Origin of the sequence: Streptomyces parvulus (assembly GCF_014648855.1) — a bacterium.
GTDB classification, from domain to species: Bacteria; Actinomycetota; Actinomycetes; order Streptomycetales; family Streptomycetaceae; genus Streptomyces; species Streptomyces parvulus.
Genome location: NZ_BMRX01000026.1, coordinates 1 through 43,205, shown reverse-complemented (window position 1 = coordinate 43,205; position 43,205 = coordinate 1). Strand labels below are relative to the sequence as shown.

Annotated in this window: 40 protein-coding genes and 2 pseudogenes; 19 read left to right on the top strand and 23 right to left on the bottom strand. The window is 70.5% G+C overall.

Annotated features, from left to right (window positions below; all coding sequences use genetic code 11):
- Positions 1-303 (top strand): TetR-like C-terminal domain-containing protein (locus IE108_RS33555; protein WP_189397829.1); only part of this gene is annotated, 303 nt, incomplete at its 5' end.
- A gap of 62 nt (positions 304-365) precedes the next feature.
- Here the strand turns inward: IE108_RS33555 and IE108_RS33550 are convergent.
- The 3 genes from IE108_RS33550 to IE108_RS33540 form a co-directional block, all read right to left on the bottom strand.
- The gene (locus IE108_RS33550) at positions 366-1,061 is read right to left on the bottom strand and encodes a hypothetical protein (protein ID WP_064732413.1); all 696 of its coding nucleotides are present in this window, start codon (positions 1,059-1,061) and stop codon (positions 366-368) included.
- Positions 1,061-1,585 (bottom strand): SigE family RNA polymerase sigma factor, encoded by a 525-nt coding sequence (locus IE108_RS33545; protein WP_064732412.1) that lies wholly within the window; start codon positions 1,583-1,585, stop codon positions 1,061-1,063. Before IE108_RS33545 ends, IE108_RS33550 begins: the two co-directional genes overlap by 1 nt.
- 130 nt (positions 1,586-1,715) lie before the next feature.
- Entirely contained in the window at positions 1,716-2,285 is a 570-nt protein-coding gene (locus tag IE108_RS33540) for a hypothetical protein (protein WP_159394667.1), read from the bottom strand.
- Between the two features lie 322 nt (positions 2,286-2,607).
- Here IE108_RS33540 and IE108_RS33535 point away from each other — a divergent pair, with 322 nt between their 5' ends.
- Both IE108_RS33535 and IE108_RS33530 read left to right on the top strand, forming a co-directional pair.
- Positions 2,608-3,999: a chitinase gene (locus IE108_RS33535; RefSeq protein ID WP_064732410.1), complete on the top strand. Its 1,392-nt coding sequence runs from the start codon at positions 2,608-2,610 to the stop codon at positions 3,997-3,999.
- A gap of 55 nt (positions 4,000-4,054) precedes the next feature.
- Positions 4,055-6,304, top strand: a complete 2,250-nt coding sequence (locus tag IE108_RS33530; RefSeq protein WP_064732409.1) for an RICIN domain-containing protein — start codon at positions 4,055-4,057, stop codon at positions 6,302-6,304.
- A gap of 81 nt (positions 6,305-6,385) precedes the next feature.
- Here IE108_RS33530 and IE108_RS33525 read toward each other — a convergent pair whose 3' ends face one another.
- Positions 6,386-7,459, bottom strand: coding sequence for a CU044_5270 family protein (locus tag IE108_RS33525; protein WP_064732408.1), 1,074 nt, complete (start codon positions 7,457-7,459; stop codon positions 6,386-6,388).
- Entirely contained in the window at positions 7,456-8,070 is a 615-nt protein-coding gene (locus IE108_RS33520) for an RNA polymerase sigma factor (RefSeq protein ID WP_064732534.1), read from the bottom strand. The genes IE108_RS33525 and IE108_RS33520 overlap by 4 nt, the downstream gene beginning before the upstream one ends.
- A gap of 170 nt (positions 8,071-8,240) precedes the next feature.
- Here IE108_RS33520 and IE108_RS33515 point away from each other — a divergent pair, with 170 nt between their 5' ends.
- Positions 8,241-9,686, top strand: a complete 1,446-nt coding sequence (locus tag IE108_RS33515; RefSeq protein WP_064732407.1) for an MFS transporter — start codon at positions 8,241-8,243, stop codon at positions 9,684-9,686.
- Positions 9,687-9,708: 22 nt separating this feature from the next.
- On the opposite strand, the gene IE108_RS33510 is transcribed toward IE108_RS33515, so the two are convergent.
- The gene (locus tag IE108_RS33510; RefSeq protein ID WP_064732406.1) at positions 9,709-10,149 is read right to left on the bottom strand and encodes an OsmC family protein; all 441 of its coding nucleotides are present in this window, start codon (positions 10,147-10,149) and stop codon (positions 9,709-9,711) included.
- 321 nt (positions 10,150-10,470) lie between these two features.
- Between IE108_RS33510 and IE108_RS33505 the strand changes: the two are divergent.
- Positions 10,471-10,565 (top strand): annotated as a pseudogene (locus tag IE108_RS33505) (dihydrofolate reductase family protein); the annotation flags it as partial.
- 5 nt (positions 10,566-10,570) lie between these two features.
- Here the strand turns inward: IE108_RS33505 and IE108_RS33500 are convergent.
- Positions 10,571-11,119, bottom strand: a complete 549-nt coding sequence (locus IE108_RS33500) for a CGNR zinc finger domain-containing protein (RefSeq protein ID WP_064732405.1) — start codon at positions 11,117-11,119, stop codon at positions 10,571-10,573.
- Between the two features lie 194 nt (positions 11,120-11,313).
- On the opposite strand from IE108_RS33500, the gene IE108_RS33495 reads away from it, so the two are divergent.
- The 3 genes from IE108_RS33495 to IE108_RS33485 all read left to right on the top strand — a co-directional run bounded on the left by IE108_RS33495 (position 11,314) and on the right by IE108_RS33485 (position 13,555).
- Entirely contained in the window at positions 11,314-12,141 is an 828-nt protein-coding gene (locus IE108_RS33495) for an alpha/beta fold hydrolase (protein ID WP_079163938.1), read from the top strand.
- A 174-nt stretch (positions 12,142-12,315) separates the two neighbouring features.
- Positions 12,316-13,068, top strand: coding sequence for an SDR family NAD(P)-dependent oxidoreductase (locus IE108_RS33490; protein WP_064732403.1), 753 nt, complete (start codon positions 12,316-12,318; stop codon positions 13,066-13,068).
- 154 nt (positions 13,069-13,222) lie between these two features.
- Entirely contained in the window at positions 13,223-13,555 is a 333-nt protein-coding gene (locus tag IE108_RS33485) for a hypothetical protein (protein ID WP_373297091.1), read from the top strand.
- A 292-nt stretch (positions 13,556-13,847) separates the two neighbouring features.
- On the opposite strand, the gene IE108_RS33480 is transcribed toward IE108_RS33485, so the two are convergent.
- Positions 13,848-14,738, bottom strand: coding sequence for a helix-turn-helix transcriptional regulator (locus IE108_RS33480; RefSeq protein ID WP_229852671.1), 891 nt, complete (start codon positions 14,736-14,738; stop codon positions 13,848-13,850).
- Positions 14,739-15,168: 430 nt separating this feature from the next.
- On the opposite strand from IE108_RS33480, the gene IE108_RS33475 reads away from it, so the two are divergent.
- Positions 15,169-18,111, top strand: coding sequence for a S8 family serine peptidase (locus tag IE108_RS33475; protein ID WP_229852668.1), 2,943 nt, complete (start codon positions 15,169-15,171; stop codon positions 18,109-18,111).
- Between the two features lie 104 nt (positions 18,112-18,215).
- Here IE108_RS33475 and IE108_RS35280 read toward each other — a convergent pair whose 3' ends face one another.
- Positions 18,216-18,683, bottom strand: a complete 468-nt coding sequence (locus IE108_RS35280; protein ID WP_064732400.1) for a cytidine/deoxycytidylate deaminase family protein — start codon at positions 18,681-18,683, stop codon at positions 18,216-18,218.
- Positions 18,683-19,363 (bottom strand): RibD family protein, encoded by a 681-nt coding sequence (locus IE108_RS35275; RefSeq protein ID WP_064732399.1) that lies wholly within the window; start codon positions 19,361-19,363, stop codon positions 18,683-18,685. The genes IE108_RS35280 and IE108_RS35275 overlap by 1 nt, the downstream gene beginning before the upstream one ends.
- A gap of 158 nt (positions 19,364-19,521) precedes the next feature.
- On the opposite strand from IE108_RS35275, the gene IE108_RS33460 reads away from it, so the two are divergent.
- Positions 19,522-20,373: a methyltransferase domain-containing protein gene (locus IE108_RS33460; RefSeq protein WP_079163936.1), complete on the top strand. Its 852-nt coding sequence runs from the start codon at positions 19,522-19,524 to the stop codon at positions 20,371-20,373.
- A 105-nt stretch (positions 20,374-20,478) separates the two neighbouring features.
- Here the strand turns inward: IE108_RS33460 and IE108_RS33455 are convergent, their stop codons facing one another.
- The 3 genes from IE108_RS33455 to IE108_RS33445 form a co-directional block, all read right to left on the bottom strand.
- Positions 20,479-21,414, bottom strand: coding sequence for an ABC-2 membrane transporter-related protein (locus IE108_RS33455; RefSeq protein ID WP_229852666.1), 936 nt, complete (start codon positions 21,412-21,414; stop codon positions 20,479-20,481).
- 68 nt (positions 21,415-21,482) lie between these two features.
- Entirely contained in the window at positions 21,483-22,433 is a 951-nt protein-coding gene (locus IE108_RS33450; protein WP_064732397.1) for an ABC transporter ATP-binding protein, read from the bottom strand.
- A 98-nt stretch (positions 22,434-22,531) separates the two neighbouring features.
- The gene (locus IE108_RS33445; protein ID WP_064732396.1) at positions 22,532-22,798 is read right to left on the bottom strand and encodes a hypothetical protein; all 267 of its coding nucleotides are present in this window, start codon (positions 22,796-22,798) and stop codon (positions 22,532-22,534) included.
- Positions 22,799-23,424: 626 nt separating this feature from the next.
- Here IE108_RS33445 and IE108_RS33440 point away from each other — a divergent pair.
- Complete coding sequence (locus IE108_RS33440; protein WP_064732395.1) at positions 23,425-24,135, top strand: DUF3152 domain-containing protein; 711 nt, start codon at positions 23,425-23,427, stop codon at positions 24,133-24,135.
- A gap of 20 nt (positions 24,136-24,155) precedes the next feature.
- Here IE108_RS33440 and IE108_RS33435 read toward each other — a convergent pair whose 3' ends face one another.
- Positions 24,156-24,770: a TetR/AcrR family transcriptional regulator gene (locus tag IE108_RS33435; RefSeq protein ID WP_064732394.1), complete on the bottom strand. Its 615-nt coding sequence runs from the start codon at positions 24,768-24,770 to the stop codon at positions 24,156-24,158.
- Positions 24,771-24,865: 95 nt separating this feature from the next.
- Here IE108_RS33435 and IE108_RS33430 point away from each other — a divergent pair, with 95 nt between their 5' ends.
- From IE108_RS33430 to IE108_RS33395, 8 genes and pseudogenes are all read left to right on the top strand, one after another.
- Positions 24,866-25,414 carry an ester cyclase gene (locus IE108_RS33430; protein ID WP_229852664.1) on the top strand — a complete coding sequence of 183 codons (549 nt, stop codon included), beginning with the start codon at positions 24,866-24,868 and terminating at the stop codon, positions 25,412-25,414.
- Between the two features lie 477 nt (positions 25,415-25,891).
- Positions 25,892-26,500: pseudogene (wrbA, locus tag IE108_RS33425) on the top strand (NAD(P)H:quinone oxidoreductase); the annotation flags it as partial.
- A 670-nt stretch (positions 26,501-27,170) separates the two neighbouring features.
- Positions 27,171-28,271: a CE1758 family FMN-dependent luciferase-like monooxygenase gene (locus tag IE108_RS33420; protein ID WP_064732391.1), complete on the top strand. Its 1,101-nt coding sequence runs from the start codon at positions 27,171-27,173 to the stop codon at positions 28,269-28,271.
- Complete coding sequence (locus tag IE108_RS33415) at positions 28,268-28,879, top strand: FMN reductase (protein ID WP_079163934.1); 612 nt, start codon at positions 28,268-28,270, stop codon at positions 28,877-28,879. The genes IE108_RS33420 and IE108_RS33415 overlap by 4 nt, the downstream gene beginning before the upstream one ends.
- A 138-nt stretch (positions 28,880-29,017) precedes the next feature.
- Positions 29,018-30,361 (top strand): MFS transporter, encoded by a 1,344-nt coding sequence (locus IE108_RS33410; RefSeq protein ID WP_079163933.1) that lies wholly within the window; start codon positions 29,018-29,020, stop codon positions 30,359-30,361.
- A gap of 52 nt (positions 30,362-30,413) precedes the next feature.
- Positions 30,414-31,010: a TetR/AcrR family transcriptional regulator gene (locus IE108_RS33405; RefSeq protein ID WP_064732390.1), complete on the top strand. Its 597-nt coding sequence runs from the start codon at positions 30,414-30,416 to the stop codon at positions 31,008-31,010.
- 18 nt (positions 31,011-31,028) lie between these two features.
- Positions 31,029-31,829: an enoyl-CoA hydratase/isomerase family protein gene (locus IE108_RS33400; protein WP_064732389.1), complete on the top strand. Its 801-nt coding sequence runs from the start codon at positions 31,029-31,031 to the stop codon at positions 31,827-31,829.
- A 144-nt stretch (positions 31,830-31,973) separates the two neighbouring features.
- A complete protein-coding gene (locus IE108_RS33395) occupies positions 31,974-32,486 on the top strand; it encodes a cupin domain-containing protein (protein WP_064732388.1) in 513 nt (170 codons plus the stop codon).
- Positions 32,487-32,547: 61 nt separating this feature from the next.
- On the opposite strand, the gene IE108_RS33390 is transcribed toward IE108_RS33395, so the two are convergent.
- From IE108_RS33390 to IE108_RS33350, 9 genes are all read right to left on the bottom strand, one after another.
- The gene (locus IE108_RS33390; protein ID WP_064732387.1) at positions 32,548-33,900 is read right to left on the bottom strand and encodes a dihydrolipoyl dehydrogenase family protein; all 1,353 of its coding nucleotides are present in this window, start codon (positions 33,898-33,900) and stop codon (positions 32,548-32,550) included.
- Between the two features lie 126 nt (positions 33,901-34,026).
- On the bottom strand, positions 34,027-36,276 hold the full coding sequence (locus IE108_RS33385) for a SpoIIE family protein phosphatase (RefSeq protein ID WP_064732386.1): 2,250 nt from the start codon (positions 36,274-36,276) through the stop codon (positions 34,027-34,029).
- Positions 36,277-36,637: 361 nt separating this feature from the next.
- Positions 36,638-37,531, bottom strand: a complete 894-nt coding sequence (locus IE108_RS33380; RefSeq protein WP_229852662.1) for a hypothetical protein — start codon at positions 37,529-37,531, stop codon at positions 36,638-36,640.
- On the bottom strand, positions 37,528-39,624 hold the full coding sequence (locus IE108_RS33375; protein WP_064732385.1) for a PEP/pyruvate-binding domain-containing protein: 2,097 nt from the start codon (positions 39,622-39,624) through the stop codon (positions 37,528-37,530). The genes IE108_RS33380 and IE108_RS33375 overlap by 4 nt, the downstream gene beginning before the upstream one ends.
- Before the next feature lie 2 nt (positions 39,625-39,626).
- Positions 39,627-40,319 (bottom strand): DedA family protein, encoded by a 693-nt coding sequence (locus IE108_RS33370; RefSeq protein ID WP_064732384.1) that lies wholly within the window; start codon positions 40,317-40,319, stop codon positions 39,627-39,629.
- A gap of 5 nt (positions 40,320-40,324) precedes the next feature.
- Positions 40,325-41,074 carry a hypothetical protein gene (locus tag IE108_RS33365; protein ID WP_064732383.1) on the bottom strand — a complete coding sequence of 250 codons (750 nt, stop codon included), beginning with the start codon at positions 41,072-41,074 and terminating at the stop codon, positions 40,325-40,327.
- 155 nt (positions 41,075-41,229) lie between these two features.
- Positions 41,230-41,406, bottom strand: a complete 177-nt coding sequence (locus IE108_RS33360; protein WP_159394666.1) for a hypothetical protein — start codon at positions 41,404-41,406, stop codon at positions 41,230-41,232.
- Positions 41,407-41,546: 140 nt separating this feature from the next.
- On the bottom strand, positions 41,547-42,092 hold the full coding sequence (locus IE108_RS33355; RefSeq protein ID WP_064732382.1) for a YbhB/YbcL family Raf kinase inhibitor-like protein: 546 nt from the start codon (positions 42,090-42,092) through the stop codon (positions 41,547-41,549).
- Between the two features lie 56 nt (positions 42,093-42,148).
- Positions 42,149-42,844 (bottom strand): type 1 glutamine amidotransferase domain-containing protein, encoded by a 696-nt coding sequence (locus IE108_RS33350; protein ID WP_064732381.1) that lies wholly within the window; start codon positions 42,842-42,844, stop codon positions 42,149-42,151.
- Between the last annotated feature and the right edge of the window lie 361 nt (positions 42,845-43,205).

Here is a 43,205-nt window from a genome sequence, read left to right as displayed (position 1 = left end):
GCCTTCCGCGGCCTGGTGATCGCGCACCCGGGCCGCTACGCCGCGACGACCGGTGTGGAGCCCACCGGCCCGGAGGATCCGATGACGCTCGCCACCACACGGCTTTTCGACGCTCTCCGGGCCGTTCTGCGCGGCTACGAGATCGACGAAGCGGGCATGGACCACGCCTTGCGGATGGTCCGGAGCACCTGCCACGGTTTCGCCACCCTGGAGGCCGCGGGCGGCTTCAACTGGAACACCGACGTCGACACGAGCTTCGAATGGCTCATCGACTTCACCGACCGCGGCCTGCGCGCCATGTAGGAGCCGTCATCGGCCGCGGCCCGCCCCCTTGGGCAAGGACGGGAAGCCCGAGGAGCGCCGGATCACGGCGAGGCCGGCCGCAAGGAGGTGACCTCCCTCCCGCGTTCGTCGTAGAGGGTGACGCGGTGGACGGCCAGGCTGCCGCGCAGGGGGAGTTCGGCGTACCAGGCACCCCAGCCGGGCGTGCCGGGCAGCCGCACCACTGTGGCGGTGAGGGGACCACCGGCACTCTCGACGATGACGCGGCCGGCTCGGAGATCGCCGGTGTAGAGCCCCGAGAGGAAGTAGCGGTCGCCCACGGTGTCCGCGGTCATCCCCACGGTGGGCCGCGGGTGTTCGCGGGCACGGTCGCCCACTGCCTGGTACTGGTCCGGCGTCCCGGGCGTGGACCGGTGCAGGCCTTTCTCGGTCAGCCACAACTCGGGGCCCGTGCCGGTCCGTACACGTTCACCCGGCGCCACCACTCGGAACACGACCGGGTCGAACGTGTCGGGTGGAGTGGGCCGCGTCGCCGCTTGGCCCGGCGCAGGAGGAGCGTGGTCCGGGAGGGCGACGCCGAATCCGGCGACGGCCGGTGGTGCCAGCAGCAGGCCGCAGCCGATGACCAGCCCAACCGTACGGCGACGCCGCCGGGCACGGCCCACCCGCACGATCGCGGCCAGCGGTACCGGTGAGGGCTTGAGGGTGTCGGCCGCCACGGCCAGGACGTCGTGCAGCCGCTCGGCCTCGCGCCGGTGCTGCGGGGAGGTCCGGGACATCAGCGCCTCGCTTCCTGTTCGGATGGGTGGAGGGTGAGCAGGGGGTGGGCGCGCAGGACCGTCAGTCCGCGGCGGGCGTGCGTCTTCACCGTGCCCACGGAGCAGTTCAGGACCTCGGCGATCTCTTGCTCGGTCAGGTCCTCCCAATAGCGCAGCACCATGACGGCCCGCTGGCGGGCGGACAGGACCGACAAGGCCTGGACGACGACGGCACTGCGTTCGACGGCCTCGGCGTCGCCGGTGTGCGACCGGTGCACCGACTCGGGGAGGAAGGGCATCAGGAGGTGGGCTATGCGCTTCTTGCGTACCCGGCTGATGTTGTTGTTGATCAGGGCCCGCCGTATGTACACGTCGACCTCGTCGCGTGGGATCTTCCCCCACCGCGCGTACATCTTGGCCAACGTGGTCTGGACGGGGTCCTCGGCCTCGTGGAAGTCACCGGTGAGCAGGTGAGCCGTGCGCACCAGGCGGGGCCAGGCCACGGCGGCGAAATCGGCGAAGTCGGCGTGGCTCTCGTGCGTCACGACGCGGTTCCTCGGAAGTCGGGGGCGTGGGAGATGACGGGGAGACGCACCGGCGGGGCGGCTTCGGGGCGAGAAACGGAACAGAGCCGCTCCTCGCCCCTACGGCCGTCCCCTGCGGTCGCCTGTGCGGCTACGGACGGGAGGGGGTCAGGGAGGCGATCTCCCTCCCGCTCTCGTGCTGAAGGGTGACGCGGTCGATGGTGAGGTTCTCGTGGAGCGCGACGTCGGTGTACCAGACACCCCAACCGGGTCTGCCGGGCAACCGCACGACGGAGGCTGTGACCTCGCCGTCACTGGTGCGGACGACGACTCGGACCGAGGGGTGCCCGGTCACATGGATGCCGGAGAGGAAGTAGCGGTCGCCCACCGTCTCCGCCGTCATTCCGATGCTGGGAGTGTGCAGATCGATGTTGCCGTCGACCACGCTGCGGAACTGGTGCTCCACCTCCGGTGTCGACCAGTGCTTGCCCTCCTCGGTGAGCCACAGCTCGACGCCCGCTCCGGCCCGAACCCGCTCACCGGGGGTCACTACCCGCTCCGACGCTGCCGCGGCCCGGCTCTTCTCCACGGACCGGTCCTGCAATCGTGCCGTCGTGGACGGCCGCTCCGGTTCGGCGGCCTGAGCCGCCGCGGGAGCTCCGGCCAGGGTGATGGCGCAGACGAGAGCGCCAACGTACCTTCTGCTTCTGCTGCGTGTCATGGTGCGGGACTCCTTGGGAATCGTTCAAACGGGGTGGGGTGGAGGGCGCCTCTCCACCCCTGACAACGCCGTCAGGTGCGGCGGCGGATGACACGTTCCGGAATCCGGGCTCAACGACTCAGCCGTGTCAGGTACTTGACAGGCCACTAGTCTCACTTCTTAAATCATGCATTGAAGTTAGTAAGGTTTACTGTCTGTCTCCCCCACCAGCATTGCGCGCCACCCTCACGGCTTCATGAATGTCATGGACTCGCCATAGCTCGGCGCCCACGTCCCAAGCCGGAGCCTGGTCGGATGCGCGCAGCAGAACAGGACAGCACTCATGGGCATACCTTCTCTTCGCCGACCGGCCTCTCATGGCACGGCCTGTGCCGTAGCGGCCGCCGCCCTGCTCGCGGGACTGAGCGCCGCCCCCGCGAGCGCCGCCGCCCAGGCCACTGGCCGGATCACCGGCATCGGCGGCACCTGCGTCGACGTGGCCGGCGCCGAAACGGCCAACGGCACGGCCGTACAGCTCTACACCTGCAACGACAGCGCCGCTCAGCAGTGGAGCGTAGGCTCCGACGGCACCATCCGTGCGCTGGGCAAATGTCTGGATGTCGCGTCGGGCGGCGTCGCCAACGGCACCCGCACCCAACTGTGGGACTGCAACGGCACCGCCGCGCAGCGGTGGACCGTCACCGCGGCCCGGGACATCGTCAATCCCCAGGCGGACAAGTGCCTCGACGCGACCGGAAACAGCTCCGCCAACGGCACCCCTCTGCAGATCTGGACGTGCACCGGGTCCGCCAACCAGAAGTGGACGGCCCCGGCCGCGGACGGTGAGCCGCCGACACCCGGACCGGGAGCGATGGCGGTCGCCCCCTACCTCTACAACGGCTGGGGCAGCCCGCCGAACCCCACCACCGTGATGAACGCGACCGGGGTCAAGTGGTTCACGCTCGCGTTCGTCCTCAGCAACGGCTACTGCAATCCCCAGTGGGACGGCGGCCGCCCGCTGACCGGAGGCGTCGACCAGCAGACCGTCAACACCGTCCGCGCAGCCGGAGGCGACGTCATCCCGTCCTTCGGCGGCTGGAGCGGCAACAAACTGGAAAGCTCCTGCGGCAGCGCGGGTGAACTGGCCGCCGCCTACCAGAAGGTGATCAACGCCTACGGGCTCAAGGCGATCGACATCGACATCGAGGCCGCGGCCTACGACAGCCCCACCGTGCAGCAGCGCACGGTCGACGCGCTCAAGACCGTCAAGGCCAACAACCCCGGCATCAAGGTGTACGTCACCTTCGGCACCGGTCAGAACGGCCCCGACAGCAGCCTCATCGGCAGGGCAGCGGCGTCGGGCCTGACCGTCGACAGCTGGACGATCATGCCGTTCAACTTCGGCGCGGCGGGCCAGAACATGGGCCAGCTCACCGTCCGCGCCGCCGAAGGCCTCAAGACCGCGGTGAAGAACGCCTACGGCTACACGGACGACCAGGCCTACCGGCACACCGGTATCTCCTCGATGAACGGCATCACCGACAACGACGAGACCGTGACCGTCGCCGACTTCCGCACCATCCTCGCCTACGCGCAGCAGCGGCACCTGGCGCGCCTGACCTTCTGGTCGGTCAACCGCGACCGGCCCTGCACCGGCGGCGGAGCCGACACCTGCTCGGGCGTCTCCCAGCAGCCCTGGGACTTCACGCGCGTCTTCGCGCAGTACAACGGCTGACCGCAGCGCTTCCTCACTTTCCACTCTGGCCGCTTCGGCGGCAGGAGGAGCAGACATGCCCCCATACGCCCGACCTGCCCGGGGCGGCGGTCTCGGCGCCGCCCCGGGCCGTCCCCGCCCTGCGTGGACCGCCGCCCTGGCCGCCGTCGCGACCCTGGTCTCGGTCCTCACCGCCCTCCAGCCGGCCCAGGCGGCCACCGACGGCCACCCGGCCGCGGCCGCCCTGCCACCTGGCTGGTCGACGGTGGTGAACGACGGCAGCAGCAAGTGCCTCGACGCCCGCGCGGCCGGCACGGCCAACGGCACCGCCGTGCAGCAGTACTCCTGCAACGGATCCACCGCCCAGCAGTGGCGCTTCACCCCTACCGGCGACGGCTACGTGCGCATCGACAACCGCAACGACGCGGAGCAGGTCGTCGATGTCAGCGATGTGTCCGTCGCCGACAACGCGCCGGTGCACCTGTGGGCCTACGGCGGCGGCGCCAACCAGCAGTGGCAGGCTGTCGAGGAAGACGGAGGCGCCTACCACCTGGTCAACCGCAACAGCGGCAAGTGCCTTGACGTGCCGGCCGCGTCGACGGCCGACAGCGTGCAACTGGTGCAGTACACCTGCAACGGGACCGATGCCCAGCGCTTCCGGGTGGCGCCCGTGGGCACCGCGCCGGGCGACGTCGACCTCGGCCCCAACGTACTCGTCTTCGACCCGTCCATGTCGTCCGACACGATCCAGAGCCGTCTCGATTCCGTTTTCCGGCAACAGGAGACGAACCAGTTCGGCTCCCAGCGCTACGCCGTCCTGTTCAAGCCCGGCACCTACAACGCCGACGTCAACGTCGGCTTCTACACCCAGGTCCTGGGCCTCGGGCAGTCGCCGGACTCGGTGACGATCAACGGCGCCGTGCACGTGGAAGCCGACTGGTTCCCGCCCCAGAACGCCACCCACAACTTCTGGCGGGGCGCCGAGAACCTGTCGGTGAACCCGAGCGGCGGTACCGACCGATGGGCGGTCTCGCAAGCCTCCGCCTACCGCCGCATGCACGTCCGCGGCAACCTGGAGCTCAGCGACGGCGGCTGGTCCAGCGGCGGCTTCATGGCCGACAGCAGGATCGACGGCCAGGTCCGCTCCGGCACCCAGCAGCAGTGGCTCACCCGCAACTCACAGCTGGGCAGCTGGACCGGCTCCAACTGGAACATGGTCTTCGTCGGCAGCCAGGGCGTGCCCGGCAACACCTTCCCCAACCCTCCCCACACCACGATCGGCCAGACACCCACCGTGCGAGAGAAGCCCTTCCTCTACGTGGACGCCGCGGGCGCCTACCGGGTATTCGTACCCGCCGTGCGCGCCAACTCCACGGCCACGACCTGGGCCGGCGGCATCGCGACGGGCACCTCACTCGGCATCGACCGGTTCCACGTCGTCAAGCCCGGCGCCACCGCTGCCCAGATCAACGCGGCCCTGGCCGAGGGGAAGGACCTGCTGGTCACACCCGGCGTCTACCACCTCGACCAGACGCTGCGCGTGACCCGGCCCGACACGGTGGTCCTCGGCCTCGGACTCGCCACGTTCGTCCCGGACAACGGCGTCACCGCCATGACCGTCGCCGACGTCGACGGTGTGAAGATCGCCGGTGTCCTCTTCGACGCCGGGACCACTAACTCGCGCACCCTGGTGGAGATCGGCCCGAGCGGGGCCTCCACCGACCACGCGGCCAACCCCACCTCACTGCACGACGTGTACTTCCGCGTCGGCGGAGCCGCCGTGGGCAAGGCGACCACCAGCCTCGTCGTCAACAGCGACGACGTGATCGGCGACCACATGTGGATCTGGCGCGGCGACCACGGCAGCGGCATCGGCTGGAACACGAACACCGCGGACACCGGACTCGTCGTCAACGGCGACGATGTCACCATGTACGGCCTCTTCGTCGAGCACTACCAGAAGCACCAGACCATCTGGAACGGCAACGGCGGGCGGACGTACTTCTACCAGAACGAGATGCCGTACGACCCGCCCAGCCAGGCCTCCTGGATGAACGGCACCACCCAGGGCTACGCCGCCTACAAGGTCGCCGACTCCGTCACCACCCATCAGGCCTACGGCCTGGGCAGCTACTGCTTCTTCAACGTCAACCCGGGCGTCGCCGCCGAGCACGCCTTCGAGGTCCCGACCAAGCCGGAGGTGCGTTTCCGGAACATGGTGACGGTCTCCCTGGGTGGCACCGGCACCATCCGCCACATCATCAACGACCGTGGCGGCCCCTCCAACTCCTCGACGAACGTGGCCAACCTCGTCGGCTACCCATAAGGAGGACCTCCCGCGCCACGGCCGGCCAGACCGGCCCAGAAGGGCGTGCCGCCGTGGCGTCGACGCGACCGGGCTCCGGGTTCAGCTGTCCCGGCGGCTGACGGGCGCTTGGCCCGGCGTGTCGACCACGGCGTGCTGCAGCTCCGCGGTGCTGGAGAGCAGGGTGCCCTTCTTCCCGTAGGCAGTGTTCTTGACCAGGTAGCTGCGGGTGCCGAGGAGGGTCAGGCCGTCCTTGTCGAAAACCCACTCCGTTCGGGTGCCGGAAGCGGCGTCCTCGCGGGCGATGCCGACTCCCCTGCGGCCGATGGCATCGTGGGCCCGGGGTGCCTCTTCGACTCCCGGGATGCGGGCGGCAGCCTGGTAGAGGGCGGCAGCCGTGCGCGGCGGCACCACCTGGTTGATGATGCTGCCGATCTGCTCGAACGCCGCCTGGTCGTGGCCTTGGCCCTTCACCTCGGCCGTCTTCGGTGTCTTCGCCTCCAAGTACGCCAGCAGCTCGTCCGGATCGGCCGGAAGGGTGGCGAGCCACCGGTAGGTGGGTCTGCCGAGCCCTGGCGGCGTGCCGTCGTCCCCCAGCTCGGCGTTGACCGGGAGGGTCTCGCCGTCGGTCCGCACCACGCCGAGCCTGCGCTGTGGCCCCTGCTTCTGCGAGGCCCAGCTCTCCACGGTCCTCAACGGGCCTACTACGGCCTTGCCGCTGGTCAGGTCCGCCTCACGGACCGTGGCCCGCCGATAGGTGAACTGGTCGTCGCGGACCGCCACCTCGTCGTTTTCGAGCGCGGCCCGGGAAACCTGGACGAGGAGCGCGGAGCCGGTCCCCGCGGACTCCCCCGCGGCGGGGTGCCGAGAGGGGCCGGCGGTGGAGGGCCCCCCGCCGGTGATGGTGACACTTGTGAGTATTGCGGCGCCCACCGCAAGCGCCGCCACCGGCGCCATGACTGCGGGCCGCAGGAGCCGCCGGGAGGCACGCCCCCCGGAGTCCGTTCGGGCGCTTGTGCGGGAGTGGTCGCGGTCGATCTGACGCATCAGCCGTTCCTTGTGATGGAGATGTCGCTCGCCCGGTACGTCCCATTCGGCCGGCGCCGGGAGCAGCGTGGCGATCTCGGCGGCGCCGGTGCGCCGGGCCTGGGGGCGGCGGGCGTGATGGTTGGTCATACGGTGTCCTCCCGCACGGGCAGGGCCGCGAGTGCGGCCTCACCGACTACCTCTCCGCGACGGAGAAGCGGTTCCGTGTTTGCTTGCTCTTCATCGGTGAGCCGAGCCAGCTTGGTCCGGGCCCGCGACAGGCGGGAGCGCACGGTGCCGACCGCGACTCCGAGAGCCTCGGCGGTCTGCCCGTAGTCGAGGCCCGACCACACGCACAGGGCGAGCACCTCTCGTTCCTGGCGACGCAGACGGCTCAACGCAGCGTGCACGGCGCGCAGGCGGCGCGCATCGTCGATGCGGCCGGCCACCTCGGGTGCGAAGTCGGTGACATCGGGAGGCGGTGGCTGCCTGGCCAGGAAGGCCAGGCGCCGACGTGCTCCACGCCGGGCGTTGCCCGCTTTGTGCGTGGCGATGCCGAGGAGCCACGGGACGAGTGAGTCTCCCTCGGGTTCGAGCCGCTCTCTCGCCTGCCATGCGGCCAGGAACGTGTCCGACATGACCTCTTCCGCAGTCGACCAGTCCGACGTCAGCCGCAGCCCGTGGTTGTAGACGGTACGGGCGTGCCGCTCGTACAGCTCGGCGAAGGCGTCCCGTTCACCGGCGCGCACCCGGCGGCGCAGATTGTTTTCCGAGTCACTCACACAGATACCTCTCCGCCGGCCGGGAGGAGTTCCCGTGACGCGTGTCACGGCCCCGCGCGCCTGGTGGCGTGTGTCCGCCCGTGGAGCGTTGCCATGGACTGAAACCATTTACTTGACCAGGCAAGTATATCGACTTAGCGTGACTCCGCATGAGAATGACCCGCTCCGACTCGGCGGCAGTAAGCGCGCTCGCGACCGCGAGCCTGCTGGCCACGTTGCTGCAGACCCTGACCGTTCCCATCCTCCCCGAACTCCCGTCCCTGCTGGACGCCTCACCCACGGATGTGTCGTGGGTGGTCACCAGCACGCTCCTGACCGGAGCCGTCACCACCCCGGTGAGCGGTCGCCTCGGCGACCTGTACGGGAAGCGACGCGTGCTGCTGCTGACGATGACCGCGGTCCTGGTCGGCACGGTCGTCTCCGCCTGCACCAGCTCGCTGTGGCCCATGGTGGTCGGCCGTGCCCTGCAGGGTGCGGCCGTCGGGGTGATCCCCCTCGCCTACGGGCTCGCGCGCGACCAGCTGCCGCCCGAACGAATCGGAGGGTCCATCACGTTGATGAGCGCCACGCTGGGCGTGGGCGGCGCGGCGGGCATCCCGCTCGTCGGCGTGGTCGCGGAGAACTTCGACTGGCACCTCCTCTTCTGGGGCTCAGCGGTTCTGACTCTGCTCTGCACGATCTTGCTGGCCGTCACCGTGCCGGAGTCGCCCGGCCGGGCCCCGGGGAGATTCGACGTCGCGGGCACCGGCGGACTGATCGTGGGCCTCACACTTCTGCTGCTGCCCATCGTCAACGGGGCGCGGTGGGGCTGGGGGGACGCCCGGACGGTGGGCTGCGGCGCCACGGCGGTGGTCGTCCTCCTCGTCTGGGGATGGCACCAGATGCGCACGCAGGCTCCCGTCGTAGACCTCCGGGTCGCCGCACGCCGTCCGGTCCTGATGGCCAACCTGGCCACCCTCTCGACGGGATTCGCCGTCTTCGCGATGTTCTTCGTCTTCCCCCAGATCCTGCAGGCCCCGCGTTCAACGGGCTACGGATTCGGGCAGAGCCTGGTGGCGTCCGGACTGGCCCTGCTCCCCAACGGCTTGGTGGCGCTCCTCCTCACCCCCCTCGCTGCCCGCACCATCACCCGCCACGGCCCCCGGACCGCCTTGATCCTCTCCGCGATGCTGATCGTGGCGGGTTACGGGTACGTGCTGCTGCGCCGGGACGGTGTCGCGGACATCATCGGCGCTTCGATCGCCGTAGGAGCAGGTGCCGGAATCTCGGGGGCGGCCGCGGCGAAACTGATCACTGACGCGGTCCCGGTGACCGAGACGGCGTCCGCCAACGGCGTGAACGCCCTGATGCGCTTGATGGGGAGTGCCACGGGCGCGGCGCTGCTGGCGGTGATCCTCGCCCATGCGGCTCTCCACGCGGGTCCGGCACCGCTGCCCTCGGAGTCCGGGTTGCGCACCGCGTTCCTCGTCGCAACCGGGGCGGCGGTCGTCGGCATGGTGTGCGCGGCACTCGTGCCACGTTCCCGCTCGGACTCCGTGGTGGCGAGAGGGCACCGCGCACCCGGGAAGTTCGGCCGGGCGGGGGCCCGGCCGTGAGGGGAGCGCCGGGTCGGCGGCGTCAGGCACTCGCGACGGTCGTGGTCACGGGCGTGCCGATCTCCACCGTTCTGCTCACGGCACACAGACGGTCGTGGGACGCCTTGACCGCGCGGGGCAGGATCGCGCGAGCGCGCTCCGCACCCTCGATGTCGGGGAAGGCGACGCTGAACGTGACCTGGAGGTTGGTCATGCGATTGCCCTGCTCGTCGCTGATCTTGTCGCCGGTGACCACCACGGAGAACTCGGTGGGCTCGGCGTGACGGCCGGTGGCGGCTTCGACGTCGACGGCCGTACACCCGCCGATCGCGGCCAGGAACAGCTCCACAGGGGTGAAGCCGGTGGGCCCGATGCCGTCGGGAGACGTGCCGAAGCCGATCGACTCGCCGCCGGAGTTGGTCGCGACGAACCGGCCACCGCTGGTGCGCTCGACGACCACGGAACGCTTCGAGGTTTCACTCATGCACGGACACTAGTGATCCGGGGTATGGCGCAGCACGAGGCCCGGCCGGCGGACCGTGGTCGGGGCCGCACCACTACCCCGTCGCCCACCGGTTCCCGCTCGGTGGACCTACCCGCCCGCTCCCGGTGGAGACCGGGACGCGGGGGTGGCGCAGCGACTCAAGCGCCCGACTCCCCGCCCTTCTCGCCGCTCGTGGCTGCGGGTCAAGCGTCACCGGCGCCGCCCTCCGACTTACCGCAGTGCTTCCGCGCGGGCGACCGGCGAGCCCTCCCAACAGGTCCGGACCTCAGCGGGGGCCTGGCAGGACCACGAATGGCGTGGCTGCGCCTTTGGGACTTGCCCGACGAGCTGCTCGAACGGTTTCACCTGGAAGTGGTGCCCAGCCCGAGCGGCGTGAGCACCACCTGTTCCGGCGTCCCGGTCAGTTCGTCGCGCCGCGCCGGCGGGCCCGGTATGCCGCCGCCTTGACGCGGTTGCCGCAGGTCTCCATGGCACACCACTCCCGCCGGTGTCCGCGCGAGCGGTCCAGGTAGGTCTGGGTGCACTCGGGGCGGGCGCACTCGCGGAGCAGAGCGCCCTCCGGTCCGCCGAGGGTCTCTACCGTCTCGCGGGCCAGGAGCGTAAGCGCCTGGGAGACGGTGCCCACCCGGTGGCGCGAGCCGCCGCGGTCCAGTCGAACGCCCACGGGCAGTCCCGCCGCCTGCCTGTTGACCTCCGTGAGCGCCTCGTCCTCCAGGCGCTCCCCCGCAAGTACGGCCGCCGTCAGCGAGTAGATGGCCTCGCGCACCCTCCGGGCGGCCATGAGGTCGGCCACGTCGGCGCCGGGCGAAGCGTCCACCATGCCGGACTCGACGAACCACATGTCGAGCGCTTCCGGAGACGCGAGCATCTCCGTCGGCTCCGCACCACGGCGGGCGCGCAGGGTGCCGACGAAGTCGAGGAACAGGGTTCCGCAAGGAAAGGCATGCACGTCACTACTCTAAGCGGTGACCTGCCAGGGCGCAAAGCCCCAGGTCGCCCGCCGCCCCCTCTCAACCAAATGCCTAGTGCACAAGATAGTTGCGAGCTATTAAATCGTGTACTAGCTTAATGCTTGTCGTCGGCGCCTCGGAGCACCTGCCCCGAACGACGACCCCGGTCCATCCCCGCCGAAGGAGCTGTGCCATGAATGCCTCCCCCGCCTCGCACCCCGCCCACGAGTCCACCGCGACCGGATCCCCGGACCGCGCGGCAGCGCTTCCCCTCTCCGCCGCCACGGAGACCGGGGCGCACCCCGAAGGCGGCAGGCCCACGGTCGTGCTGGTGCACGGCGCCTTCGCCGACTCGTCCAGCTGGAACGAGGTCGTGTCGCTCCTGCAGCGCGACGGCTACCGCGTGATCGCCCCCGCCAACCCGCTGCGCGGGCTGACCAGTGACGCCCGATACCTGAGCAGCTTCCTGGAGACCGTCGAGGGGCCGATCGTTCTGGCCGGCCACTCCTATGGCGGCGCGGTGATCAGCGAAGCCGCCGCGGGCCACCCCAACGTGACGGCCCTGGTCTACATCGCCGCCTTCACCCCCGAGGCGGGCGAGAGTGCGCTGGAACTGTCCAACAGGTTCCCGGGCAGCACCCTCGGCCCGACCCTCAGGCCCGTCACCTTCCCCCTCGCCGACGGCGGGACGGGGACCGACCTTTACATCGACGCCGGCGAGTTCCACCAGCAATTCGCCGCGGACGTCCCCGCGCGGGTCGGCGACCTCATGGCGGCCACCCAGCGCCCCGTGGCCGCGGCCGCCCTGGAGGAAGAGGCCACCCGGGCCGCCTGGAAGACCATCCCCTCCTGGAGCCTCGTCACCACCCAGGATCTGAACATCCCCGTCGCCGCGCAGCGGTTCATGGCCAGGCGGGCCCAGTCCCGTATCAGGGAGGTCGACGCCTCCCACGCCGTGTCCGTGTCGCAGCCGGGTGAGGTCGCCGGCCTCATCGAGCAGGCCGCACGCTCGACGAACTGACTCCGGGACGGTCTCTCACCGGCGGACATAGAGAAATTTCCTTGCTTGCTCAAGCAACTTACGGGTACACTTGTCGCGTCAAGCAGCCTTTGAGCGATTCACCGCACCGTGCCGGCCGACGCGGTGCGACACCCGGTCGCGGGGCTCCCTCACACATGACACGAAGGATGCGCAATGAACCGTCTAGAAGGCCGCGCGGCACTCGTTACCGGATCGACCAGCGGAATCGGTCACGCCGTCGCCCAGGCACTGGCCCGCGAGGGCGCCATCACCATCGTGACGGGCCGGAACGCGGAGCGCGGCACCCGGGTCGTCGACGGCATAGTCGCGACGGGTGGCCGGGCTCACTTCGTCCAAGCCGACCTGACTCTCGGCGGTGCGGAGGTGCGTCGGCTCGCACAGGAGGCGGCGGAGCAGGCGGGCCAGTCGATCGACATCCTGGTCAACAACGCCGCCTACCTCATGGCGCCGCATCCCATGACGGAGACGACCGAGGAACAGATCGACCAGGCACTGTCCGTCAACGTCAAGGTGCCGTACATGCTGACAGCCGCCCTGGTGCCCGGCATGACGGAACGCGGCTCGGGTTCTGTGATCAACATGGGCTCCATCGGCGGCACCGCGGGCATCAAGTTCATCGCGCTCTACGGTGCCACCAAGGCGGGACTGCATGCGTTGACCAAGTCCTGGACCGCGGAGCTGGCGAGCAAGGGCATACGGGTGAACACCGTCGCCCCCGGCCCGACCCTCACCGACGACAACGACGACTTCCGTCCGATGCTGGAGAAGCTCGCCGAGACCCACCCGGCCGGGCGTCCGGCCACGGCCGAAGAAGTAGCCGCCGCCGTGCTCTTCCTCGCCGGCGACGACGCGTCGGACATTCACGGTGTACTGCTCCCCGTGGACGGCGGCGCCCTCGCCCTGTGAACCTCGGCCGACACGGTAGTTATAATTGTCTAGACAAGTATGTGCATGATCGGAGATTGATGTGAACGGCGATGCGCCGACTGCCGTGGTCCGCGAGTTCTGGGAGAGCTTCGGACCCACGTGCGACGATGCGATAGGCGCCTGCAGGAGGACCGTGCACGAACAGGTGGCGTGGGAGTCCGTCCTCGCAGAGGCGAGGCCCATCGGCAGTCGTGATCAGCTGATCGAGGATCTCGAACGGGCACGCCGGGATCTCGGCGCGGAAGGCTACCGCTTCGACGTGAAGTACGTCGCCCAGCAGGGCGACGTCGTCCTGAGCCATCGGATCGAGGAGATCCTGGACAAGGACGGGAAGATTCTTCACGTCTTCGACGTAATGGCCCTCACCCGGGTGCGCGACGGCAGGATCACGTGGAATCGCGACTACTTCTACAACACCCGGAGCGAGGCGTGGGGCCGCGACGACGCGCGTCGAGACCGCCTCTGACACCGGCCGGTCACCATCGTCCGGGCCATGTCGTGAAACGTCGGATCGTCCAGGCACGGCTCGAACTCCTCGTCCGTCATGGGGCCGTGAGCCACCAGAGCGTGGCGGGCCTGCGCGAAGCGGGCACGCCACCCTCTACTTCGACCAGCACGGGCTCCCGCGCAGGCACGACTACACCGCCGACGTGGATGGAACGGTGAACCCGGAGCTGGAGCTGGTCACCATCGACGTCGAGAGCGCTCTGTTCGTCTGAGCGTCCGGGAGGGCCGCCACCCGGCGAGCGGCCCGGCGGTCAGAGCTCGAGCCAGCCCAGCTCACGCGCGTTGGCACCGGCCTGGAAACGGGTCCGGGCGCCGAGCCGCTCCATGAGAGCGGCCACCCGCCGCGTGGCGGTGCGCTGGCTGACGCCCAGTTGCCGGGCGATAGCCTGGTCCTTGAGGCCGTGGTGCAGCATGCGCAGCAGTACGACGTCGGCCTCGCTCGGCACTCCCTCCACCGCGCGGCCGCCGCCGGCCGGGGTGCCGTCGCCGAGAAGGGGTTCGGCCCTGCTCCAGTAGGCCTCGAACAGTTCGAGGAGGGCGTCGAGCAGTCCTGACGCGTGCACCACCACGATGCTGTCGTAGACGCTTCCGGTGAGAGGCATGACGGCGGTCCGCCGGTCGAATATGTGCAGTTTAAAGGGGAGTTCGGGAAGCATCCTCGACCGCTCGCCCAGTGCCGAGAGTGTGAGCACCGTCTCGAAACGGCCGGGGTAGGCCATGGAGTCGGGACAGTAGATGGACCGGATGTCGACACCCCGGTCGAGCCAGGCCCGGGTGACCGCCGTCTCGGTCGAGCCGTCGTACGGCTGTCCATTCAGCCGGTCGAGGTAGGGAGGGCGGTCCAGTATCCAGAAATGGGTACTGAGCGAGGCGCTCAGTTCCGCCACCCGCCGCGCCACGCTTTCCTTACCGGTGAGCACCTCGACCAGGTCACCGGGGTTGTCGCGGAATCGCCCCGCCCGGTACATGCCGTGCAGGGCGTCCACAACGGCCTCGATCTCGGAGAACGCCGACACCGCTTCGGCCCGACGCCTGTTGAGGAGGGCGGTCAGTGTGGAGCGCGGGCCGGTCGCCTCCCAGTGGCCCGGTACCTCGCGGTGTGCCAGACCGAGTGCCGCCAGCCGCCGCAGTGCCTGTGTCACACGTGTGGGCGTGGATTCGACGACATGTGAGAGTGCGGCCGCGTCACTGCCCGCACGGGTCAGCAAGGCGCGGTAGACACCCTCGTCGAAGGCACTGATACCCAGTACGTCGAGCAAGACCCACCTCTCTCGCGGACCGGGTGGTACCCGGGACCGAGCCACGTCGGGCCGTACAACCACGGTGGCGTGTACGGCCATCGAGACCGAAGACGCCACGAGAGTATCTGGACGGGGCACGTACAGACGACGTTCACTTCTGGCGGACCCGTGCCCAACCGCTCGCGGCTGCCCTGGCGCACCGGGTTCCCGCACGGGCGAGTGGACGCTCGCTCCCGACTGCACGCTCACACCCGGGGAGGACTCTGTGGCGATCACGTCACGAAGAACGAGACTGCGGCTCCGCGGCGGCTCCGCCCAAGCCGTCGTCGCCGTGGGATCACTGGTCGCAGCGCTCCTGCCGTTCGCCACCCATACAGCCCTGGCCGCACCGGCCGGCGGCCACTCCGCGGCGACCGGACGCTACGTCGTCACGATGGCCGACCAGCCCCTCGCCACCTACGGCGGAGGCGTGGACGGGATTTCGGCCACCAGGCCCACTCCGCACGCGAAGCTCGACGTGACCAGCGAAGCCGCCCGCCAGTACCGCACTCATCTGGAGGAGCGGCAGAACCGCGTCGCCCGGAGCGCGGGAGTCACGGCGCGGCGGCACTACGCGGTAGCCACCAGCGCGTTCAGCGCGGAGCTGTCCGCGACTCAGGTGGTGCGCCTGAAGGCGACGGCAGGAGTGACGTCCGTCGTACCGGACACCCTGCACCACACCACCGACGACCGGATCTCCACGGACTTCCTCGGCCTGTCGGGCCGCAAGGGCGTGTGGTCCTCGCTCGGCGGTGCCGACAAGGCCGGCCGGGGCGTCGTCGTCGGTGACATCGACACGGGCATCTGGCCCGAGAGCCGCTCGCTCGACGCTCCTGCCCTGGGCACGAAGCGCCCCCCGGCCGCGGACCCGTACCGGCCCTACCGCAGCGGCACGGCCACCGTGATGCACAAGGCGGACGGCACCACCTTCACCGGGACCTGCCAGACCGGGGAGCGTTTCACAGCGGATGCCTGCAATCAGAAGGTGATAAGCGCCCGCTACTTCGGTGAGGCATGGCTGAGGGCGGTTCCGGAGGCCAACCGCGCCGACTACGTCTCGCCGCGGGACGGTCAGGGTCACGGCACCCACACCGCCACCACGGCGGCGGGCAACTCCGGGGTCCGTGCCACCGCCGACGGACGGGACCTGGGGACCGTCTCGGGCGTCGCCCCGGGCGCGAGGATAGCCGTCTACAAAGCGCTGTGGGAGAGCAAGGACGGACTTCAGAGCGGCGGCATGACCAGCGACATCATCGCCGCGATCGACCAGGCCGTCGCCGATGGTGTCGACGTGATCAACTACTCGGTCGGTGCGCTGCTGGAGCCGTCGCTCACCGACCCGGTGCAGGCCGCCTTCCGCAACGCCTCGGCGGCCGGCATCTTCGTATCCGCCGCAGCGGGCAACAACGGCCCCCTCGAGGGGTCGGTGGACAACACCCCGCCATGGGTGACGACCGTGGCGGCGGGCACGATTGCTCCTCACAAGGGCACCGTCGTCCTCGGTGACGGCACGCGGCACACCGGTGTGAGCACGACGGTCACCCGGGCGGTGGGGCCCAAGCCCCTCGTGCGGGCCGAACAGGTCAGGACGGCCGGGGCGGCCGCCTACGACGCCTCCCTGTGCGCGGAGAACACGCTGGACGCCGCGAAGACGGCGGGCAAGATCGTCGTCTGTGACCGCGGGGTGAACGCCCGCACCGCCAAGTCGGCCGAGGTCGCACGCGCCGGCGGTGTCGGCATGGTCCTCGTGAACCTGAGTGCGTCCAGCATGGACGCCGACCTCCACACCCTTCCGACCGTCCACCTCGACGACGCCGAGGCTTCGGCCGTCCGTGCGTACGCGGCCACCACCGGCGCCAGCGCGACCCTGACAGCCGGCGGCAGCGACAGCCCCTACCCCCAGGTGGCCGGCTTCTCCTCGCGCGGCCCCTCCCGGGCCAACGACGGCAACCTCCTGAAGCCGGACATCACCGCGCCGGGCGTGTCGATCCTCGCGGCGGTCGCGCCGCCCACGAATGACGGCCACGCCTTCGCGTACGAGTCCGGTACGTCCATGGCGACGCCCCACGTGTCCGGGCTGGCCGCCCTCTACCTGGGCGAGCACCCCACCTGGTCGCCGATGAGCGTGAAATCCGCCATGATGACCAGCACGACCCCCACCAGGACGACCGCCGGTGAGGCCAGTTCCGACCTCTTCGCGCAGGGAGCGGGCGAGGTGCAACCGTCGGCCATGCTCCAGCCGGGCCTGGTCTACGACTCCTCCGAACAGGACTGGCTCGCCTATCTCGAAGGGCTCGGCATCGACACCGGCACCGGCGCCCGGGCGGTGGACCCCGCGGACCTCAACTACCCGTCCATGACGGTCAAGGAGGTCTTCGGCCGACGGACGGTGACCCGCACGGTCATGGCCGTCACGCCGGGCACCTACACGGCGCACGTCTCGTCGCTGGGCGGGATCGAGGCGAGGGTCAGTCCGTCGAAGCTGCGTTTCACCGAGCCAGGACAGAAGCGCACCTTCACGGTCACCTTCGACGTCGCCGACGCGACCGTCGGCTCGCTCGTCACCGGTTCCCTCACCTGGAGGGGGGCGCACCACAGTGTGCGCAGCCCGATCCTCGTGACTCCCCAGAGCGTCCGGGCGCCCGAGCGGGTCACGGCCACCGGTTCCTCCGGAAAGGTCTCGTTCATGGCGACGTCCGCCGTACGTCCCTTCACGGCCACCGCGTACGGACCGGTACGGGGCGAGGGGGTGCACGGCTCGGTCACCAGTCACGGCGGCCCCACCGACAGCGAGCAGACCTTCACGGTCCCGGTCGCAGCGGGCACGAAGGCCGTCGAATTCACCGCGCGGTCCGGCTCGGCGGGTGCCCAGCTCGCCATGGTGGTGTGGCCCCTGGTGAACGGCCTGCCCGCTTCGGAGGGTCACGTGGTCCTGCCGGGAGACGACACCTCGGTGGCCTTCCCCCGGCCGCGGGCCGGTGATTACCGCGTGGTGGTGGTGACGTTGGGTGACGCGGAGGGAACCACCTCCACCCCCTTCACGCTGCAGACGAACAGCATCGGGCCGCGGTCGGGTCCGGCCGGGAAGGTCTCGGTCACGCCGGCGGCGTACGACGGTCCGGCGGGTGTCACGCTGGATGTGTCGGCCGCGTGGTCAGGGGTCGCCGCTGACGACCGGTCCAGTGCGTGGATCGAGTATCCGAACGCCGCGGGCACGCTGCTGAGCCTGAACTGAGGCCCTGGGCCCGGACGGTGTTCGGTCGCCGAGTCGTGTGAAGGCGGGCAGCCCGCATTCACACGACTCGGCGGCTCCGCCGCCCGGGCACCGGGTTCCGGACCTCAGTCGAGCCGCCACAGGTGCGCGTTGACCGCCCTGGCGGCCTCCGCCAGCTCCGGCACCTCCACCACGACGACCCCCGCTTCGACGAGCAGTTCGTGACCGACGCAGTCCTCGACGAACAGGCTGGGCTCCCGCCACGCCGTGACGACGCGCGGGACACCGGCGGCGATGATCCTTCGCGCGCACGGGACCCTGGCCGCACTGCGCTGCGAGCAGGGCTCCAGGGTGCTGTAGAGCGTGGCGGCCGCCAGACGCGGGTCGTGGGGGTCGAGCTGATCGAGGGCGGCCTCCTCGGCGTGCTCCCGGGGGCCGGTCGCCCGTGAGAAGCCGGACGCGAGTTCCTTCCCGTCCCCGCCGACGAGAACCGCGCCCACCGAGTACGCTCCGGCGGCCGGAGGGCAGAGCGCGGCGAGATCGATCGCGCGTCGCATCCAGCGCAGATCCCGCCCTCGGGGCTGTGAGTACATCAGCCACGCTCCTTGGGGGCGTACCGGACGAGTACGACGTCGCCGAGGGCTCGGACCTCCAGCACCCTCATCCGGGCGGACGGCCCACCCGGGTATCCGGCGTCCCCCAGGAAACGGGGCGCCCCCGGCTGGCCGACCAGGAGCGGCGCCAGGGCGAGGTGGACCTCGTCGGCGAGGTTCGCGGCCAACAGCTGGGTGTGGATCGAACCGCCTCCTTCCACCATCAACCGCCAGATCCCCCGGTGGCCCAGCTCGTCGAGGACCCGGCCCCAGTCGAGATCCGGTCCGATGCCGACGACGTCGGCCAGGTCCCCGAGTCCGGCACGCGCCTTTTCGACGGCGCGGTCGGCGGTGATCACCAGCTTCTCGCCCCCTACGTGCCAGAACCGCAGGTCGGGGTCCAGGTCACCCGTCCGGGTCACGGTGACCTTCAGCGGGTGTTCCGGCTTGCCGTCGGCAACGCGCCGCGCGCGGCGCACGTCGCTGTTGACCAGAAGACGGGGGTTGTCCCGGCGCACGGTGTTCGCACCGATCAGGATGGCGTCGGAGGACGCGCGCTCCTGGTCGACCCGGTCGAAGTCGAGGGCGTTGGACAGCAGCAGGCGTTCAGGGCCGGCGTCGTCCAGGCAGCCGTCGACCGACACGGCGGCGGACAACACGACGTACGGACGGTCGGTCATCGGATCAGGCGTCCCATCTGGTCTCGGGGTGTGTACCGGGGAGGGCCCCGGAGACGACGTACGGCTGAGGAGGTCCTCGGACTACCCGACCGCCGGCACACATCTGATTTACTCGACAAGTATTGTATTCAGAGAGCAAAGGAAGGGCGGGAGTACACATGGACGCGACCAGTGCGCACCCCCGGTCCGGACGGCCACACCACGGTGAGGCACCGCAACCTCCCGGCAACCCGTTCGCGCACCTGGACGCCGCCGCGGACGAGGCGCAGTCCCACGTGATCCGTTATCTCGACGCGGCAGCGGCCCATCACGAGATGCAGCGCATGCGGTCCGCCGCCTTCGACGTGTTCGCCCCGACTCCGGGTGAACGTCTCCTCGACGTCGGATGCGGCGCGGGCGAGGTGGCCCGCCAACTCGGTGCCCGCGTGGGGAAGGAGGGCCACGTGAGCGCCGTCGACCGGTCCGCCCTGGCCGTCTCCGTCGCCTCGTCCAGGCACGACGGGACACCGGTCGACTACGCCGTCGGGGACGTCATGGCACTCGACGCTCCCGACGGGCACTTCGACGGAGTACGGTGCGAGCGTGTGCTGCAACACCTCGGCGATCCCGACGGGGCGATCAGGGAGCTGATCCGGGTGACCCGGCCCGGCGGCCGCGTGTGCGTCATCGACACCGACTGGTCGTCCTGCGTGTGGGACGGCTTCGAGCACATGGCCGAAGTGATCCGGTGCTTCCCCTTTCCCGACCAGGATGCCGGCCGCGTCGTTCGCGCTCGCATGGTTCGGGCGGGTCTGCGGGCGACCGCACCGCTCCCGGTGACGCTCCGGTTCACGACACCCGAGGACGCGGCCGCCGTGGTCCCCTTCTTCGACCTCCACGCACTGGGAATGTGCGTCGAGCCCGAACTGCAGAAGCGATTCCTCGATTCCGTCCACGAGTCGTCCGGGCGCGGAAACTTTCTGTTCGCCTTCACCATGTGGATCACCGTGGGACGCGTCGCGGGCTCCTGACGGCGGGCCCGGCGCCGGAACACCGTCCCGGCTGCGGCTCGGCCGCAGCCCGCGAGTTCCGGCGCCGCAGTCCGGACAACGCCCTCGCGGGTCCGGGCCGGGCGATCAGGTGGCGTGTCGTCGCATCCTCCACACCGAGAGCGCCACGAGCGCCAGACCGAATGCCAGGCACACGGCCGTCGCCGCCCACTGGAGGCTCCAGAAGTGGGTGACGGGGTGGTACTCGGCCCAGCGGCCGGTGAGCCCGTGCGACCTCAGGCACCGCGCGTAGCTGTCCTGGGGCAGGCAGTCGACGGCCTCGGACGCACGTCGTCCGTCGATGGTCAACGGACCATCTCCCAGCAGCCAGGCGTTGTCCGGCACCCGCGGCTCCGCGGTGTTCTGCGCGACGGAGGTATTGACCGGCCACAGGTGGGGACGGACCCGCTCGAGCAGGGCGAAGAGTCCGGCTCCCGCCACGAGAGCGGCGCCCATGGCCGCCACCGTACGGCGAAGGAGCAGGCCGAGCGTGGCGCCCGTGAGGAAGAACAGCACGCTGAGCCCGACCACGACCGGCCCGACCCCGTAGAAGGGGTACCAGTCGTACCGGGGGAACAGCGGCCCCATGACCTCGGCGATCGGGTGCCACCACCAGGTCATGGCCGTGGCGACGACGCCACTGACGATCACGGTCACGGCGAGCGGCACGCCAAGTTTCGCCGCGAACCAGCGCAGGCGGGTCACCGACTGGGTCGCCACGGTGCGGTAGGTACCGGATTCCAGTTCCTGGGCGAGCTGGGGAGCGCCGAGGAACACCCCGAACAGGAACGGCAGCACCGGCATGAGCTGAAGGGGACGCCGCAGCGGATACTGGTACTCCCTGCCGAAGGCGAGCAGGTCGCGCGTGCACTGCGTGGTACGCGCGGTGCCGCCACGGCATGCCTCGAGGTGCTGAGCGGCGATGGCCTCGGTCACGTGCTGGTGCTGCACGGCGGCGTATACGGCCACGGCCGCGGCGGCCACCAGCCCGATGAGAAACACCGCGCGGTTCTGTCGCCACATGAGCCACGTCAGTCCGCGTAGACACGGACCGTACCGGGCTGCCGCACGAGATCGCGGGATGGTGGCGCTCATGCGGACACCTCCTGGCTTCCGTGGACCCGGGCTCCAGCGGTGAGCACCGGGGAGGCCTCCGGCGCGTCGAGATAGCCGAGTACCAGCTCTTCCAGCGTGGGTGCGCGGTGGCCGTCGCCGGGGGACGGGGGTGAGGTGTCGTCGGTGCGTACCAGGGAGGTGGTCTCCCGGCCGTGGTCGGTGCTCGCGATGACGTCGTAGGGAACCGCCTCCGGTGAGGGCGGGCGGTCTCCCGCCCCGGAGGTGACGTGCCGGTGCTGGTCCAGGAGGAGGTCCACCTCACCAGCCAGTCGGACCCGGCCGTTGTTGATGAGTACGAGGTGGTCGCACGAGTCCGCCAACTCGGAGACCAAGTGGGAGGACATGATGACGGTCGCCCCGTGGGTCCGCGCCTCGGCACGCAGCAGGTCGGTCATCTGCCGGCGTACCAGCGGGTCGAGGTCGGCCATGGGTTCGTCCAGGAGCATCAGCCGGGGCCGCTTGCCGAGGGCCAGCGCGAACGCAACGCGGGTGGCCTGGCCTCCGGAGAGGGTGCCGACGCGGACTCCCATCGGAATGCCGCCGGCTTCCACGACGGACTCGGCGGTCTCCTGGTGCCAGGTGGGGTTCAACTCCTTTCCCATGCGCAGGATGTCGCGCACGCGAAAGCGCGGGTAGAGCGCCTTGCGCTGGCTCAGGAAGGCCGTGCCCCGGCGGGCTTCGGGGCTGCCGGGACGGTGGCCGGACAGGGTGATCGTGCCGGTCGTCGGCTCGAGAAGGTCGGCTGCCAGGGAGAGCAGGGTCGTCTTCCCGGCTCCGTTGGGCCCGACGAGAGCGCAGACGCTGCCTGCCGGCAGCCGGAAGGAACTGTCGCGCAGGGCCCAGCCGCGGCGGTAGCGCTTGCCCAGCCCGTGAGTTTCCAGGGCCGGGGCGGGAGGGATCCGGGGGTCCGTGACTCGGTCTGTCATGAGGTGCTGAAACCTGTGTGTTCTCTCGGGGTTGTCGGTGCACGGAAGCTTCGGCCGTGCGAGGGTGAGGGTGTCGCACGGCTCGCTCAAGCTCTCCGTCATCCCTCTTGCGGCTGGGCCTCGTCGGCGGTGCCGCGGCGGCGGCCCGGCGTCCGGAGCAGAGCCAGGACGCCGACGGCGAAGGGCAGCAGCCAGGCCAGTCCGGGAACGGGTGCGCCGGCCGTCCACACCGCCAGGTGGGCCACGGTGCGCTCGGCCACGGGCACGCCGCCCACCAGGACGAGCAGTACACCGAGCACGACCACGGTGAGGCGTGTGGGCTGCGGGATGGGGAGGGGCGTGGTCTTGCGCGGGGATCGGTTCATGACGCCGACGCTAGGGCCGGGCGGTGTGAGCGGGCATCGGCCAAAAGTCGGCGGTCGGGAGGTGACCAAAGTAGCGGTGACGGAAAAAGGAGACCTGCCCGGAGTCACGTATAACATGTACCTGTCAATTTTATGATCGGCGGGCCACCCGCTCCGGCCGACGCGGCTCGGGGTGGCCATGCCTCCCGCTCGGGACAGCAGGAGACATGACCACCGAGGCCCTGTCGGCAGCCGCACTCCCCGGGGGAAGGGCGCGTACTGCGAAAGGGGCCCTGGCGACACACCCGACGGGAAACCCCTCGCCGCCGGGCGTCCGCCTGGACAGACCGCCAGGGCTGAGCCAAGCGGACGGTGCACGGTCACACATCGCTTGACTTAGCAATCATTGCCGTGCGCGGGAGCCCTGTCAACATGGGGGGGCATCGCGGCGCTTTCCGGCCAGGATGAACCTTTTCGGTCGCCGGACCCGTTCTCTTCACAAGGGTATTTTCCCGAGTCACCCAGAATGTGGGCCATCAGAAGCCATGTCACGTCACCCGGCCCCGGCATCAGGGCCTCCCCGTCACCGACCCGCCGGGCTCCGACGCCGGAGCGGACGAACTCGCCGCCGACGCGTCGCCCGCATCATGCTGCTTCCGTTCCTCGCCGCAGTGGTCCTGAGCAGCCTCTTCCTGTCGCGGCACGTGGACGGCGACCCCGGCATCGCCGGTGCGGTGGCCCAAGGACGAAGCCACCAGGCCGCAACACCCGCCTTCACCAGATCCACTGCCGCGGCACGGGAGGACACCGACGGTTTCGTCACGGCGAGGATCTCCGCCGAGCCGATCGGCACCGGAACGGTCCGGCGCTTCAAGGTCCGCGTAGAGGAGGGAATCGGCCTGTCGGCCGACGGTGTGGCCCGCGAGATCCACGGAGTACTAGCGGATCCCAGATCCTGGACGGCTGACGGCCACGACGGCTTCCAGCTCGTGTCCGACGGGAGCCGGGACTTCGTGGTGGTCGTGGCTTCCCCCGCGACGGTCGACAGGATCTGCGGAGCGGCCGGACTCAGGACGCGGGGCGAGGTGAACTGCGACGTCGGCTCTCGCGTTTTCGTCAACTTGAAGCGCTGGCAGACCGGTTCGCCCAATTTCCATGGGTCTCTGGCCGACTATCGGGCGTTGATCATCAATCACGAGGTCGGACACCGCATCGGACACGGCCACGAGACGTGTCCCGGGCCCGGCAGGCCGGCGCCCGCCATGATGCAGCAGATCAACGGGTTGGACGGATGCGAGCAGAACGCCTGGCCCTACGACGCGGACGGAACGTATCTCGGCGGGCCGAAGGTCCCGTGACACCGGCGGGCAGCAGTGGCTCAGCCGACCAGGGCGAGCAGGGCGGTCCGCCTCAGGACCTGCTCGGCGCGCTCCCACGTCCAGCCGCTCTCCACCACCAGCGTGTGCCAACTCGGGGGCCCGAACCAGTACCAGAGGAGGTCGGCCGTCTCCTCAACCGGACAAGAGGGCGATGGGTCGAGGGCGTGCAGATGAGTGGCGACGGCCCGCAGCGCGTCGCGGTACGCCGCCATGGCGCGGTCCCAGAGCGCCTCCCCGTCCTCGTGGACCGGAAGTGCCTTGCGGATCGCCTCGTGCACGGCGTGCTGACTCTCGTTGCCGGCTCGCGTTCCCCGGGCCAACGCCGACAGGACCGCCTCCGGCGTGTGCATGCCGAGCATCTCCTCGGTGGCCTGCCGGTACCCTGACGCGGCCACGCCCTGGTCGACGATCCGGTTCAGGATGTCGCCCTTGCTGCCGACACTGGCGAAGACCGTCTTCGGCGCCACGCCGGCGGCGGCCGCGATGTCGGCGACGGCCACCCGCCCGTAGCCACGTTCGGCGAACAGCGCCGTCGCCCGGCCGAGGATCAGTTCACGCGTGCGGGCAGCACTGCTTTCACGCAGCGGAGACACGTACGGACGCTTGGACGACATGTTTGGATGCTAACATCACCGATTCATTAGGTATGGTATTACCTCAATTTCCGCCGCGCGCAGCGCGTTGCCGACGAAGGGCATGACTCATGGGAATGGACGCACTGGAGCTGGGGCGCGGCCTCTTCCGCATCCTCGAAACGGGCGATCGAGCGCTGGCGGCGGAGGTCGTACACCCTGACTTCCGCAACCGCGAGTCTTCCGTCTCACCACAGGCATGCTCCCTCGAGGGTCCCGCCGGGGTGCTGGCGTCGGGCGCATGGATGCGCTTCGCCTTCAGCGACCTGCACTTCGCCGTCACCGGGATCGTTCACGAGGAGGACCAGATCTGGGTGCGTCTGCGTATGCAGGGCCGCCAGACGGGAGCCTTCGTCCGCTTCCGCGACGGTGCACTCGACCAGGCCGTTCCGCCCACCGGGCGGGAGATCGACTTCGAGCAGATCCACGTGCTCCGCCTCCGCGACGGCAAGGTGGTCTCGCACGAAGCGGTCCGGGACGACGTCACGATGCTCGGACAGCTGGGTGTGTTCCCGCCGGAGCCGGCCGGCATGCTGCGCATGGTCACGTGGCGGCTGACCGGTCGAGCCAAGCGCGCCGCACAGCAGGTGACGGCGCTGGCAGCGGAAGCGGCGGCCGGGTCGTAGCGGGTGGACACCCATGTCCGGGGTGCGGCGTCGGGGGTGCGACGAGGCAGTGTCTCCGCTCCTGCTGGGCGCTTCTGCGGCGGGTCGGCAGGCTCGCCGAACCGCTCGTCGTCTCCTGGGCCTGACCCCGAAGGGCGTGCACTGTTCGCAGAGCTGAGCGACAGCACGGCCCAGTCCCTCGCACGGCGGCTCAACGGGTGGAGCGTCGAGGACGTCGGACACCTGATCTGGCTAAGGGCGCGGCTTCGGGCCAGTTTCGACGGCTCGGGGACCGAACGGGGACCGCATGGGTGGGCCGCCTTCGTGAGCTCAGCCGCCGGAGCCCCCACACCAGTGATCCTTGCCGGCCATACCTCCCTTTTGACTTTTCTAGACCGGTCGTCTACTTTCCAATAGGCGACCGGTCGTCTTATTCGCGGATCATCCCGAGCACCCCGATCGCCTCCCCCCGAACACAGCGAACGGAGACCGCCGCTCATGACCACCCCCGTGAAGCTCGCCATCGTCTACTACTCCTCCACTGGAACCATCGCGACGATCGCCAGGGAGCTGCATGACGCCGGCCTCAAGGCGGGTGCCGAGGTCCGTATGGTCAGGGCGGGCGAGCTGGCCCCTCAGTCCGCCATCGACTCCAACCCCGCGTGGGTCGCCAACCAGACCGCCACAGCGGACGTGCCCGAAGCGACCCCTGAGGACATCGACTGGGCGGACGCCGTCATCTTCGGCACCCCCACCCGCTTCGGCAACGTCTCCTCGCAGCTCAAGCAGTTCATCGACACCCTCGGCGGCCTCTGGGCCGAGGGCAGGCTCGCCGACAAGGTCTACAGCGGTTTCGTCTCCACCGCCACGGCTCACGCCGGGCACGAGTCGACCCTGCTCGCCCTCTACAACTCGGTCCACCACTTCGGCGGCATCGTCGTCAGCCCCGGCTTCACGGACCCGGCGAAGTTCGCCGACGGCAACCCCTACGGCACCTCCCACACGGACGGCCAGGGCACCAACCCGGTCGGCGACACCACGCGCACGGCCGCCCGTATCCAGGCAGAGCGCGTCGTCGCGATGGCCGCCAGGCTGAAAGCGGCCGCCGACGCTGAGCCGCCCGCCGAGGCCGAGTCGCACCCCATGGCCGCGCCCGACCCCGAGGCCCAGCCGCGCACCGCCGGGGAGCGCCCGCGGCGCTGGTGGCAGCGCCGCCGCAGGTGACGGTGCACCGTGGGGAAACGGCCTGCCGGTGGATCGGCAGGCCGTTTCGCATGTCCGCAGGACCGATGCCCCCACGCGCACATGTGGCGCGCGGCACCTTGCCTGTACGCACACCAGTCCCGGCGCTTGGTATATTTGCTTCGCACAGCAATTAATGTGTGTTCACCGCCGGTGCTCCGTGCCGCGATCCAGCCCCCGTCCGAAGGAAAATCACGTGCCCACCACGCTCACCGAAGCCCAGCCCCACTTCCGCCGGACCGACGGGTCCACGAGTGTTCCCGAAACCGCGGGCACCGGACGGCACCGCGGCCGTTGTGCCGAGGGGGATCTGTGGGCCGCCGGAGGCGAGTCCGTCGGTCACGGTCGGCACCGCAGGACCGCGGGGCTCATGGCGCCGCGACCGGTCATCGTCTCCGACGCCCCTGGCACCGGCGGGCGGTTGAACGAGTAAGGCGCAACGGGTGCTCCGGGTCCGCGTGGCGAACAGCTCCCCTCCTCGGCGCCGGGAAGGCGGGCGGACCGAGACGACAGAATCGACTGACAGGAATCGACGATGCAGATAGGTATCTTCGGCGTGGGAGATCTGGCCCGCGACCCCGTCTCGGGACGGACCCCCACGGAACACGATCGCATCAAGGCCGTCGTGGAGTACGCGAAACTGGCCGAGGACGTCGGCCTGGACGTCTTCGCCATGGGCGAGCACCACAACCCGCCCTTCGTGCCGTCCTCGCCCACCACAATCCTCGGTCACATTGCAGCCCGCACGGAGCGGATCCTGCTGTCCACCTCGACGACGCTGATCACCACCAACGACCCGGTGAAGATCGCCGAGGATTACGCGACGCTCCAGCATCTCGCCGACGGCCGGGCGGACCTGATGATGGGCCGCGGCAACACCGGACCGGTCTACCCCTGGTTCGGCAAGGACATCCGCGACGGCATCGCACTGGCCGTGGAGAACTATGCCCTGCTGCACCGGCTGTGGCGTGAGGACGTCGTCGACTGGGAGGGCAGGTTCCGGACACCGCTCCAGGGCTTCACGTCCACGCCCCGCCCGCTGGACGGGGTTCCGCCGTTCGTCTGGCACGCCTCCATCCGCAGCCCGGAGATCGCCGAACAGGCCGCCTACTACGGCGACGGCTTCTTCCACAACAACCTCTTCTGGCCCAAGGAACACGTCCGCCGCCTGGTCGAGCTCTACCGCAGCCGCTTCGAGCACTACGGACACGGCAGCGCCGACCAGGGCATCGTCGGCCTGGCGGCGCACCTCTTCGTCCGGCCGAAGTCCCAGGACGCCGTGCGCGAGTTCCGCCCCTACTTCGACCATTCCCTGTACGGCGGCGGCCCGTCCCTGGAGGAGACCATGGAGCAGACCGCGGTGATCGCGGGCAGCCCCCAGGAAGTGATCGAGCGTGTGCTGAGGTACCGGGAGCACGCGGCCGGCGACTACCAGCGTCAGCTGTTCGTCGTGGACGGGGTCGGCGTCCCGCACAAGACCGTGCTCGAACAGATCGAGATGCTGGGCGAGGTGGTACCCGTGCTCCGCAGGGAATTCGCACAGGGCCGGCCCGCACACGTTCCCGACGCCCCCACACACGCGTCACTCACTGCCGCGGCCAGGGCAGCGACGCTTTCCGGGGAGGGCCGGCGGTGAAGCGCACCCTCGTCGTCGTCTCCGCGGGCCTGCGGCTGCCCTCCTCCACACGGATGCTGGCCGACCGGCTCGCCGACTCCACGCGACGCCTCCTCGATGAGCGCGGAGAGCAGGTCGAGGTGGTGACTGTGGAGGTCCGCGACCTCGCACGCGATCTGGTGAGCCACCTGACCACCGGCTACCCGTCGGAGCAACTCCGGCGCACCTTCGGGGCGATCGCGAAGGCGGACGGGCTGATCGCCGTCACACCGACCTTCACCGCGTCGTACAGCGGCCTGTTCAAGATGTTCTTCGACTGCCTCGACGACACCGCCCTGGTGGGCAAGCCGGTACTCCTCGCGGCCACGGGCGGCACGGCACGGCACTCCCTCGTCCTGGAACACGCCCTGCGGCCGATGTTCGCCTACCTGCGCGCCGCGACACTGCCCACCGCGGTGTTCGCCGCCACGGAGGAGTGGGGCGGCGGTGACGCCGGCGAGCCGCTCGTACGGCGCGTCGAGCGGGCCGCGGAGGAACTGGCCGGAGAGGTGGCACGCCGTGACCCACCTACGGCCCCGGACCCCTACCGGGCTCCGCTGCCGTTCGAGCGGCTGCTGGAGGGCGGATGAGGAAGGCGCACGGCTGAGCCGCCATATTCCCGAGGAACGGGAGTCCGGCTGCGACATCTCTCACGGTCTGGCACGACCCCTTACTAGACAGACCTGTCTAACATGAGTGGTCCATCCGTGCCGACTGGAAGTGACCGCATGAGTTCCGCACTCCCCACACCTCAGGCCGTCCCGCCGCGCACGTCCCGGAAGCGACTCGCCGCGCACGCGGCACCGCACCGCGGGCGGCTCGGCGCCACCGCCTCCCTCGGCGTACTGGCCTCGATACTCGTCTCGCTGCTGGCCGCGTCGAGCGCGCCGACACCGCTCTATGCGATCTACCAGCAGCACTGGGGCTTCTCCCCCATTACCGTCACCGTCGTATTCGGCGTGTACGCGGTCGCCGTGCTCCTCTCGCTGCTGGTGTTCGGAAAGATCTCGGACCATGTGGGACGACGGCCGGTCCTGCTCGTCGCCCTCCTGGGCCAAGCCCTGGCGATGGTGGTGTTCGTCGAGGCGGGCGGGGTCGACGCCCTGCTCGCCGCCCGCGTCCTCCAGGGCATCAGCACCGGCGCCGCGGTCGGTGCGATCGGCGCGGGCATGCTCGACGTCGACGCCCGCAGGGGCGGGTTCCTGAACTCCCTGGCGCCGACGCTGGGCACCGCGGGCGGTGCGATGGTCTCCGGCATCCTCGTCCAGTACCTGCCGGCCCCGACCCGACTGGTCTACCTGGTACTGCTGGGCGTGTTCGTACTGCAGGCACTCGCGGTGCTCGCCATGCGCGAGACCGTCTCCCGTGAGCGGGGGGCCCTGGCCAGCATGGCCCCCGAGTTCAAGCTGCCGAAGCCGGCCCGGGCGGCGGTAGCGATCGCCGCACCGGTGATGTTCGCGGTGTGGGCGCTGACCGGACTGTACGCGGCGCTGGGGCCGGCCGTCATCCGGACCCTGGTGCACTCCTCGTCCGTGGTCTGGGGCGGGCTGCCGCTCTCCGTGCTCGCCTCCGCCGCCGGGCTGGCCGTGGTGCTGCTGCGCGGGACGGCAACGCGCAAGGTCATGTTCATCGGCATCGGCTCGCTGGTGGCAGGCGTGCTGATCACCCTCACCTCAGTCGCCCCGGGCGGCGGAGGAGCTCTCGCAGTGACGATGTTCTTCGTGGGCGCGGCGATCTCGGGCTTCGGCTTCGGCGGTGGCTTCCAGGGCGGCATCAGGATGGTCGTCCCACTGGTCGAGCCGCACGAGCGCGCGGGAGTACTGTCCCTGCTCTACGTCATCTGCTATGTGGGCCTGGGGGTCCCCGCCGTGATCGGCGGGTTCCTCGTGGTGCACGGTGGAGGCCTGGTGCCGACCGCCCGCGAGTACGGCGCGGTCGTCGTACTGCTGGCCCTCGCCGCGCTGGCCGGGCTCCTGCGCAGCGGCCGCCGCGTGGAGCACGTGGCGGCGGCCCGGCCCGTCGCCGCGCCCGCCATGACGGCGCCCGCGGCGGCGGAGCCGGCGCGGCGCTGATTCCCATGGGAAGCCCTAGACTGAACAGACCTGTCTGATCTGAGGTGGCGAAATGGCGAACGGCGGCAGCCGGACCAGGACACCGGCGCGGGAGCGGCTGCTCCAGGCGGCCAACGAGCTCTTCTACGGTGAGGGTGTGCAGACCGTCGGTATCGACCGGGTGATCGAGCACGCCGGGGTGGCCAAGGCGTCCTTGTACAACACCTTCGGAAGCAAGGAAGGCCTCGTCTGCGCCTACCTGGAGTCCCGGCACGAGCGAAGCCGCGACCGGATCACCCGGACCCTGACCCGCTTCCGCTCCCCGCGTGAACAGCTTCTCGGCGTCTTCGACGCACAGGGCGAGGCCTTCACCGATCCCTCGTACAACGGCTGCGCCTTCGTGCGGGCCACCGCCGAGGCACCCGAGGACAGCTCGGTACGGCACGCCGCCGAGAAGTACCGCGCCTGGATCCTAGGGCTGTTCACCGAGCTGGCCGACGCGGCGGGTTACGCGGGACCGGAGGAACTGGCCCGTCGGCTGCGCCTGCTCTACGACGGCGCGGAGCAGGCCGCGCGCATGGATCACGACCCGTCCGCCGCCACGACCGCCCGGGAAGCGGCAGCCGCCCTCCTCGGTGCGGCACCCCTGAGGGAGACCCGGACACCTTGACCCTCGTAAGGTAGGAATATGACCGATATATCCCCCTTCAGAGTGGTGCAGCGGTCTGCGTCGTACTGGCGCGTGACCTTCGATTCCCCTCCCATCAACCTGGTGACCTTCGAGACCTTCGCCGCCCTCGGCGACCTCCTGGACCGGATGGATGCCGACGACGACCTGAAGGTCGTGGTCTTCGACAGCGCCGACCCGGACTTCTTCCTCGCGCACTTCGACCTGGTGCCCCCGGAGCAGCCCTACACGGGACCCACCTGGCTGGACGTCGCCGCCCGCATGGCCAGGTCCCGGGTGATCACGATCGCTTCCGTCCGCGGCCGGGCGCGCGGGGTGGGCAACGAGTTCCTCCTGGCCTGTGACATGCGCTTCGCCAGCAGAGAGAGGGCCGTCCTGGGCCAGCCCGAGGTCGGCGCCGGGATCACTCCGGGGGGCGGGGCGCCGGAACGCCTGCCGCTGCTGGTGGGACGCGGGCGCGCCCTGGAGATCATCGCGGGCGCCGACGACTTCGACGCCGAGACGGCCGAACGGTACGGCTGGATCAACCGGGCGCTGCCCGACGCGGAGCTCGACGCCCACGTGGACCGCATCGCCACGCGGATCGCCTCCTTCGACCGCCGGCCGCTGGCCGAGGTGAAGGCTCTGGTCAACCGTTCCACCCTGCCGTCCGAATCCGACCTGAAGGCGGGTCAGGACACCTTCCGTGCCTCTCTGGCCTGGCCGGAAGCGCACGCACGGATCAGCCAGTTGCTCCAGCGGGGCATGCAGCAGCGGAACGACGTCGAGTACCGGCTGGGAGACCACATCGCCGAACGGTGACCTGCGCCGCAGGGCACGGTCGGACGGAGCCCGTAAGACATGTGCTTGCCATAGCAAGTAATGTAGGCAGGGTCAGCTGTCCATCGACTCGCTTCCGCGGTCCCTCCCGGGACGCGTGGCGGTGTCGCACGCATCGGAGACGTGATGAGCTTTCTGCTGGGCGAAGTGACGCCCGACGACCCGCAGTGGAACAGGCGCGGCGCGCTCTACGTGCCGTCCGGGCAGGGCCCTACCGTCTGGGCCGCGGACGACGTCTACACGGTCAAGGCCACGGGTGCGCAGACCAACGGGAACATCGGCTTCATCGAGGCCACCGTCCCGGCCGGCGGCGGTCCCGTCCCGCACGCGCACACCCGGGAGGACGAGACCTTCTACGTGCTCGACGGTGAGCTGGAGTTCACCGACGGCGACCACGAGTTCACCGCCGTCGCCGGTGACTTCATCCACGTGCCCAAGGGCATCCGCCACGGGTTCAGGAACAAGCGCATCCACGCCGCCCGGCTGCTGTTCATCTATACGCCGCCCGGCCTGGAACAGCTCATGCTGGACCACAGCACCGCCGCCCGCGACGGCGAGACCCCGCCGCCCATCGACGACGAGATGACCGTCCGTGCCGAGCAGGTGATCCGGAAGTCCAGGACCATCATGCTCCCCTGACCCACCCGGCAGGAGCGGCGGGGCGAGGACCGGGGCCGGGCGCCCGCCACCTGCGAGCGCCTCACTGCGTCCCGGCCGCTCCGCTCCGTGTGATCCGCAGATCCAGTTCCTTGAGCGCGGCCACGTAGATCTCCGAGAACGTGGGGAACGGCTGAATGGTGTCGCTCAGCAGGCCCAGAGGGACGCGCGCACGGATGGCGAGCGTCGCCTGCTGCAGCCACTCCCCCGCCTCGGGGCCGAGCGAGTAGGCCCCAGTGACGACCCGGCCGTCGCTGAGCAGGGTCAGAAAGCCGTTGGCCTCGGCGTAGGCACGGGTGTAGGTCGCGGTCCGAGCGACCTCGGCGATGGGTACGGTGGCCGTGAAGGGCGCCTCGGTCGCGCCCACGGAGGCCGCCTGCGGATCCGTGAAGACCACCCGCGGCACCGCCGTGTAGTCGGCCGTGCGGATTTCACCGAGGATGTTCGCCGCGACGACGTCCCCCTGGTACTTGCCGACATGGGTCAGCATCCACAGGCCGGTCGCGTCGCCGACCACCCAGAGCCCCTCGGCCGCGCGCAGCCGCTCGTCGACCGGGATGCCGCGGTCGTCCGCGCTGATCCCCACCGTCTCCAGACCGATGTCGTCCACGCGAGGACGGCGTCCGGTGGCGACGAGCAACCTGTCCCCGCGCAGTTCCCGCCCGTCGTCGAGCACCAGAACGTAGTCGTCACCCTCGAGGCGGGCGGCCATGGCCCGCCGGCCGAGCACCAGCTCGATGCCGTCGCGCCGCAGGACCTCGCCGAGTGCTTCGCCCAGTGGTACGGGCTCCCTCGGGAGTACGCGCGGACCGGGTGCCGTGATCACCGCCTCTCCGCCCAGCCGACGGACGGCCTGCGCCATCTCCACGCCCACGGGCCCGGCGCCGAGCACAAGCAGCCGCCGCGGAACAGTCTTCATGCCGGTCGCCTCGCGGTTGGTCCAGATACCTTCCAGCTCGCGCAGCCCCTCGACCGGCGGCACGAACGGGGAGGCTCCGGTCGCCACCACCACGTGATCGGCGGTGTAGCGGGCACCGCCCACCTCTACCGCGCCCGGCCCGGCCAGGCGTCCGCTTCCGCGCAGCAGGTCGATGCCGTTGCCGGCCAGCCAGCGCTCCTGTCCGGAGTCGGAGTAGTCGGAGACCATGAAGTCCCGCCACGCGAGGACCCGTTCCGGGTCGATCTCGGCCGTCGCCTCCGCCTCCCGGGCCCCGTTGACGGCTTCCCCCGGACGCAGCAGCGTCTTGGAGGGGATGCACGCCCAGTACGAGCATTCCCCACCGACCAGTTCGCGTTCCACCAGCGCCACCCTCAGGCCGCCCTCGGCCAGAGCGCCCGCGCAGTGCTCGCCGGGTGACCCTCCCCCGATCACGATGACGTCGTAGTCACGGCTCATACTTCCGCCTCCGGTCCCGGTCGTCGGGTCAGAACACTGGCGCCTCCCAGCATCTCGCGGACCCTCACTCGCCGCTCCCCGGCCGGACGGGACCGGCCGCGGCCGCACGCCCCGGCCCCTCTTCCCTCAGCCCTGGGGGATAACCAGATCCACCGACACCGTCTTTCCCTGACCGTTGGGATGGCTCGCCCACTCGTCGGCGAGGGCCTCCACGATCAGCATTCCGCGCCCGTGTTCCGCCTCGGGAGGCTCTTCGTCACGCGACAGCGAGGAGGGGATCGGCGGGTTCGAGTCGGAGTCCCGGACTTCCAGTCGCAGATGGTCCCCGAAGACACGCAACCGGAGGTCCACATCGCTTCCCGCGTGCACGAGGGCATTAGTGACGATCTCGGAAGCGGCCAGTTCCACAACGTCGGCCATGTCCGCGAGGCCCCACGACCCGAGCTGATGGTGCACGAACGTGCGGGCCGCCTTGACCCCGCGCAGGTCCCGGCGCTGGATGTGCAGTCCGGCCGCCCGCGGTTCCTCCAGGCCCCCGGCCCCCTCGTACCGGGCCAGCAGCAGTGCGGCGTCGTCACGGCGCTGCTGCGGCGTACTGACCTCCGCGACGATTCTGTCCGCCCAGTCCTCCAGGTGGGACGCGGCGGTGTCTCCGCCGGGTTCGAGCATGCCCCGCGCGCAGGCCTCCGGGCTCGCCGACCCGGAGGCGACGAGTCCGTTGGTGTACATCATCAGGACCGAGCCGGGTGCGAGGGTGTGCTCCCGTCCCTCATAGGGATGGATCCGGGGCACTCCCAGGGGCACGTTGGCGGGTGCGTCGAGGGCTTCGACGGTCCCGTCGGGCCGCCGTACCAGGGGAGCGGGATGTCCGGCCAGGGCCACCTGTGCGAGGCCGTCCACCGTGTCCAGTGCCACGACGCAGCAGGTCACCGTCAGGGTGGTGCCCAGCTCGGCCAGCACCCTTCCGGTGCGGTCGATCATCGTCGCGGGGGTATGGCCCTCGATCGCGTAGGACGCCATCGCCGTGCGCACCTGCCCCATGACGGCGGCACTCTCCATCGCGTGACCCTCGACGTCACCGATGACGAGCACCGCGCGGTCGTCGGTGGCCTTGAACACGTCGAACCAGTCACCCCCCACCTTCGAAGCCACCCCGGCGGGCCGGTAGCGCACCGCGGTGGTCAGGCGCGGCAGGTCCGGCAGCCGGGACGGCAACAGGAAACGTTGCAGGAGACGAGCCGCCTCGCGCTGTTCCGCGCTCAGCTCGACACGGTCCACCGCCGCCCCCAGCAGCCCTGCCATCATGCCCAGCAGTGCGCGCTCCTCGGGCGGGAAGCGCCGGACTCCGGGGAACGCCAAACCGCACACGGCCACGACCCGGCTTCGGTCCGCGAAGGGCAGATCGACGAACTGCCCGTCGCCGGTGAGCGGCAGATAGGCCTCGCTCCGGCGCTCACCGTCGACGTCCTCGCCGTGCCCCGACGCCGGCTCCCGAGTGACGTACAGGGGCCGGCCGCGGAACGCCGCGGCCGCCGGTGTCCGGGAGTCCGCTCCGGTGCCGTGGAGTCTGCGAGCCATGTTCACGGAGTCGCCGCCGCGCCCCAGCACCCACAAGCGGCCCTGGCGCTCCGAGATCAACACCATCGCTTCGGCGCGCAGCGCCGACATGAGGCAGTACTGAGCCGCCGCCACGACGTCGTCCATCGTCGTTGCCCGGTTGAGCAGTTCCGCCAGGCGCCGCAGCGGAAACATCATGCTCGTTCCGGGGGAGCCCGGCACACCATGCACTCCCCAGCCGGGGGTACGCACACTCGTGTCGACCACCCTCTCCGCGGGGACGAGCGTCGGCATGGGGCCCGCGGCCACCGTGACGTCCTTCTCCTCCAGGCCCGTCAGGGTTTCCGCCAGCCGACGCCCGACTCCCTCGAGCGTGCGTTCCTCAGTGGGACGGAAGGGGCCGCCGGTCTCCACGCGCAGCACGGTGAGGGCGCCGAACCGCCGGCCGCCGGCGACGACGGGCGCGGACAGGGCGGCGTACGGGTAGGGGAGTACGTGTTCCTGGTCGGGCCCCGGAGGGTCCGGGTCGATCAGAGCGGCCACCCTGCCCGAGGTCCATGCCCGCACCGTGGCCGAGGGCGTGGCGGCCGCCATCCTCCCGGGGAACGTGAAGAACGAGGGGGCGCTGCCGTCGGCCAGCGCCAGTCGAAGTTCGCCGCGCTCCTCGTCAACCAGATAGACGGCCGCCGCCACGGCGTCCAGCGCGCGTCTCGCCTCACGCGCGCTGGAGTGAAGCGTGTCCGCGAGGGCCGAGCCGTGGACCGTGTGCCGGTCGCCGGCGCGGTACGGCTCCCGTCCTGGTGTACTGCTGCTCCCCACGAGAGGGCTCCCTCCAGCGCAGCGTGGTGCCGGCGTCGGCGATGGGCCTGCCGCCTTCACGTTGATGCCCATTCTTCGGTGAGCGGGGGCACCGGCGCGAGCCCGGCTCGTCGCCCGCCGTTCGTCCCCGGCGCGGGGACGCGGCCGCCGGCCGTGCCATGCGGCTCGGGTTCCGCCGGAAGGGCATCACCGGTCGCGGCGGGCCTCTCCCGAAACTTGCGGAACCGATTGCGCCGACGGGGTGACATCGGCGGTACGGCCGGACATGTCCAGTAAACACCCGGTGACCCGGTCCGAGAGGTGGTCCGGCTCCCGCCGGGGAGGATCCTCCCGGAGGCGGTCGGCGGCCCGCGCGTCCGGCTCAGCGCAGCACGACAGCGCTCGTCCGGTTGGTGTTGGCGTCCTGGAGACAGCCGTGCAGGCGCATCAGGTCGTGCGGAGGCAGCGCGGGACGGATGACGGCGACGTACACCCCGTCACGCACCCTGGTCAGGCGGGCGTCCTGGTTGGACGACGCCGTCGAACGGCGACAGGTCTGCCAGAGGTCGTCCGCGGCGAGCCGCGCCCCTCCGGTGTCCTGGATTCCACGGGTCTGCACCTGGAAGGTCACGGTGCTGCGTGCCGCGTGGGAGGGTGGTTCGGGCCGGGTCTGGGTGGCGTCCGCGAGGGCGGACCACAGGAGCGGGACGAGCAGCAGACACCCCACGACCCCCGCTACGGACAGCGTCCGGCGCACGGGACGGACTCGCGGTACCGCGGGATGGTCCTCCAGGGATTCCTTCGCACCGGCGGGAGGGGCGGTCAACGCCGTAAGACGCCCGGCCAGCCGCCGCTCGGCGCCCCGTCCCACAGTGGCCGCGGCGATCCTCTGGAGGATCGCCGCGAGCCCGGACAGGGCCGCGCCCGCCACCATCAGCACCGGCACGAAGACGAAGGTGCGCTGAGGGCCGCCCACCTCGTCCAGGGCCGTCGGCGCCAGCCAGGTGAAACGGCCCCGGGCCGGTGCTCTGGTCCGCTCCAGACGGTCACGGACGTCCTCCATGCGGGCGACGGACTCGTCCAGCCGGTTCTCCAGCCGGGCGAACCGGGTGAGGAGGACCACGGCGGCGAGGAGCACCTCGATGATCAGGAACAGCACCGCCGAGATCAGCGCCCGCTGCCACTCCCATCGGGTCAGGTACAGAACCGTGTAATAGGCGGCGTAGAGGCCGGACAGTCCGCCGAAGGCGTACCCGGCCAGTTTCAGAGCCTTCACGCGGCCGGCTCCTGTCGCGCGGAGGTCGATGCGGCGGGGGGCAGTTCGCCGACTTCCACGGCTCCCGTGACTCCGTCGACGGTCAGGGGGGTGCCCTCCGGAAAGCGCTCGGTCGCGTCGGTGACGCCCACCGCGGTGGGCACCTGGTGTTCGCGCGCGAGAACGGCGAGGTGCGAGAGTGGGCTGCCCGTCTGCGCCACGAGTCCGGCCAGGCCCGGCAACAAAGTGGCCAAGGCCGGGTCCAGGAACCTGACGACCAGCACCGGACGCTCCGGGCGCTCGCCCTGCCCGTACCAGGCCGTCCCAGCGCCGAAGCCGCCACCCGCGCCCTCTCCCTGGCCGGGCGCGTCCGGCCGGGGCTGATTCTCGGCGACCGGAACGTCCTCGGCGAGCCGGAACGCCGCTGGCAGGGGACCGCTCCGCGGCCGTGGGACTCTCTCGGCGAGGTCGGCCGGGAGCCCTTCGCCGCGGGCGGCGCGCACCAGTTCGTGCCAGCGCAGCAGGGCCAGGCGGGACGGAGGGATAGCCGCGTGCCCGGCCCCCAGCCGGCGGGCCAGCACCGAGAGCATCCGGATCTGCATCTCCTGCACCCAGCGGATGCGCAGCCGCAGGCCCTCCCGTACCGGCAGGGAGTCGACGCCCCGGGGCAGGAGGGTGACGTTGTCGACCTCCGGGAGCGGCGCACGACCGGCGAGTGCGGGAGGAAGCAGGGACAGGAGGACCGGGTGCCGCGCGACCAGCTCGTCGTGACTGAGCCCCTGTCCGCGGCTCTCGGCCAGTTCCGCCAGTCCTTCGCCCGCGGCCGTCGCACCGCTTCCTCCTCCGAGCAGCGCGCCTGCCAATGACTCCTGGGCGTGCAGGGCGGACAGGGCCTGCCGCCCCCAGGCGACCGCGTCGAGGAGGTGGCCGCTGAGCATGTCAGCGGTCGGCGGGAAGCCGGCCAGGGCGCGGTCGACGTCCGCCATGAGATCGACCGCCAGGAGCGGCAGGGCGGAGCGCAGCCGTCCCACCCGCCAGGCCGCCGCCGCCCGCCTTGCCCCGTTCGCGGTGTTGATCCGGTCGAGGAAGGGATGGGCGGGAGGCACCGCGCCCAGCAGGCGCAGATCGGCCACGGCCCTGCCGTGCACGGTGGTCACCACCGGCAGGCGCCGCAGCCGGCGGCGCGGCGCGGCGCCGGCGATGTCGAGCGCCACGGTCAGACCATGCGACATGGGCGTCACCCACAGGTCCTCCTCGAGCGGCTGGAGCACCCCGGGAAGGGTCTCGGCGACCGGACCGGGGCCGAGCAGCCGGGCACCGCGCGAGGGACGCGGGGGCATGGCGGTGATGGGACGGGACTGGAACAGCCACAGCCGCCCGTCGCCGTCGAACCCGAACTCCATGTCCTGCGGACCGCCGAAGACGCGCTCGGCCGACTTGGCCAGGCCGACCAGCTGGTGTCGCTTGCGCCGCGTGAGCAGACGCCCGCCGCCTCGCGGGACGGTGCCGTCGCCCACCGGCCGGGCGCGTCGAGTGAGCTGCTGGCGCACCCCCTGGGTGCTGCCGTCCACGAGTTGGTCGGGGCCGCCCCGGACCGCGCTCACCAGGATGCGGTCGGTGCGGCCCTCGACGGGGTCGGCGCCGAACATCACACCGCCGACGGCCGACCTCAGCATCGGTTGCACCAGGACCGCCATGCCGTCGGCGGGCAGGTCCCCGGCGACCGGACGCAGCGGCCTAACCCGCCGGGCGGAGGCCAGCACCGTCCGGACGGCTGAGACGAAGGAGTCCCAGCCCCGTACGTCCAGCACGGAGTCGAAACGGCCCGCCATGGAGGAGTGCCCGGTGTCCTCGTAGAGGGAGGAGGACCGGACGACGAGAGGTTCCCGGCCCTTTTCGCCGGCCAGCGTCCGCCAGGCGAGGCGCAGTACCTCGTCCCCGGTGAGGGCGGCGGGAACGCGGGCGGCTGGTACGAGTACGAAACCCGGCAGGACGGGCAGCCCCGCCACGGCGGCCCGGGCCAGGTGGGCGGCCTTGGCGCCGGTGACGGCGGCGTCCCTCGCCCAAGGGTTGTTCAGGGGCACCACGGCCCATTCCGCAGCCTCGAATCGCATGGCTATCTCTCCTGTGCGTACGTGTAGTTGACCGCGTCCTTCCGCGGTGCCCGATTCCGCGGCCCGCCGGAGGCCACCACCGTGGATCCAGGACGCCGCTGTCGGCGGCGGGCCCGGATCCGTGCGACGCCGAGGATCGCGGCGGCCGCGGTGGAGAGGACGAGGAGACCGATCAGTCCGGCCCTGTGCAGCAGCTCGACGGCGGCCGGGCCGGTGAAGTAGCCGACCAGCACGGTGCCGGTGCCCCACACCAGCGACGCGGTGGTGCTGTAGAGGAAGAAGCGCCGGTAAGGCATACCGGACGAACCGGCTGCGTAAGGCAGGAAGGTCCGGGCGAAGCCGATGAACTTGCCGGTGAAGAGCGCCGCACCGCCGTGGTGCGCCAGGAAGGCCCTCGCCCGTCCGTCACGGTGACTCCCCGCGATCCCGGGGGCCCCTCTCCTCCCCAGTCGTCGCCGGCATCGACGGCCCAGGGCGAAGCCGAGGTTGTCACCGGTAACGGCACCAGTGACCACGGCGGCGGCGAGCAAGGGGGCGTTCAGTTCGCCGTGGCCCGCGACGGCGGCCGCCGCCAGCACGGCACTCTCCCCCGGAACCAGCAGGCCGACGAAGGCACTGGTCTCGGCGGCCGTCAGAAGGAAGACGACGGCGTACGTCCACCAACCGGCCGCCTGGAGCATGGCATCGAGGTGCATGACGCTCAGCCGGCCCGACGCGTCGGGGCGCAGGCGCCAGCCTTGGCACGATCGCGCGGGGGCATCGCCTCCCCACCGGGGTACCAGGCGTCGGCGCGACGGCGGCGCCGCGCTCGCCGCCCGGGGAGCCGGCCCGTGAGGAACCAGGCCAGCAGGGGTACGGCTGCGGCGAAAATGGCGGCCGTCACGGGGTCCGCGGAGGGCAGGACGGAAATGACCACGGCACCCGAGCCTGCCGTCGCGACGAGGATGCGCACCCGGATCGAGGGGGCCGCGGCCGCCATGGCGAGTGCCGTCAGCAGATACCAGCCAGTGAGAGCGCCGGGCAGCGCCGCGTAGTCGCGGAAAAGACTTCCCTCGCGCGCCGGGAGGCCACCGGGATCCGTCCAGCAGGAGTAGGCGAGCCCTGCCGCCGCGGTCAGCAGCAGCGCGAGCGCCCCCCGGGCGTAGAGCGCCGGCTGCCGGCCGGCCAGCCAGAGCAGGACCAGCGCGGTGAGGGTCCAGGGGACGAGCGCGTCCAGGGAGGACAGCATCTGCGTCGTGCCGCTCCGGGCGAGTGCGGGGTAGGGCTCGCCCCGGGGGAAGACACCGAGGAGGGCGCCGTGGAGCATCGCGGTCGCGGCCACCCCCGTGCTCAGCCGGCGCAGCCACCCGGGGACACGCCCCTCCCGGACGGTCCCGCCCGGGTGACTGCCGATCGGACGAACGGACGCCCGGACTTCGATGCCCGGGGTCTTGGCGGCATGGGTGTGCACGGCATCCCCCTCACTTGGTTGACGAAGCAAATATATATTTACTTGATGCGTCAAGCAAGATATGTGATGCCGATCTCTCTCACGGAGGCGTCCGGAGCATCTCCCCCGCCGTCAAAGCGCCCGCCGCCTCGCTCATCTGACGCCGCGTCCACCACTCACAGCGCTGCGGCGAGGTATGTAGCGGCAGCAAGCCTGTGCGCCGCCAATGCGGCTCGTTCGACCTCGCACCCGTGCCTCTCGCGCCTGTCGTTGCAGTTCACCCGGCGCAGCAACGCCTCGATCGGATCCTCGCCGCGACGCGTACCGCCGCGATCGCGCTCATGGCTGCTCATGCCATCGCCTTCCTGTGTCGGCTACTCCGGCTGGCCATGATGCCCGACCGAAGGCAGAATCACCACTTTGACAGGTGACGAACGATCGGAATGCGAGCGCTAGCCGCCCCTCCGGCCGCGGCCACCCGCCGCCCCCGGCTTCAGGAAGTGGCCGGGAGGCCGAAGACCGGCGACAGTCTGGCCCGTCCCAGGGCGTGGGCGACAAGGCGGAACCCCAGCCAAGCCGGGGTCGCGTCCGGACTGACCTCGAGCCTGGCGACGTCCAGGGCGTGCACTACGAACATGTAGCGATGCGGGATCTCTCCCGGAGGAGGAGCGGCCCCCAGGTAGCCTCGCCGTCCTGCGTCGTTCGCCAGCATCCGCGCGCCGGCCGGAGTCGCGTCCCCTTCGCCATCTCCGGCGCCGGCGGGCAACTCGGTCACGGAGGCGGGCAGGTCGTACAGGGCCCAGTGCCAGAAGCCGCTGACCGTCAGGGCGTCCGGGTCGAAGCAGGTGACGGCGAAGCTCGCCGTCCCCGATGGATGGCCCTCCCACGCCAGGTGCGGCGAGCGGTCGCGCCCCGGGCCGCCGAAGATGGCGCTGGTCTGGGCCACATCCAACATCTCCCCGTCGGCGATGTCCGCACTGCGCAGGCTGAAGGCCGGAACGGGGGGCAGCCCACCGTAGGGATCGTGAAGTCGTGTCATCCGCTTCTCCGTGCCACGTCCACTCCCCCTCACCCACTCAGAGGGGGGTGGCCGCCTCAGGAGAGGATCTCCAGCAGCCGGTCCGCGAGGATGGCGGCGGAGTGCGGATTCTGCCCCGTGATCAGGTTCCGGTCCTCGACCATGTACGGCTCCCACATCTCGCCCCGGCTGAACTCGACGCCGATCTTGTCCTTGAGCTCGGTCTCCAGCAACCATGTCGCCCTGGCCGCCAGCCCCACGGCCTCCTCCTCGTCGTTCGTGAAGCCCGTGACCCGGTACCCCTTGAACGGCGATTCTCCGTGGATCCTCGTGGACAGCAGGGCGGCGGGAGCGTGGCACACGATCGCGAGCGGCTTGCCCGACGCGAGTTGCGCGGTGAGGATCCGTCCAGCGTCGGCGTCTTCCCACAGGTCCGACATCGGCCCGTGCCCGCCGGGCAGATAGACCGCGTCGTAGTCCTCCAGGCGCACGTCCGACAGTTTCAGCGGCCTGCGCATGACTTCGGCGGACCGGATGATGGACTCCAGCTCCAGGGCGCCCTCCTCACCCCCGGCCATGGAGGGACGCAGGCTCATCATGTCGACGTTGGGCGTCACGCCGTTGGGTGTGGCGACCACGACCTCGTGTCCCGCTTCGGTGATCTTCTTGTACGGGAGCGCGAACTCCTCGGCCCAGTAGCCCGTCGCGTACCTCGTACCGTCCTTGAGCACCCAGTACGTAGCACCGGACACCACGAAAAGTATCTTCGCCATGGGAAAGCGCCTCTCCGTCGCTTATGGACACGTGTAATGGCCTGAGGCATGTAGCACGTAAATACGGTAATAGCTACGCCAAACGGGCGCATCCGGGGCATCTCGGACCCGGTACCGATGTCCGTGGCCGGAGCACTGGCACTCTCGACGATTTCAACCCAGACACTCCAGCCCTCGCCCCCAGCGCACATGGGACCGGAGGAGCGATACGTATTGGCAAAGCGTCACCGTCTTGACAGGTGACATGCGGGAGCGTAATGATCTCACCAGTTCAACCGGTGATGCGTGGAGCCGACCCGCCGCCGTCCACGAAAGGGAAACGAAGATGGATCTGAAGCTCGAAGTCGTGGTGCTGCCCGTC

What these genes read in the sequence shown, in the direction of transcription:
- IE108_RS33550 (WP_064732413.1), bottom strand. Translation starts at nt 1,061, where the DNA reads ATGTCCCGGACCTCCCCGCAGCACCGGCGCGAGGCCGAGCGGCTGCAC.
- IE108_RS33540 (WP_159394667.1), bottom strand. Translation starts at nt 2,285, where the DNA reads ATGACACGCAGCAGAAGCAGAAGGTACGTTGGCGCTCTCGTCTGCGCC.
- IE108_RS33535 (WP_064732410.1), top strand. Translation starts at nt 2,608, where the DNA reads ATGGGCATACCTTCTCTTCGCCGACCGGCCTCTCATGGCACGGCCTGT.
- IE108_RS33530 (WP_064732409.1), top strand. Translation starts at nt 4,055, where the DNA reads ATGCCCCCATACGCCCGACCTGCCCGGGGCGGCGGTCTCGGCGCCGCC.
- IE108_RS33525 (WP_064732408.1), bottom strand. Translation starts at nt 7,459, where the DNA reads ATGACCAACCATCACGCCCGCCGCCCCCAGGCCCGGCGCACCGGCGCC.
- IE108_RS33515 (WP_064732407.1), top strand. Translation starts at nt 8,241, where the DNA reads ATGAGAATGACCCGCTCCGACTCGGCGGCAGTAAGCGCGCTCGCGACC.
- IE108_RS33510 (WP_064732406.1), bottom strand. Translation starts at nt 10,149, where the DNA reads ATGAGTGAAACCTCGAAGCGTTCCGTGGTCGTCGAGCGCACCAGCGGT.
- IE108_RS33495 (WP_079163938.1), top strand. Translation starts at nt 11,314, where the DNA reads ATGAATGCCTCCCCCGCCTCGCACCCCGCCCACGAGTCCACCGCGACC.
- IE108_RS33490 (WP_064732403.1), top strand. Translation starts at nt 12,316, where the DNA reads ATGAACCGTCTAGAAGGCCGCGCGGCACTCGTTACCGGATCGACCAGC.
- IE108_RS35280 (WP_064732400.1), bottom strand. Translation starts at nt 18,683, where the DNA reads ATGTACTCACAGCCCCGAGGGCGGGATCTGCGCTGGATGCGACGCGCG.
- IE108_RS35275 (WP_064732399.1), bottom strand. Translation starts at nt 19,363, where the DNA reads ATGACCGACCGTCCGTACGTCGTGTTGTCCGCCGCCGTGTCGGTCGAC.
- IE108_RS33460 (WP_079163936.1), top strand. Translation starts at nt 19,522, where the DNA reads ATGGACGCGACCAGTGCGCACCCCCGGTCCGGACGGCCACACCACGGT.
- IE108_RS33455 (WP_229852666.1), bottom strand. Translation starts at nt 21,414, where the DNA reads ATGTGGCGACAGAACCGCGCGGTGTTTCTCATCGGGCTGGTGGCCGCC.
- IE108_RS33450 (WP_064732397.1), bottom strand. Translation starts at nt 22,433, where the DNA reads ATGACAGACCGAGTCACGGACCCCCGGATCCCTCCCGCCCCGGCCCTG.
- IE108_RS33445 (WP_064732396.1), bottom strand. Translation starts at nt 22,798, where the DNA reads ATGAACCGATCCCCGCGCAAGACCACGCCCCTCCCCATCCCGCAGCCC.
- IE108_RS33440 (WP_064732395.1), top strand. Translation starts at nt 23,425, where the DNA reads ATGCTGCTTCCGTTCCTCGCCGCAGTGGTCCTGAGCAGCCTCTTCCTG.
- IE108_RS33435 (WP_064732394.1), bottom strand. Translation starts at nt 24,770, where the DNA reads ATGTCGTCCAAGCGTCCGTACGTGTCTCCGCTGCGTGAAAGCAGTGCT.
- IE108_RS33430 (WP_229852664.1), top strand. Translation starts at nt 24,866, where the DNA reads ATGGACGCACTGGAGCTGGGGCGCGGCCTCTTCCGCATCCTCGAAACG.
- IE108_RS33420 (WP_064732391.1), top strand. Translation starts at nt 27,171, where the DNA reads ATGCAGATAGGTATCTTCGGCGTGGGAGATCTGGCCCGCGACCCCGTC.
- IE108_RS33410 (WP_079163933.1), top strand. Translation starts at nt 29,018, where the DNA reads ATGAGTTCCGCACTCCCCACACCTCAGGCCGTCCCGCCGCGCACGTCC.
- IE108_RS33405 (WP_064732390.1), top strand. Translation starts at nt 30,414, where the DNA reads ATGGCGAACGGCGGCAGCCGGACCAGGACACCGGCGCGGGAGCGGCTG.
- IE108_RS33400 (WP_064732389.1), top strand. Translation starts at nt 31,029, where the DNA reads ATGACCGATATATCCCCCTTCAGAGTGGTGCAGCGGTCTGCGTCGTAC.
- IE108_RS33395 (WP_064732388.1), top strand. Translation starts at nt 31,974, where the DNA reads ATGAGCTTTCTGCTGGGCGAAGTGACGCCCGACGACCCGCAGTGGAAC.
- IE108_RS33390 (WP_064732387.1), bottom strand. Translation starts at nt 33,900, where the DNA reads ATGAGCCGTGACTACGACGTCATCGTGATCGGGGGAGGGTCACCCGGC.
- IE108_RS33375 (WP_064732385.1), bottom strand. Translation starts at nt 39,624, where the DNA reads ATGCGATTCGAGGCTGCGGAATGGGCCGTGGTGCCCCTGAACAACCCT.
- IE108_RS33370 (WP_064732384.1), bottom strand. Translation starts at nt 40,319, where the DNA reads ATGCACCTCGATGCCATGCTCCAGGCGGCCGGTTGGTGGACGTACGCC.
- IE108_RS33360 (WP_159394666.1), bottom strand. Translation starts at nt 41,406, where the DNA reads ATGAGCAGCCATGAGCGCGATCGCGGCGGTACGCGTCGCGGCGAGGAT.
- IE108_RS33355 (WP_064732382.1), bottom strand. Translation starts at nt 42,092, where the DNA reads ATGACACGACTTCACGATCCCTACGGTGGGCTGCCCCCCGTTCCGGCC.
- IE108_RS33350 (WP_064732381.1), bottom strand. Translation starts at nt 42,844, where the DNA reads ATGGCGAAGATACTTTTCGTGGTGTCCGGTGCTACGTACTGGGTGCTC.